Origin of the sequence: Mesorhizobium sp. M1322 (genome assembly GCF_040318085.1) — a bacterium.
Lineage (GTDB): Bacteria > Pseudomonadota > Alphaproteobacteria > Rhizobiales > Rhizobiaceae > Mesorhizobium.
Genome location: NZ_JAMYLP010000002.1, coordinates 1 through 55,536 on the forward strand (window position 1 = coordinate 1; position 55,536 = coordinate 55,536).

56 protein-coding genes and 2 pseudogenes (1 of these 58 only partly in view) are annotated in these 55,536 nt (G+C 62.0%); 46 read left to right on the top strand and 12 right to left on the bottom strand.

Going from position 1 to position 55,536, the window contains the following annotated elements; genetic code table 11:
* Positions 1–219 precede the first annotated feature (219 nt).
* The 13 genes from secY to NKH12_RS00835 all read left to right on the top strand — a co-directional run bounded on the left by secY (position 220) and on the right by NKH12_RS00835 (position 13,431).
* Positions 220–1,560 carry a preprotein translocase subunit SecY gene (secY, locus tag NKH12_RS00775; protein ID WP_065008707.1) on the top strand — a complete coding sequence of 447 codons (1,341 nt, stop codon included), beginning with the start codon at positions 220–222 and terminating at the stop codon, positions 1,558–1,560.
* Positions 1,557–2,177, top strand: coding sequence for an adenylate kinase (locus NKH12_RS00780; protein WP_352951434.1), 621 nt, complete (start codon positions 1,557–1,559; stop codon positions 2,175–2,177). Before secY ends, NKH12_RS00780 begins: the two co-directional genes overlap by 4 nt.
* 191 nt (positions 2,178–2,368) lie before the next feature.
* On the top strand, positions 2,369–2,737 hold the full coding sequence (gene rpsM, locus NKH12_RS00785; protein ID WP_029352234.1) for a 30S ribosomal protein S13: 369 nt from the start codon (positions 2,369–2,371) through the stop codon (positions 2,735–2,737).
* A 139-nt stretch (positions 2,738–2,876) separates the two neighbouring features.
* Entirely contained in the window at positions 2,877–3,266 is a 390-nt protein-coding gene (gene rpsK / locus NKH12_RS00790) for a 30S ribosomal protein S11 (RefSeq protein WP_023799279.1), read from the top strand.
* 102 nt (positions 3,267–3,368) lie between these two features.
* Positions 3,369–4,379 carry a DNA-directed RNA polymerase subunit alpha gene (locus NKH12_RS00795; protein ID WP_023799278.1) on the top strand — a complete coding sequence of 337 codons (1,011 nt, stop codon included), beginning with the start codon at positions 3,369–3,371 and terminating at the stop codon, positions 4,377–4,379.
* Between the two features lie 116 nt (positions 4,380–4,495).
* Positions 4,496–4,927, top strand: coding sequence for a 50S ribosomal protein L17 (gene rplQ / locus NKH12_RS00800; RefSeq protein WP_023675127.1), 432 nt, complete (start codon positions 4,496–4,498; stop codon positions 4,925–4,927).
* A gap of 191 nt (positions 4,928–5,118) precedes the next feature.
* Entirely contained in the window at positions 5,119–6,606 is a 1,488-nt protein-coding gene (locus tag NKH12_RS00805; protein ID WP_352951435.1) for a DegQ family serine endoprotease, read from the top strand.
* Positions 6,607–6,657: 51 nt separating this feature from the next.
* Complete coding sequence (locus tag NKH12_RS00810) at positions 6,658–7,968, top strand: replication-associated recombination protein A (RefSeq protein ID WP_352951436.1); 1,311 nt, start codon at positions 6,658–6,660, stop codon at positions 7,966–7,968.
* A gap of 68 nt (positions 7,969–8,036) precedes the next feature.
* Positions 8,037–8,414 (top strand): fluoride efflux transporter CrcB, encoded by a 378-nt coding sequence (gene crcB, locus NKH12_RS00815; RefSeq protein ID WP_352951437.1) that lies wholly within the window; start codon positions 8,037–8,039, stop codon positions 8,412–8,414.
* Positions 8,415–8,546: 132 nt separating this feature from the next.
* Positions 8,547–9,527 (top strand): RluA family pseudouridine synthase, encoded by a 981-nt coding sequence (locus tag NKH12_RS00820; RefSeq protein WP_352951438.1) that lies wholly within the window; start codon positions 8,547–8,549, stop codon positions 9,525–9,527.
* Positions 9,528–9,577: 50 nt separating this feature from the next.
* Positions 9,578–10,453, top strand: a complete 876-nt coding sequence (locus NKH12_RS00825) for a DMT family transporter (protein WP_352951574.1) — start codon at positions 9,578–9,580, stop codon at positions 10,451–10,453.
* Positions 10,454–10,464: 11 nt separating this feature from the next.
* Complete coding sequence (locus tag NKH12_RS00830; protein WP_352951439.1) at positions 10,465–11,256, top strand: ATP12 family chaperone protein; 792 nt, start codon at positions 10,465–10,467, stop codon at positions 11,254–11,256.
* Between the two features lie 288 nt (positions 11,257–11,544).
* Complete coding sequence (locus tag NKH12_RS00835; RefSeq protein ID WP_352951440.1) at positions 11,545–13,431, top strand: MFS transporter; 1,887 nt, start codon at positions 11,545–11,547, stop codon at positions 13,429–13,431.
* A gap of 87 nt (positions 13,432–13,518) precedes the next feature.
* On the opposite strand, the gene NKH12_RS00840 is transcribed toward NKH12_RS00835, so the two are convergent.
* Complete coding sequence (locus NKH12_RS00840; protein ID WP_352951441.1) at positions 13,519–13,713, bottom strand: DUF2735 domain-containing protein; 195 nt, start codon at positions 13,711–13,713, stop codon at positions 13,519–13,521.
* Positions 13,714–14,030: 317 nt separating this feature from the next.
* Here NKH12_RS00840 and NKH12_RS00845 point away from each other — a divergent pair, with 317 nt between their 5' ends.
* Positions 14,031–15,071, top strand: coding sequence for a glutamine synthetase beta-grasp domain-containing protein (locus NKH12_RS00845; RefSeq protein WP_352951442.1), 1,041 nt, complete (start codon positions 14,031–14,033; stop codon positions 15,069–15,071).
* Between the two features lie 171 nt (positions 15,072–15,242).
* Here the strand turns inward: NKH12_RS00845 and glnA are convergent, their stop codons facing one another.
* Both glnA and NKH12_RS00855 read right to left on the bottom strand, forming a co-directional pair.
* Positions 15,243–16,652, bottom strand: coding sequence for a type I glutamate--ammonia ligase (gene glnA, locus NKH12_RS00850; RefSeq protein ID WP_095494898.1), 1,410 nt, complete (start codon positions 16,650–16,652; stop codon positions 15,243–15,245).
* A 54-nt stretch (positions 16,653–16,706) separates the two neighbouring features.
* The gene (locus tag NKH12_RS00855; protein WP_006205430.1) at positions 16,707–17,045 is read right to left on the bottom strand and encodes a P-II family nitrogen regulator; all 339 of its coding nucleotides are present in this window, start codon (positions 17,043–17,045) and stop codon (positions 16,707–16,709) included.
* Between the two features lie 397 nt (positions 17,046–17,442).
* On the opposite strand from NKH12_RS00855, the gene NKH12_RS00860 reads away from it, so the two are divergent.
* Positions 17,443–18,972 (top strand): NAD(P)H-hydrate dehydratase, encoded by a 1,530-nt coding sequence (locus NKH12_RS00860; protein ID WP_352951443.1) that lies wholly within the window; start codon positions 17,443–17,445, stop codon positions 18,970–18,972.
* Positions 18,972–20,975 carry a hypothetical protein gene (locus tag NKH12_RS00865; protein WP_352951444.1) on the top strand — a complete coding sequence of 668 codons (2,004 nt, stop codon included), beginning with the start codon at positions 18,972–18,974 and terminating at the stop codon, positions 20,973–20,975. Before NKH12_RS00860 ends, NKH12_RS00865 begins: the two co-directional genes overlap by 1 nt.
* A 37-nt stretch (positions 20,976–21,012) precedes the next feature.
* Here the strand turns inward: NKH12_RS00865 and NKH12_RS00870 are convergent, their stop codons facing one another.
* Positions 21,013–22,545 (bottom strand): acyl-CoA carboxylase subunit beta, encoded by a 1,533-nt coding sequence (locus NKH12_RS00870; RefSeq protein ID WP_352951445.1) that lies wholly within the window; start codon positions 22,543–22,545, stop codon positions 21,013–21,015.
* A gap of 390 nt (positions 22,546–22,935) precedes the next feature.
* On the opposite strand from NKH12_RS00870, the gene NKH12_RS00875 reads away from it, so the two are divergent.
* Positions 22,936–24,369, top strand: a complete 1,434-nt coding sequence (locus NKH12_RS00875) for a DEAD/DEAH box helicase (protein WP_352951446.1) — start codon at positions 22,936–22,938, stop codon at positions 24,367–24,369.
* A gap of 230 nt (positions 24,370–24,599) precedes the next feature.
* Here NKH12_RS00875 and NKH12_RS00880 read toward each other — a convergent pair whose 3' ends face one another.
* On the bottom strand, positions 24,600–24,800 hold the full coding sequence (locus NKH12_RS00880) for a hypothetical protein (RefSeq protein ID WP_352951447.1): 201 nt from the start codon (positions 24,798–24,800) through the stop codon (positions 24,600–24,602).
* Between the two features lie 256 nt (positions 24,801–25,056).
* Between NKH12_RS00880 and NKH12_RS00885 the strand changes: the two genes are divergently transcribed.
* The 7 genes from NKH12_RS00885 to NKH12_RS00915 all read left to right on the top strand — a co-directional run bounded on the left by NKH12_RS00885 (position 25,057) and on the right by NKH12_RS00915 (position 30,573).
* On the top strand, positions 25,057–26,091 hold the full coding sequence (locus tag NKH12_RS00885) for a cysteine synthase A (protein ID WP_352951448.1): 1,035 nt from the start codon (positions 25,057–25,059) through the stop codon (positions 26,089–26,091).
* Positions 26,091–26,834: an alanyl-tRNA editing protein gene (locus NKH12_RS00890; RefSeq protein ID WP_352951449.1), complete on the top strand. Its 744-nt coding sequence runs from the start codon at positions 26,091–26,093 to the stop codon at positions 26,832–26,834. The genes NKH12_RS00885 and NKH12_RS00890 overlap by 1 nt, the downstream gene beginning before the upstream one ends.
* A gap of 50 nt (positions 26,835–26,884) precedes the next feature.
* The gene (gene sseA / locus NKH12_RS00895; RefSeq protein ID WP_352951450.1) at positions 26,885–27,742 is read left to right on the top strand and encodes a 3-mercaptopyruvate sulfurtransferase; all 858 of its coding nucleotides are present in this window, start codon (positions 26,885–26,887) and stop codon (positions 27,740–27,742) included.
* The gene (locus tag NKH12_RS00900; RefSeq protein ID WP_352951451.1) at positions 27,742–28,305 is read left to right on the top strand and encodes a GNAT family N-acetyltransferase; all 564 of its coding nucleotides are present in this window, start codon (positions 27,742–27,744) and stop codon (positions 28,303–28,305) included. Before sseA ends, NKH12_RS00900 begins: the two co-directional genes overlap by 1 nt.
* 99 nt (positions 28,306–28,404) lie before the next feature.
* Positions 28,405–28,962 carry an OmpA family protein gene (locus NKH12_RS00905; RefSeq protein WP_352951452.1) on the top strand — a complete coding sequence of 186 codons (558 nt, stop codon included), beginning with the start codon at positions 28,405–28,407 and terminating at the stop codon, positions 28,960–28,962.
* Positions 28,963–29,222: 260 nt separating this feature from the next.
* On the top strand, positions 29,223–30,029 hold the full coding sequence (gene dapB, locus NKH12_RS00910; protein WP_352951453.1) for a 4-hydroxy-tetrahydrodipicolinate reductase: 807 nt from the start codon (positions 29,223–29,225) through the stop codon (positions 30,027–30,029).
* Positions 30,030–30,105: 76 nt separating this feature from the next.
* A complete protein-coding gene (locus tag NKH12_RS00915) occupies positions 30,106–30,573 on the top strand; it encodes a DUF1203 domain-containing protein (RefSeq protein WP_352951454.1) in 468 nt (155 codons plus the stop codon).
* A 238-nt stretch (positions 30,574–30,811) separates the two neighbouring features.
* Here the strand turns inward: NKH12_RS00915 and NKH12_RS00920 are convergent, their stop codons facing one another.
* Both NKH12_RS00920 and ald read right to left on the bottom strand, forming a co-directional pair.
* Complete coding sequence (locus tag NKH12_RS00920) at positions 30,812–32,110, bottom strand: outer membrane protein (RefSeq protein WP_352951455.1); 1,299 nt, start codon at positions 32,108–32,110, stop codon at positions 30,812–30,814.
* Positions 32,111–32,312: 202 nt separating this feature from the next.
* Positions 32,313–33,428: an alanine dehydrogenase gene (ald, locus tag NKH12_RS00925; RefSeq protein ID WP_352951456.1), complete on the bottom strand. Its 1,116-nt coding sequence runs from the start codon at positions 33,426–33,428 to the stop codon at positions 32,313–32,315.
* Between the two features lie 160 nt (positions 33,429–33,588).
* Here ald and NKH12_RS00930 point away from each other — a divergent pair, with 160 nt between their 5' ends.
* Positions 33,589–34,062, top strand: coding sequence for an Lrp/AsnC family transcriptional regulator (locus NKH12_RS00930; RefSeq protein ID WP_352951457.1), 474 nt, complete (start codon positions 33,589–33,591; stop codon positions 34,060–34,062).
* Here NKH12_RS00930 and NKH12_RS00935 read toward each other — a convergent pair.
* Positions 34,059–34,661: a 5-formyltetrahydrofolate cyclo-ligase gene (locus NKH12_RS00935; RefSeq protein WP_502910723.1), complete on the bottom strand. Its 603-nt coding sequence runs from the start codon at positions 34,659–34,661 to the stop codon at positions 34,059–34,061. The genes NKH12_RS00930 and NKH12_RS00935 overlap by 4 nt on opposite strands.
* Before the next feature lie 263 nt (positions 34,662–34,924).
* Here NKH12_RS00935 and NKH12_RS00940 point away from each other — a divergent pair, with 263 nt between their 5' ends.
* The gene (locus tag NKH12_RS00940) at positions 34,925–36,190 is read left to right on the top strand and encodes an NAD(P)/FAD-dependent oxidoreductase (protein WP_352951459.1); all 1,266 of its coding nucleotides are present in this window, start codon (positions 34,925–34,927) and stop codon (positions 36,188–36,190) included.
* 112 nt (positions 36,191–36,302) lie between these two features.
* A pseudogene (locus NKH12_RS00945) lies at positions 36,303–36,628 on the top strand (2',3'-cyclic-nucleotide 2'-phosphodiesterase); the annotation flags it as partial.
* On the opposite strand, the pseudogene NKH12_RS00950 reads toward NKH12_RS00945, so the two are convergent.
* Positions 36,569–36,802: pseudogene (locus NKH12_RS00950) on the bottom strand (class I SAM-dependent methyltransferase); the annotation flags it as partial. The pseudogenes NKH12_RS00945 and NKH12_RS00950 overlap by 60 nt on opposite strands.
* 148 nt (positions 36,803–36,950) lie before the next feature.
* Here NKH12_RS00950 and NKH12_RS00955 point away from each other — a divergent pair.
* Together NKH12_RS00955 and NKH12_RS00960 are read left to right on the top strand one after the other, a co-directional pair.
* Complete coding sequence (locus tag NKH12_RS00955; RefSeq protein WP_352951460.1) at positions 36,951–37,085, top strand: hypothetical protein; 135 nt, start codon at positions 36,951–36,953, stop codon at positions 37,083–37,085.
* A 106-nt stretch (positions 37,086–37,191) separates the two neighbouring features.
* The gene (locus NKH12_RS00960; protein WP_352951461.1) at positions 37,192–37,482 is read left to right on the top strand and encodes a Dabb family protein; all 291 of its coding nucleotides are present in this window, start codon (positions 37,192–37,194) and stop codon (positions 37,480–37,482) included.
* Positions 37,483–37,510: 28 nt separating this feature from the next.
* Here the strand turns inward: NKH12_RS00960 and NKH12_RS00965 are convergent, their stop codons facing one another.
* Entirely contained in the window at positions 37,511–37,636 is a 126-nt protein-coding gene (locus tag NKH12_RS00965) for a hypothetical protein (protein WP_352951462.1), read from the bottom strand.
* Positions 37,637–37,763: 127 nt separating this feature from the next.
* Between NKH12_RS00965 and NKH12_RS00970 the strand changes: the two genes are divergently transcribed.
* The 14 genes from NKH12_RS00970 (at position 37,764) to NKH12_RS01035 (ending at position 50,682) form a co-directional block, all read left to right on the top strand.
* Entirely contained in the window at positions 37,764–38,672 is a 909-nt protein-coding gene (locus NKH12_RS00970) for a VOC family protein (protein ID WP_352951463.1), read from the top strand.
* Positions 38,669–39,499 (top strand): 3-deoxy-8-phosphooctulonate synthase, encoded by an 831-nt coding sequence (kdsA, locus tag NKH12_RS00975; RefSeq protein ID WP_352951464.1) that lies wholly within the window; start codon positions 38,669–38,671, stop codon positions 39,497–39,499. The genes NKH12_RS00970 and kdsA overlap by 4 nt, the downstream gene beginning before the upstream one ends.
* 102 nt (positions 39,500–39,601) lie before the next feature.
* Entirely contained in the window at positions 39,602–39,805 is a 204-nt protein-coding gene (locus NKH12_RS00980) for a dodecin family protein (protein ID WP_352951465.1), read from the top strand.
* Between the two features lie 83 nt (positions 39,806–39,888).
* Positions 39,889–40,254: a PRC-barrel domain-containing protein gene (locus NKH12_RS00985; RefSeq protein WP_352951466.1), complete on the top strand. Its 366-nt coding sequence runs from the start codon at positions 39,889–39,891 to the stop codon at positions 40,252–40,254.
* Between the two features lie 405 nt (positions 40,255–40,659).
* On the top strand, positions 40,660–41,934 hold the full coding sequence (gene eno, locus NKH12_RS00990) for a phosphopyruvate hydratase (RefSeq protein WP_352951467.1): 1,275 nt from the start codon (positions 40,660–40,662) through the stop codon (positions 41,932–41,934).
* Between the two features lie 187 nt (positions 41,935–42,121).
* Complete coding sequence (locus NKH12_RS00995) at positions 42,122–42,445, top strand: FtsB family cell division protein (RefSeq protein ID WP_352951468.1); 324 nt, start codon at positions 42,122–42,124, stop codon at positions 42,443–42,445.
* A 171-nt stretch (positions 42,446–42,616) separates the two neighbouring features.
* Entirely contained in the window at positions 42,617–43,663 is a 1,047-nt protein-coding gene (pdhA, locus tag NKH12_RS01000; RefSeq protein ID WP_352951469.1) for a pyruvate dehydrogenase (acetyl-transferring) E1 component subunit alpha, read from the top strand.
* Between the two features lie 15 nt (positions 43,664–43,678).
* Entirely contained in the window at positions 43,679–45,106 is a 1,428-nt protein-coding gene (locus tag NKH12_RS01005) for a pyruvate dehydrogenase complex E1 component subunit beta (RefSeq protein ID WP_352951470.1), read from the top strand.
* An 18-nt stretch (positions 45,107–45,124) separates the two neighbouring features.
* The gene (locus NKH12_RS01010; RefSeq protein ID WP_352951471.1) at positions 45,125–46,495 is read left to right on the top strand and encodes a pyruvate dehydrogenase complex dihydrolipoamide acetyltransferase; all 1,371 of its coding nucleotides are present in this window, start codon (positions 45,125–45,127) and stop codon (positions 46,493–46,495) included.
* Between the two features lie 144 nt (positions 46,496–46,639).
* Positions 46,640–47,278: an SGNH/GDSL hydrolase family protein gene (locus NKH12_RS01015; protein WP_352951472.1), complete on the top strand. Its 639-nt coding sequence runs from the start codon at positions 46,640–46,642 to the stop codon at positions 47,276–47,278.
* A gap of 17 nt (positions 47,279–47,295) precedes the next feature.
* Entirely contained in the window at positions 47,296–48,759 is a 1,464-nt protein-coding gene (gene lpdA, locus NKH12_RS01020; protein WP_352951473.1) for a dihydrolipoyl dehydrogenase, read from the top strand.
* Positions 48,760–48,855: 96 nt separating this feature from the next.
* Entirely contained in the window at positions 48,856–49,113 is a 258-nt protein-coding gene (locus NKH12_RS01025; RefSeq protein WP_352951474.1) for a GlsB/YeaQ/YmgE family stress response membrane protein, read from the top strand.
* Between the two features lie 132 nt (positions 49,114–49,245).
* A complete protein-coding gene (gene lipA, locus NKH12_RS01030) occupies positions 49,246–50,211 on the top strand; it encodes a lipoyl synthase (RefSeq protein WP_352951475.1) in 966 nt (321 codons plus the stop codon).
* A gap of 12 nt (positions 50,212–50,223) precedes the next feature.
* Positions 50,224–50,682: a type II toxin-antitoxin system RatA family toxin gene (locus NKH12_RS01035; RefSeq protein ID WP_352951476.1), complete on the top strand. Its 459-nt coding sequence runs from the start codon at positions 50,224–50,226 to the stop codon at positions 50,680–50,682.
* Here the strand turns inward: NKH12_RS01035 and NKH12_RS01040 are convergent.
* Positions 50,658–51,167, bottom strand: coding sequence for a CinA family protein (locus tag NKH12_RS01040; RefSeq protein WP_352951477.1), 510 nt, complete (start codon positions 51,165–51,167; stop codon positions 50,658–50,660). The two genes, NKH12_RS01035 and NKH12_RS01040, sit on opposite strands and share 25 nt — an antisense overlap.
* Positions 51,164–52,393, bottom strand: coding sequence for a bifunctional 2-C-methyl-D-erythritol 4-phosphate cytidylyltransferase/2-C-methyl-D-erythritol 2,4-cyclodiphosphate synthase (locus NKH12_RS01045; protein WP_352951478.1), 1,230 nt, complete (start codon positions 52,391–52,393; stop codon positions 51,164–51,166). The genes NKH12_RS01040 and NKH12_RS01045 overlap by 4 nt, the downstream gene beginning before the upstream one ends.
* A 235-nt stretch (positions 52,394–52,628) precedes the next feature.
* Between NKH12_RS01045 and dusB the strand changes: the two genes are divergently transcribed.
* The 3 genes in view from dusB to ntrC are tightly spaced (each overlapping or abutting the next) and all read left to right on the top strand, a layout consistent with a single transcriptional unit that may run on beyond the window.
* Positions 52,629–53,657, top strand: coding sequence for a tRNA dihydrouridine synthase DusB (dusB, locus tag NKH12_RS01050; RefSeq protein WP_352951479.1), 1,029 nt, complete (start codon positions 52,629–52,631; stop codon positions 53,655–53,657).
* Positions 53,654–54,796, top strand: a complete 1,143-nt coding sequence (locus NKH12_RS01055; protein ID WP_192363203.1) for a two-component system sensor histidine kinase NtrB — start codon at positions 53,654–53,656, stop codon at positions 54,794–54,796. The genes dusB and NKH12_RS01055 overlap by 4 nt, the downstream gene beginning before the upstream one ends.
* Positions 54,793–55,536: the 5' portion of a nitrogen regulation protein NR(I) gene (gene ntrC / locus NKH12_RS01060; protein ID WP_352951480.1), read on the top strand. Its footprint extends 717 nt past the window's final position; 744 of the gene's 1,461 nt are visible here — the first part of the coding sequence; it begins with the start codon at positions 54,793–54,795; its stop codon lies beyond the right edge, outside the window. The genes NKH12_RS01055 and ntrC overlap by 4 nt, the downstream gene beginning before the upstream one ends.

A 55,536-nucleotide genomic window follows, 5' to 3' on the forward strand; every position in this document is an offset into this window, starting at 1 on the left:
GCGCCTGCAAGCGCCGCCCGCCTTACTCCGGAATAGGACCGGCAGGGCGCCCTAGGGGCAATGGGTTTCCTGTTCTCTTGCTTTTTGAGCCAAAATAGTGGCCCCCCGGGTCCCCGGCGCCGCTTGCATGTTTGCAGTCCGGAGCTTATCTCGTGAGCTTCGGTGACACGCGCCGCCTGAGTTGCGGGCCATCGAGCGTGACCAAGCGGAGAATCAGGCATGGCTTCGGCTGCTGAACAACTAGCCTCGAATCTGAATTTCTCGGCCTTCGCCAAGGCGGAGGATCTGAAGAAGCGCATCTGGTTCACCATCGGCGCGCTGCTCGTCTACCGCCTCGGCACCTATATCCCGCTGCCCGGCATCAATCCCGACGCTTTCGCCCAGGCCTTCTCGTCGCAGAGCAAGGGCGTGCTTGGCATGTTCAATATGTTCGCCGGCGGCGCTGTCGAGCGCATGGCGATCTTTGCCCTCGGCATCATGCCCTATATCTCCGCTTCCATCATCATGCAGCTGATGACTTCCGTCATCCCGACTCTGGAGGCGTTGAAGAAGGAAGGCGAACAGGGCCGCAAGGTCATCAACCAGTATACCCGCTACGGCACCGTGCTTTTGGCCCTGGTCCAGGCTTACGGCATTGCGGTCGGACTGGAAGGCGGCAACGGCATCGTCAGCGATCCCGGCATGTTCTTCCGCATCTCGACCGTCATCACGCTGGTCGGCGGCACCATGTTCCTGATGTGGCTCGGCGAGCAGATCACCGCCCGCGGCATCGGTAACGGCATTTCGCTGATCATCTTTTCCGGTATCGTCGCCGGCCTGCCGCAAGCCATCTCCGGTACGCTGGAACTTGGCCGCACCGGCGCGCTGTCGACCGGCCTGATCCTGGCGATTATCGTTCTTGCCGTCGTCGTCATCGCGCTGATCGTGTTCTTCGAGCGCGCCCAGCGGCGCTTGCTGATCCAGTATCCAAAGCGCCAGGTCGGCAACCGCATGTTCCAGGGTGACACCTCGCACCTGCCGCTCAAGCTCAACACGGCCGGCGTCATTCCGCCGATCTTCGCCTCTTCGCTGCTGTTGCTGCCGGCGACGGTCGCCGGCTTCTCGCAGACGACCAACATGCCTGCCTGGGCCAGCACCGTCCTGGCGGCACTCGGCCATGGCCAGCCGCTCTACATGGCGTTCTATGCGGCGATGATCGTGTTTTTCGCCTTCTTCTATACGGCGATCGTCTTCAACCCGAAGGACACCGCCGACCAGCTCAAGAAGCATTCGGGTTTCATTCCGGGCTACCGTCCGGGCGAGCGCACCGCCGATTACATCGACTATGTTCTCACCCGCATCACCGTCGTCGGCGCCATTTATCTGGTGCTGGTGTGTCTGCTGCCCGAATTCCTGATTTCAGCGACTGGCGTACCATTCTACCTCGGTGGCACATCGCTTCTGATCGTGGTCAGTGTAACGCTCGATACGGTGGCGCAGATTCAGGGTCACCTGATCGCGCACCAGTATGAGGGCCTGATCAAGAAGTCGAAGCTGCGCGGGGGGAAAAAGGCCAGATGAGGTTGATATTGCTTGGACCGCCAGGGGCGGGCAAGGGGACGCAAGCACAAAGACTGGTAGAAAAATACCGCATACCCCAACTCTCCACGGGCGATATGCTGCGCACCGCTGTCCAGGCCGGCACCGAAGTCGGCAAGCGCGCCAAGGCTGTCATGGATGCTGGCGAACTGGTTTCCGACGCCATCGTCAACGCCATCGTGGCCGAACGTATCGATCAGGCCGATTGCGCCGGGGGATTCATCCTTGACGGATACCCGCGAACCTTGGTGCAGGCGGACGCGGTTGAATCGATGCTCTCGGATCGCGGCCTCACGCTCGACGCTGTCATCGAATTTGTCGTCGACGACAAGGCGCTGGTTGGTCGAATCGCCAAGCGCGCCGAAGAGGCCCAGGCCGCAGGTCTGCCGGTACGCAAAGACGATAATCCGGCGGTGTTCGAAGAGCGCCTGAAGGAGTACTACAAGAAAACGTCGCCACTGATCGGCTACTACTATGCCAAGGGCAAGCTCAGAGGTGTCGACGGCATGGCCGACATCGATGCTGTGACGCGGCAGATCGAAGCGGTGCTCACGGCTGCGACCCCTGCGGCGGCCCAAGGGTCTGCGTACGGAAAATAAACGATTACGCTTGACTGGAGCGGTTCGCTGGGGTATGGCGGCCCGTCTTCCTATCAGGCATGAGGCTTGCTTGCCCGCAAGGGCAAGGCAGCCGCTTTGAACTGGAAACTCCCGCATGGGCCGGCCTCCACCGGACGCGGGGCAACTTTGATAGCGCCGGCTTGTCCGGCCCACATGGAGCAGAGAAGAATATGGCTCGTATAGCCGGCGTCAACATTCCGACCAACAAGCGCGTCGTCATTGCGCTTCAGTACATCCACGGCATTGGCAAGAACTTCGCCCAGGAGATCGTCGACAAGGTCGGCATCCCGGCCGAACGCCGCGTCAACCAGCTGACCGACGCGGAAGTGCTGCAGATCCGCGAGACGATCGACCGTGACTATCAGGTCGAGGGCGACCTGCGCCGCGAAGTGTCGATGAATATCAAGCGGCTCATGGACCTCGGCTGTTATCGCGGCCTGCGTCATCGCCGCTCGCTGCCGGTTCGCGGCCAGCGCACGCATACCAATGCGCGCACCCGCAAGGGCCCGGCCAAGTCGATCGCCGGCAAGAAGAAGTAATTTAGGGCAGTACGGGAGTAGGGCAGTAAGGCAATAGGATCGGCAGACATACTGCCCTACTGCCATATTCCCCTACTGCCTTCTCCCTGGTGGAGCCGCTGGCATTACGGCGGTGTAGAGATCAACTGAAAGGACCATCATGGCCAAGGAAGCCACACGTGTTCGCCGTCGCGAACGCAAGAATATTTCGTCGGGCGTTGCCCACGTCAACTCGACCTTCAACAACACGATGATCACCATCACCGACGCGCAGGGCAATTCGATTGCTTGGTCGTCGGCAGGAGCCCAGGGCTTCAAGGGGTCTCGCAAGTCGACCCCGTTCGCTGCCCAGATGGCTGCCGAGGACGTTGCCAAGAAGGCCCAGGAACACGGCATGCGCATGCTCGAGGTCGAGGTCTGTGGACCCGGCTCCGGTCGTGAATCGGCGCTGCGTGCGCTGCAGGCAGCCGGCTTCACCATCACCTCGATCCGTGATGTGACGCCGATCCCGCACAATGGCTGCCGCCCGCGCAAGAAGCGCCGCGTCTAAAGAATTACCGAACGCCGCGCGAACGCCCAGTAGCGTTCCTCCACGGCATTCCAGGTCGCCCGCCACGATTGGATGGTGGCGGGTCAACGGAAGGAAAGCATCATGATCCAGAAAAATTGGCAGGAACTGATCAAGCCGAACAAGATCGAGTTTTCGTCGAAGAAGAAGACGCTGACAACGCTGGTCGCCGAGCCGCTCGAGCGCGGCTTTGGTCTCACCCTCGGCAATGCGCTGCGTCGCGTGCTTCTGTCTTCCCTGCGTGGCGCGGCTGTGACTGCTGTGCAGATCGACGGCGTTCTGCATGAATTCTCGTCCATCGCCGGCGTGCGCGAGGACGTGACCGACATCGTCTTGAACATCAAGGAAATCGCCATCCGCATGGAAGGTGACGGCCCCAAGCGCATGGTCGTGCGCAAGCAGGGACCGGGCGCTGTTCTCGCCGGCGACATCCAGACGGTCGGCGACGTCGAGATCCTCAATCCCGACCACGTCATCTGCACGCTGGACGAGGGCGCTGAAATCCGTATGGAGTTCACCGTCGATACCGGCAAGGGCTACGTGCCGGCCGACCGCAATCGCGCCGAAGACGCGCCGATCGGCCTCATTCCGGTCGACAGCCTCTACTCGCCGGTCAAGAAGGTTTCCTACAAGGTCGAGAACACCCGCGAGGGCCAGGTTCTCGACTATGACAAGCTGACCATGACGATCGACACCGACGGTTCGATCTCGGGCGAGGACGCGGTGGCTTTCGCCGCCCGCATCCTGCAGGACCAGCTTGGCCTGTTCGTCAATTTCGACGAGCCGCAGAAGGAAGTCGCCGCCGAACAGGTGACCGAACTTGCCTTCAACCCGGCGCTGCTCAAGAAGGTCGACGAGCTCGAACTTTCGGTGCGTTCGGCCAACTGCCTGAAGAACGACAACATCGTCTATATCGGCGACCTGATCCAGAAGACCGAAGCCGAGATGCTGCGCACCCCGAACTTCGGCCGCAAGTCGCTGAACGAGATCAAGGAAGTCCTGGCGGCGATGGGCCTGCACCTCGGCATGGAAGTGCCGGATTGGCCGCCGGAAAATATCGAAGACCTCGCCAAGCGTTACGAAGATCAATACTAGGCTTGATCCCGAACCGAAGGTCAGCGCAGCAAAGAGTTGCAGACTTTTCGGACAAGATCACGCGGCTAACCAACAGAGGCTGTGGCCTCTTGAACCCGGAATGAAGGAGAAGAGCCATGCGCCACGGATTTAAAGGCCGCCGGTTCGCCCGCAGCATAAGCCATCGCAAGTCGATGTTTGCCAACCTTGCCGTATCGCTCATCGAGCATGAGCAGATCCTCACCACATTGCCGAAGGCGAAGGATCTGCGTCCGATCGTCGAAAAGCTGGTGACGCTCGGCAAGCGCGGCGATCTGCATGCCCGCCGTCAGGTGATTGCCCAGATCGGCAATGAAGGCGTCGTCAAGCGCCTGTTCGACACGATCGCGCCGCGCTACGCCACCCGCAATGGCGGCTATCTGCGCATCATGAAGGCGGGCTTCCGCCACGGCGACAATGCCGCCATGGCAGTCATCGAGTTCGTCGATCGTGACACCTCGGCCAAGGGCGCCGGCGACCGTGCCCGCATCGAGGCCGAAGGCACCGAAGAGGAAGCCGCAGCCGCATAAGGCTGGGTTTTCCTAAAAGAGTTCAAAGGGGCCTGCGGGCCCCTTTTTGCATTCCGGGAGCGGCAGGGAGCAGTTGCAGCGATTTCTTGGCCAGCTCGTGCCTTTCCGCCAAAAATAATTCGATTTCATCGCCTTAGCCTTTCATTTTGCACAATCGTCGGGACAATGGCGCCCGACCCGGAGGATTCGGAATGCGCGTAAAACGGATGTCCCTTGTTCTACTCTGCGCCTTGATGGCGCTGGCAGTCGTGCCGGCGGCCAGGCAGGCGTTGGCTCAGGACACCAAGCCGGATCCCGGTCTGTCCGATGTGCTGACTGACATGCTGCGCGGCCCCGAAGGCGAAAATGCCACCCCCGGTCCGGACAAGCGCATGCCTTTCGGTCGCGAGGAGATGCAACTGTCGTTTGCGCCGCTGGTTAAGCAGACGGCGCCGGCCGTGGTCAATGTCTATGCCTCGCAAACGGCCAAGTTGAGGTCGCCCTTCGACGGCGATCCTTTCTTCGAAGAGTTCTTCGGCCGTTCGCAGCCGCGTGCGCAGTCCTCGCTCGGCTCGGGCGTGCTGGTCGATCCGACAGGCATAGTGGTCACCAATTTCCACCTCATCAAGGACGCCGATCAGGTCAAGGTCGCCACCGCGGACGGGCGTGAATTCGACAGCAAGGTGCTGCTCAAGGACGAGACGCTTGACCTCGCCGTGCTCAAGATCTCCGCCGACAAGCCATTTCCGGTCGTCGCCATCGGCGATTCCGACGCGCTCGAGGTTGGCGACCTGTTGTTGGCCATCGGCAACCCGTTCGGTGTCGGCCAGACCACCACCAGCGGCATCGTTTCGGCGCTTGCCCGCAGCCACATCGGCGTTTCCGATTCGAGTTTCTTCATCCAGACCGACGCCGCGATCAACCCCGGCAATTCCGGCGGTGCGCTGATCAACATGGGTGGCCAGCTGGTCGGCATCAACACGGCGATCTACAGCCGCAGCGGCGGCTCGATCGGCATCGGCTTTGCTATTCCCTCCAACATGGTTCGCGCGTTTGCCGATGCGGCCAAGGCCGGCCGCGACTTCTTCGAGCGGCCCTATATCGGCGCCGAATTCGAGCGCGTGACGCCGCAGATCGCCGAATCGCTCGGTCTGGAGACCCCGACTGGGGCGCTGGTTTCGTCCGTCGAAGAAGCAGGGCCGGCGGCCACGGCGGGGCTCAAGCCCGGCGATGTCGTGCTGTCGCTCAACGGCACGCCGGTCGAGAGTATCGAAGCGCTGGATTACCGGATGGCGACGCTGTCGATCGGCACAAATGCCAGCTTCGGCGTCCTCAGCAAAGGCCAGCAAGCGACGATGGAGATTGCGCTGGAGCGCGCGCCGGAAGGTGCAAAACTCGCGGAAGTGACACTGCGCGGTCGCAGCCCGTTTTCCGGTGCCAAGATTGCGGAACTGTCGCCGCGGCTCGCCCAGCGGCTCGGCATGCGCACGGATGTCAAGGGTGTTACCGTGATCGACATCAATCGCGGTTCGCCCGCAGCCGATTTCGGCTTCCAGCCGGGCGACATCGTTCGCGAGGTCAATGGCTTGACCATCGATACCGCCGCGACCCTGGAACAAGCAGCCATGGAAGAGACGCGCTGGTGGCGCTTTACCGTCGAGCGCGGCGGGCAGATACTGCGCCAGGTGTTGCGTTACTGAGCCCGAGCGTCGATCCTACGGACGAGATCGCGCTCCAACGAAACGAAGTGCATGGCCGATCTGTTCAGCGTCGATGAACCGGAAAAGGCGCCGCCCGGCAGGCCGCTGGCCGACCGGCTGCGCCCGAAGAACCTCGGCGAGGTCGTTGGCCAGGAGCATCTGACCGGGCCCGACGGCGCACTGACGCGGCTGATCGGCTCCGGCTCGCTAGGCTCGATGATCTTCTGGGGGCCGCCCGGGACGGGCAAGACTACAGTCGCGCGGTTGCTTGCCGGCGAAACCAGCCTTGCGTTCCAACAGATATCGGCGGTATTTTCCGGTGTTGCCGACCTGAAGAAAGTGTTCGAGGCGGCGAAGCTGCGCCGCTCCAACGGCCGTCAGACGCTGCTCTTCGTCGACGAGATCCATCGCTTCAACCGCGCCCAGCAGGACAGTTTTCTGCCTGTGATGGAAGACGGCACAGTCGTGCTGGTTGGCGCCACCACCGAGAACCCATCCTTCGAGCTGAATGCCGCGCTTCTATCCCGCGCCCGCGTGCTGGTCTTCCATTCGCTCGGTGAGGATAGCATTGCCAAGCTGCTGGTGCGTGCCGAGGAGACCGAGGGCAGGGCGCTGCCGCTCGACGACGAGGCGAGGGCGATGCTCATCCGCATGAGCGATGGCGATGGCCGCGCGGCGCTGACGCTGGCCGAAGAGGTCTGGCGCGCCGCCAAGTCAGGCGAGGTGTTCGGCGCCGAGGGCCTGCAGCGCATCGTCCAGCGCCGGGCGCCGATCTATGACAAAGGCCAGGACGGCCACTACAATCTGATCTCGGCGCTGCACAAATCGGTGCGCGGCTCCGACCCGGATGCCGCTCTCTATTATCTCGCCCGCATGTTCGACGCCGGCGAGGATCCGCTCTATCTCGGCCGCCGGCTGGTGCGCATGGCGATGGAGGATATCGGGCTGGCCGACCCGCAGGCGCTGGTCATCGCCAATGCCGCCAAGGATGCCTATGACTATCTGGGCTCGCCAGAGGGCGAGCTCGCCTTCGCCGAAGCCACCATCTATCTCGCCAGCGCGCCCAAATCCAACGCCGTCTACACCGCCTTCAAGGCCGCCACTCAGGCGGCGAAGGAGTTCGGTTCGCTGCTGCCGCCCAAGCACATCCTCAACGCGCCGACCAAGCTGATGAAAGAAGAAGATTACGGCGCCGGCTACCGTTACGACCACGACGAGCCGGAAGCTTTTTCCGGACAGGATTATTTTCCGGAAAAGATGGGCCGCCGCACATTCTATGATCCGCCCGAGCGCGGTTTCGAGCGTGATATCAGGAAACGGCTCGACTATTGGGCGAAGCTGCGCGGCGAGCGGCAAAAGTAGGCTCGCCGCAATTTTCCAATCAGGGCGCAGGGATTGACCGAGCCAACCTGTAAGGGCAGTAGACGGCGATGATTAATCTCCTCCTCGTTGCCGCGGGCGGCGCTATTGGTGCGGGGCTGCGCCACGTTGCGAATTTCGTCGCGCTGCGTCTTGTCGGCCCGAGTTTTCCCTGGGGCACGATGGCGATCAACATTGTCGGCTCCTTTGCCATGGGTCTGTTCATCACGACCCTGGCGCGGCGCTACGACGGATCGAACGAGCTTCGGCTGTTCGTTGCCACCGGCATCCTCGGCGGCTTCACCACCTTCTCCGCCTTTTCGCTCGATTTCGCGACGCTGTGGGAGCGTGGCGCGACGCTGCCGGCGTTTGGATATGCCCTTGCCAGCCTCATTGGCGCGATCATTGCCCTGTTTTTGGGTCTTTGGCTCGCAAGAAGCCTGCCTTAATGCTATTGCCCCGTCACAGCACCGCGCGCCCCCTCAGGGCGCGCAAAGGACGCTGTAGCATTTTGATTTTGCGCATGACCCTTTCCGAAAATCGATTTCAGGTCATGCGCTGGAAACGGATAAAACGAGACAATGGCAGGCGTAGAACAGATCACGGTAGAGGCCGGCGAGGCGGGCATGCGGCTCGATCGCTGGTTCAAGACCCATTTTCCGGGTCTTGGCTTCGGCCATCTGCAAAAGCTGCTGCGCTCCGGCCAGATCCGTGTCGATGGCGGCAGGGTGAAGGCCGATACCCGCGTCGAGCCGGGCCAGACGGTTCGCATCCCGCCGCTCGAAGTGGACAAGAAGGGCGAGAGCCCGCTCACCGGCCACTCGATCCGCAACCAGGGCGACGCCGACGTTCTTGCCAAGATGCTGATCCATGAAGATCCGAAAGTCTTCGTCTTCAACAAGCCGGCCGGCCTTGCCGTCCAGGGTGGCTCGGGCGTTACCCGCAATGTCGACGACATGCTGGAAGCCTGGCGCAACCAGAAGGGCGAGAAACCGCGTCTGGTGCATCGGCTCGACCGCGACACGTCGGGCGTGCTGGTCGTCGCCCGCACCAGGCTCGCCGCCACGAAGCTTGCCGAGGCGTTCCGGGCGCGTGAGACCAAGAAGACCTACTGGGCGCTGGTCAAAGGTGTGCCGCCGAAGCGCGAGGACAAGATCTCGACCTGGCTGATCAAGGAGCCGACGCCCGACGGCGACCGTGTGCGCGTCGCCAAGCATGGCGAAAAGGGCGCCGACCACGCGGTATCTTATTACCGGATTGTCGAGCAGGCGGCGCAGACCCTGTCCTGGCTGGAGATGGAGCCTTACACCGGCCGCACCCACCAGCTTCGCGTCCATGCCGCTCACATCGGCTGCCCGATCATTGGCGATCCCAAATATTTCGAGGCCGACACCAATTGGGATTTCCCCGGCGGCATGCAGAACCGCTTGCATTTGCACGCGCGCCGCATCGTCATCCCGCATCCCAACAAGGGTTTTATCGACGTCACCGCGCCCATGCCGCCGCATATGCGCCAGAGCTGGAACCTGATCGGCTTCGACGACGCCAGCGCGGAGGACTAGAGCCTGTGGGTATCGCCACCGATACACTCGACCGCCGCGACAGAGTCGACATGGCGGCCGCCGCCATCATGGTCGGACTGACCTTTTCCTGGGGGCTGAACTACGTCGCCGCCAAGATCTCCTATGCCGGCTACGATCCCGTTTTCCTGTCGATCGCACGGTCGGTCATTGGCGGGCTGTGCGTTCTCGCCTGGTGCCGCTGGCGCGGTATTGTGCTTTTCAGCCGCGACAGAACCCTTTTCGCCGGCATTCTGGCAGGCGCGCTTTTTGGTCTCGAGTTCCTGTTTCTTTATGTCGGGCTCGAACAGACGACCGTCGCGCGCAACACCTTGCTGGTCAACACCATGCCGTTCTGGGTGCTGGTCGGCGGGCATTTCCTGCTGGGCGAACGCATCACCGTGCGCCGGCTCGTCGGCCTTCTGCTCGCTTTCGCTGGATTGGTTGCGGTGTTCTCCGACCAGTTGAGCGCCGATAATGGCGCGACATTGACCGGTGATCTGCTCAGTCTCGGCGCCGGCATTCTCTGGGCCTTGACCTACATCGTCATCAAGCGGACGAAATTGGCGGAAACGAGCGCCGAGAAATTGCTGCTCTATCAATTGGCCGGCGCCGCTGTGGTCGGCGCCTTGGTGCTGCCTTTCGCCGGGCCGCCCGTCCGCGACTTCGCCGCTTTGCCGACCTTGGCTCTGCTTTTTCAGGCGGTCTACATCGTCGCCTTCACCTATGTGCTCTGGTTCTGGCTGCTGCGGCGCTATCCGGCATCGGGCCTGTCGAGCTTCACCTTCCTGTCGCCGGTGTTCGGCGTGCTGTGCGGCGCCATCTTCTTGAACGAGCCGCTGACCGTTCGTATTTTCCTGGCACTCGGCCTCATCGCGGCCGGACTGATCATCGTCAACCGGCCGGCCCGAAAACAGATCCCCGGATGAAAGGCTCCGGCATGCGCGATATTCTCAACGACCTCGAAGCGGGAAAGCAGCTTTCCGATCCGGATCCGGTACGCCGTGCCCAGATCCAGATGAAGACGCACCTGCCGAAACGCTTCTACAAAGCCGTCTCGGTCGCTCGGGCCGAAAATGGTTTTGCCGTTCATCTCGATGGCAAGCCGGTCCGCACGCCGGGCAAGGCGCTGCTGGTGCTGCCGACAGAAAAAGCCGCCGCTCTGGTCGCCGACGAGTTCGCTGCGCAAGGTGAGACCATCGACCCGGTGACGATGCCGGTCATGCGTCTGGTCAACACGGCCATCGACGGCGTCGCCAGCGACCCGCAAGCGGTGCTGGAGGACATCCTGCGCTTCGCCTCGTCCGACCTGCTCTGCTATCGCGCCGAGACCCCACGGGGGCTGGTCGACCAGCAGAACGAACATTGGGATCCCATCATCGACTGGGCGCGGAGCGCGCTTGGCGCACGGTTTCACCTAGCCGAGGGGGTGATCCATGTCGAACAGCCGCGCGAGAGCATCGCGGTGCTCGGTGTTCATCTTGCCCAGCGTGCCGACCCGCTGCGGCTGGCGGTCATCCACGTCATGACGTCGCTGACGGGATCGGCGCTGCTGGCGCTGGCCGTCGATTTCGGCGAGATCGACGGCGACGCCGCCTGGACTGCCGGCCATGTCGACGAGGACTGGCAGGCCGAGCACTGGGGCCATGACGCGGAGGCTGTCGCTCGCCGCTCGACCCGCAAGCGCGACATGATGGCCGCCGTCGGTCTTCTTGAGGCGCTCAAGGGCTGACCGCAATTGCCGCCCTCATTCGTTTCGCGTTGCACATTGGAGCGACGTGCGTTCCAGTTGGACGCACAAAGTACGCTCTAACACCTTGAATCTATGCATCATGCTCTCTGAAGATCGAATCCGATCTTTCGGGCCGATGCATTGGACCAAAGTCATAATCCCAAAGGCGGGCTGCCTCCGGGCGGCGCTTTCTGTCATTTCTTGCGGCGATCGCTGCCCGAGTTCGTGCCCAGAGGCACGACACCGCGCAGCATCAAGAACAGCGAGATATCACGGGAGGACGAATTCATGGCAATGGCAGCGACCGCCGGCAGAGCAAGCCGCGGCATGACGCGGGAAGAGAAGAAAGTCATCTTCGCTTCCTCACTCGGCACCGTTTTCGAATGGTATGATTTTTATCTCTACGGCACTTTGGCGGCGGCGATCGGCGCTGCGTTCTTCACACAGTATCCCGAAACAACGCGCAACATCTTCACGCTGCTGGCTTTCGCCGCAGGCTTCCTCGTGCGCCCGTTCGGTGCGCTGGTGTTCGGCCGCATCGGCGATCTCGTCGGCCGTAAATACACCTTTCTCGTCACCATCCTGATCATGGGTCTGTCGACCTTCCTGGTCGGCATACTTCCTGGCGCGGCCAGTTGGGGCATCGCGGCGCCGATCATCCTGGTTGCGCTGCGCATGCTGCAAGGCCTGGCGCTCGGTGGCGAGTATGGCGGTGCCGCGACCTACGTCGCCGAACATGCACCCGACGACCGTCGTGGCTTCTACACTTCATGGATCCAGACGACAGCCACGCTTGGCCTGTTCCTGTCGCTGATCGTCATCTTGACCGTCCAGAATTCGCTGAGCAAGGAAGACTTCGCGGACTGGGGCTGGCGCATTCCGTTCCTGGTCTCAGCGATCCTGCTGGGCATTTCGGTCTGGATTCGCCTGTCGCTTGCTGAATCGCCGACATTCCAGCGGATGAAGGACGAAGGTAAGGGCTCCAAAGCGCCACTGACGGAAGCATTCGGCCAATGGAAAAATGCCAAGATCGCCATTCTGGCGCTTCTCGGCCTTACTGCCGGCCAGGCCGTGGTTTGGTACAACGGCCAATTCTACGCGCTGTTCTTCCTGCAGAACGTGCTCAAGGTCGACGGCCAGTCGGTCAACATCATGATCGCCATCGCGCTGGCGCTCGGCACGATCTTCTTCGTCGTGTTCGGCTGGCTCTCCGACAAGATTGGCCGCAAGCCGATCATCATGGCGGGCCTGGCGCTGGCGATCGTCACCACCTTCCCGTTGTTCAAGGCGCTGACCTGGGCAGCCAACCCGGCGCTCGCCACTGCGCAGCAAAACACCCGTGCCACGATTACCGCTGCGCCTGGCGACTGCAAGTTCCAGTTCAATCCGACCGGAACACGCAAGCCTCTCACGTCGTGCGACATTGCGACGGATTTCCTTGCCAAGAGCTCCGTGCCCTACGACATTGTCACGACAGCGGCACCGGGGACCGCGGCCAGTGTCAAGATCGGCACCGAAACGGTGGCGTCCTATGATGCCGTGGCAGCCGCTGACAAGGCAACGTCAAGCGACGCCGCGTTCAAGAAGGCAATCAACATCGCCTTGCAGGACGGCGGCTATCCGCTGAAGCGTGCTGCGGCCAAGGTCGCCGACCAGAAGCTTGACGCCTTCGTCGCGGCCAATCCGGAACTGAAGCTCGACGCCGCGGCAATCCGCGCCGGCGACAAGACGACGGTTGCGGCCGACCAGGCGATCAAGGACAAGCTGCTGACGGCCGACGAGGCTGCGGGAACGCCCGAGATCACCGTCTACAGTGTCCCGGGAGCAGGCGCCTTTGCGATGTTTGCCGACCCTGAACAGGTCAGCTGGGCAAAGGTCATCGGCATCCTGTTCATCCTGGTCCTTTACGTGACCATGGTCTACGGACCGATCGCCGCGATCCTGGTCGAGATGTTCCCGACACGCATCCGCTATACCGGCATGTCGTTGCCCTATCACATCGGCAATGGCTGGTTCGGCGGCCTGCTGCCGGCAACGGTGTTCGCGCTTAGCGCCTATAAGGGCGATATCTATTACGGCCTCTGGTATCCGGTGGTGATCGCGGCGATGTCGCTGATCATCGGTATGATCTTCGTCAGGGATACGCTGGGAACGAACTTGCACGCCAAGACCTGATCCTGGCTTGATAGCAAAAACGCAAAGCCCGGCGCGAGTGATCGCGCCGGGCTTTATAATTCGTCAAAAGCGATGCGAAGGAAGGGTTTAGCTCTTCCGGTCCTGTTTCGCTTCCTCGATGGCCGCTTCGTGATACCAGCCGCTTCCGAAATCCGTACGGGTGCGCAATGAAGCAAGTTCTGCCGCGAACTTAGCCTTTCCGCTTAAATTTGAGGCAGAAGCACGCGCTGCCACCGGGAACATCAGGATTTTGGCCGACTGACGGGCAGGAGTGATTTCCATTGTCGGTCTCCTTTCTTCTGCAGAGCCTTGCCGACTCAATCTTTGCCGAAGATAGGTTCTGCAATCCAGTTAGGCAATATGATTATAAAAAGATCAGTAACTGCCTATTATTTATACAAAACATGCTTGTGATTGATCCGGACGCATTGCGATGACGACGCAACGAATTTGTCGGGATGCGGCGTCAGTTTTGTCGCATCCTTCGCCGGTGAAAATGGCACACGAATTGCTTTTTAATAATCCGGCAGGTCGGCTGCAGGGCGGCTGGCACGCCGGCGCCGTCCAAGGTTCGGTGATCAAAGCAACGAGAGGCTAGAATGACGAAATACAAGCTCGAGTACATTTGGCTCGATGGATACACCCCGGTTCCCAACCTTCGCGGAAAGACGCAGATCAAGGAATATGCCGAGTTCCCGACGCTCGACCAGCTTCCGCTGTGGGGCTTCGACGGTTCCTCGACCATGCAGGCCGAGGGCCACTCGTCCGACTGCGTGCTGAAGCCGGTCGCCATCTATCCGGATCCCGCGCGCACCAATGGCGTGCTCGTCATGTGCGAAGTCATGATGCCGGACGGCGTGACGCCGCATGCATCCAACAAGCGCGCCACCATCCTCGACGACGAGGGCGCCTGGTTCGGTTTCGAGCAGGAGTATTTCTTCTACAAGGACGGCCGCCCGCTCGGCTTCCCCGAAAGCGGCTACCCTGCGCCGCAAGGCCCGTACTACACCGGCGTCGGCTACAGCAACGTCGGCAGCGTCGCCAGGCAGATCGTCGAGGAGCATCTCGACCTCTGCCTCGCCGCCGGCATCAACCATGAAGGCATCAACGCCGAGGTGGCCAAGGGCCAGTGGGAGTTCCAGATTTTCGGCAAGGGCTCCAAGAAGGCCGCCGACCAGATGTGGATGGCCCGCTACCTGATGCAGCGCCTCACTGAGAAATACGGCATCGACATCGAATATCACTGCAAGCCGCTAGGCGACACCGACTGGAACGGTTCCGGCATGCACGCCAACTTCTCGACCGCCCATATGCGCGAGGTCGGCGGCAAGGCCTATTTCGAGGCGCTGATGGCCGCCTTCGATAAAAACCTAATGGATCACATCGCCGTCTACGGGCCGGATAACGACAAGCGTTTGACCGGCAAACATGAGACCGCGCCGTGGAACAGGTTCAGCTATGGCATCGCCGATCGCGGCGCCTCGATCCGCGTGCCGCATTCCTTCATCAACAATGGCTACAAGGGCTATCTCGAGGATCGCCGCCCGAACTCGCAGGGCGACCCCTACCAGATCGCTTCCCAGATCCTGAAGACGATCGCCTCCGTCCCGACCAGCGCCGAGGTTTCGGCTGCCGCTTGAACATGTAGTCACGGCGTAGATCTCTCTGTCTGCGCCGTGACCCACTCTCGTCACGTCGGCGTTTCGCCAGGACGACAACACCACTGCTTGATTGAGTATTCTTCTTCGCAAACAAAAAACCCCGCCGGAGCGCTCCGGCGGGGTTTTGTTTGTCGCTTGGGCCGATCCGGCTCAGACCGAGTAATACATGTCGTATTCGACCGGATGCGGGGTCATTTCGAAGCGCATCACTTCCGCCATCTTGAGCTCGATATAGCTATCGATCTGGTCGTCGTCGAACACGCCGCCGGCCTTCAGGAAGCCGCGGTCCTTATCGAGGCTCTGCAGGGCTTCGCGCAGCGAGCCGCAGACAGTCGGGATCTTCTTCAGTTCCTTCGGCGGCAGGTCGTAGAGATCCTTGTCCATCGGCTGGCCCGGATGGATCTTGTTCTTGATGCCGTCGAGGCCGGCCATCAGCATGGCGGCAAAGGCGAGGTAGGGGTTCGCGCCCGGATCGGGGAAGCGGACCTCGACGCGCTTGGCCTTCGGCGATGAGCCGAATGGAATGCGGCAAGAGGCAGAGCGGTTGCGGGCCGAATAGGCGAGCAGCACCGGCGCTTCATAGCCCGGCACCAGACGCTTATATGAGTTGGTCAGCGGGTTGGTGAAAGCGTTGATGGCCTTGGCGTGCTTGATGATGCCGCCGATGTAAAACAGGCAGCTCTCAGACAGGCCAGCATATTCATTGCCAGCGAAGGTTGGCTTGCCTTCCTTCCAGATCGACTGGTGGACGTGCATGCCCGAGCCGTTGTCGCCGAAGACCGGCTTCGGCATGAAGGTGGCCGTCTTGCCGTAGGCATTGGCGACCTGGTGCACTACATATTTGTAGATCAGCATCTTGTCTGCGTTGCGGACCAGGGTGTCGAACTTGATACCGAGTTCGTGCTGAGCAGCGGCGACTTCGTGGTGATGCTTTTCGACGCGCACGCCCATTTCGGCGAGCACGGTCAGCATCTCCGAGCGCATGTCCTGCGCCGAGTCGATCGGCGGCACCGGGAAATAGCCGCCCTTGATCCGCGGACGATGACCGAGGTTGCCGGTCTCATAGTCGGTGTCGTCGTTGGATGGCAATTCGGTGGAGTCGAGCTTGAAGCCGGTGTTGTACGGGTCGGCCTTGTACTTGACGTCGTCGAATACGAAGAACTCGGCTTCCGGGCCGACGAAGATCTGATCGCCGATGCCTTCCGCCTTCATATAGGCTTCGGCCTTCTTGGCGGTGCCGCGCGGGTCGCGGTTGTAGGATTCTCCGGAGATCGGATCGAGGATGTCGCACAGGATGACCATGGTCGACTGCGCGAAGAACGGGTCCATATGCACCGTCTCGGTGTCGGGCATCAGCACCATGTCGGACTCGTTGATCGCCTTCCAGCCAGCGATGGAGGACCCATCGAACATGACGCCGTCGGCAAACATGTCTTCCTCGACCTCGACGACATCCATCGTCACGTGCTGCAGTTTGCCCTTCGGATCGGTGAAGCGCAGATCAACGAACTTCACGTCGTTGTCCTTGATCTGCTTCATGATGTCTTTGGCTGTCGTCATGTCATGTATCCCTGTCTGATGACGTTTCGAGGAGATGATCTGAAATCAGAAAGCTCAGACCGCGTCCATCCCTGTTTCGCCGGTGCGGATGCGCACGACTTCCTCGATGTTGGATACGAAGATCTTGCCGTCGCCGATGCGGCCGGTCTGGGCCGCCTTGCGAATGGCTTCGATCGCGCCTTCGACCGCGTCATCGCCGAGCACGACCTCGATTTTCACCTTGGGTAGAAAATCCACGACATATTCAGCGCCGCGATAGAGTTCGGTATGGCCCTTCTGGCGGCCAAAACCCTTGGCCTCCGTAACGGTGATGCCTTGCAGCCCGGCCTCCTGAAGCGCTTCCTTCACTTCGTCTAGCTTGAACGGCTTGATGATCGCTTCGATCTTTTTCATGAAAAAGTGGCCTCCACTGCCAAAAAAGACGGGTTGTGAGCCCCGCTTGCGCCTCCTTCAAGCACGAACTGTGCCAATTTGAGGGATTCGAAGCGGTATCACGCGATTTCGATGCCATGCCGCGTTGGGGGGTAAATTCGCGTCATTCGCTGCGTCGGATGCGTCATGGATACTGGGAACCTACACATTGTCGTTCCTTCCGTCCGCACAATAATTGGGCAGACAGAGCATTTCGCAGGCAAATGTGCTTCGGCGAAGCCATTGTCCCCAACGATGTGCTTATAGATCGTGCCATCTCATCACCGTTTGCTTCGAACCGAAAACTGGACAATGTTTGAACACAAGGACCGGGGTTTGACCACAAGGATCGGGCTTGAGCCAATGCGGATCGGCATCCATGAACAATGAAGTTTTGTCTCCGGCCGAAATGGCTGAGGCCGACCGGTTGACGATCTCCGCCGGACCACTCGACGGCGTTGGCCTGATGCGCAATGCAGGTGCCGCGGTCGCTGCGGTGGTGCTCGCCCATTTTCCGGCTGCCAGGCGCGTCCACGTATTGTGCGGGCCTGGCAACAATGGCGGCGACGGATATGTCGTCGCCCGCATTCTTAGGGATAGCGCCGTCGATATCTTGGTGTGGGCATCCGGTTCGCCCAAAGCCGGCAGCGATGCGGCGCTCGCCGCTTCGGAATGCCCGGTCAGGCCTCGGCCGCTATCGGAATTTGCTGCCGAGACAGGTGAGATCCTGGTCGACGCGCTTTATGGAGCAGGGCTGTCGAAGCCGCTGTCCGGCGATGCCGCCAGAGTGGTCGAGGTTGCGACAGAACTGAACCTGCCTGTCGTTGCGGTCGATCTGCCCTCAGGCGTGTCAGGCGAGAGCGGCCAGATTCTCGGCCGGGCATTCCGCGCCCGAATCACGGTGACGTTCGCGCGAAAAAAGCCCGGCCACCTGCTGTCGCCAGGGCGCGAGATGTGCGGCGATCTGGTGCTTGCCGATATCGGCATTAGCGACGAGATCGTTGCGCAGCTTCAACCGCTCACCTTCGAGAACATCCCGCCGCTTTGGCTCGAAAATTTCCCCGTCCCGGCCGTCGACGCGCATAAATACAGGCGCGGCCATGTCGGCGTCTTTTCCGGCGGGCCATCGGCGACGGGTGCCGCACGGCTATCTGCGCTTGCCGCGGCCAGGAGCGGGGCAGGGGCGGTGACCGTGCTGTCGCCGGCGAACGCCGTGCAGGTGAATGCCGCACATCTGACTTCGATAATGTTGCGCAAGGCCGACAGCGTTGCGGACGTACAGGAATTCATCGGCAGCCGCCGGCCGTCGGCCTTCGTCCTTGGACCCGGATTTGGCGTCGGCGAACAAACACGGGATTTTGCCCTCGGCGTGCTGGCAACCGGGCAGCGGCAAGACGGTAAGGTCGACGGCCTGGTACTCGATGCCGATGGCATCACTTCGTTTCGCGATACGCCGAGCGTTCTGTTCGAAGCCGCCCGTCGTCCCAACGCGCCGGCGCTGGTCTTGACGCCGCATGAGGGCGAATTCGCCAGGCTGTTTCCGGATGTCGCCGGGGACAAGAATCTGTCCAAGCTGGCCAAGGCGCGCGCTGCCGCCGAGCGCGCTCGCGCCATCGTCGTCTACAAGGGCGCGGACACGGTGATCGCGGCGCCCGACGGCAGGGCGGCGATCAACGGCAACGGCGCGGCATGGCTGGCCACCGCCGGTTCGGGCGATGTGCTGTCGGGCATCATCGCCGGCTTCCTGGCGCAAGGCATGCCGGCTTTCGAAGCCGCCTGCGCGGCGGTCTGGATCCATGCTGAGGCCGGAAGCCGTTTTGGACCTGGGCTGATCGCTGAAGACTTGCCGCTGGCGCTGGTGCCGGTGCTGCGCGAGCTTGCCGAAAATCGCAACGAGGTAACAGCTTGATGAACCGCGGGTTCGCGCTGCTTGCCGCAATCTTCGTGGCCGCTTTCATGGCGAACGCCGCGCGTGCCGAAAATCCGGTGATGATCGTCGACGATCCGGCCGTGCTCGCCGCTCTCGACGCCAGGGGTTTTGGCTTCGCCGGCATTTTCGATGTCGACGGCAAGGGCGACCTGAAGACGCTTTATGAAAAGGCGCCGGCCTATCACCAGATCGTCGAAACGATTGCCGGCGATGTCGCCGCGCTGCGCGCCGAGATGAAGGCCGGCGGGCGGCCGCTCTACGAAGTGACCGACGGCAATGTCGGCCGCATCATCGACATGCGCTGGCTGAAGACCGACGCCGCGCGCTTCCGGCTGGTCGGTGTCGTCAACCGGCTCGACCGGCGTGATTTCGCCGATATGCGGGGCGACGAAGCCTGCGGCGAGGTCCGTTTCATCTATCGCCTTGCCTACAGCTTCAAGAAAAACGGCAAGGTCCTGGCCTCGCGCCTGCCGTTCAACTTCAATGCCATCTATAGCGCCGCGCCGGACGCCGATGGCAGCTGCGTCGGCGTTGCCGGACGCTGGACGCCGCAGCTCGATGAAACCGTCGATATCGGCTGGCTCATCGGCGGGCCGCTTGAAAAGGCCGGGCTGAGCTTCAAGCAGCTCGAGCTCAACGCCCAAATGGTGCGCTTTCCCTCCGGCCAGGAGACCGAATTTGGCGGCCAGGCTGCCTACCTCATGCGGATTTTTGGCATCGATGGAGAGACGGTCAGTGAAAAGCCTTTGGAAAACACGCCCGACCTGGCGCTGCTTGCCGACGACGCCGCGCTGAAAGCAAAACTTGCCGACTATATCAGCGCCAATCTCGCGGCGGCCGACCTCGGCGTGTACGAAATCCCGGATGAATTCCTGGCGAAGAAAGTCGTCTCGTGGTCGACTTTCGGCAGCGCCAGGCAGGCCAATCACCCGTTCACGCCGCTGTTCCAGCCCGCGGATTTTTCCGGGCTGGACTATTCCGCGCTGAAGCTGCTGCGCACGCCGGAAGCGCTGGTCGAGCGGCTCGACAATGGCGGCTGCCAGGGTTGTCATCAGGCTGGTTCGACCGCCGGTTTCCATTTCATCGGCCTCGACGACAAGACGACATCGCCGCTGAACCGCATCGAGGTCGGCATCTCGCCGCATCTTCATGCCGAGATGCCGCGGCGCGAAGCCTGGCTGCGTGCGACCGCCGACGGCAAGCAGCCGAACCGCCTCCGCCCGCTGTCCTTCGCGCCGCCGGCCGCATGGAAAGACGCCAGCGAGGTCGCTTACGTACCGGCCGGGATGGCGATGCCATGTTTGATGCCGGAGGATGCGGCCCTCTTCGGCGCGATTTGGCAATGCGGCGGCGGCACCGTCTGCACGGCGCTGGCGACCGCATCGGGGGTGCGGACGAAACTGGCGCAATGCCTGCTGCCCAAGGACAGCGAAAAGATGTTCTCCGGCCATCCATGCCTGACCGGCTCGATCGCCAGCAACGGCACGCAGCCTTTCAATGACCGCTACAGCATCACAGGCCAGTTCGCGGCCTTCGCCACCGATATTTCGCGCACCGCCTACACCTGCCGGCCGCCGAAGATCGGTGTTCCGGCCGGCCTCGCCTACCGCGGCTGCAATGACAAGGACCGTGCCTTTGCCGGATTCAAGCCGGGCAAGCCGATGCCGAACGAGATCTGCGGGCTGGTCGGCGGCAAAAAATTCGACATTTGCGTGGCGACCAACAATTTCGACCAGTGCCTTGGCGGCGCGGTCAACCGCGGCAACCGGCCGGCTTGCTCGGCCGAGCATTTCTGCCGGGAGGATTATATGTGCCAGTCGCTGCCGCCCGATACGCCTGGTATCGGCAAGGTGAAAGGTATCGGCTTCTGCTCGCCGACCTACTTCATTTTCCAGATGCGCATAGACAACCATGCGACGCCCTGGGCGGGCACCGTCCGCGCGACGATGGGGGCGGGGTTCGGCGCTGCTGAAGCGGAGTGAGCTTTTGCTGTGGCCGCCTTCCGCGCTGTCAGCGATATCACAGCGGAATGTTGTCGTGCTTCTTCCAGGGGTTCTGCATATCCTTGTTGCGCAGCATCCGGAGTGCGCGCGCAATGCGGCGACGGGTCGAATGCGGCATGATCACCTCGTCGACATAGCCGCGCTCGGCGGCGACGAAGGGCGACAGGAAGCGATCCTCGTAAGCCTTTGTATGCGCTGCGATTTTCTCTGCGTCGCCAATGTCCTTGCGATAGATGATCTCGACCGCGCCCCTAGCGCCCATCACCGCGATCTGCGCCGTCGGCCAGGCATAGTTCATGTCGCCGCGCAGATGCTTTGACGCCATCACGTCATAAGCGCCGCCATACGCTTTTCGGGTGATGACGGTGATCTTCGGAACGGTCGCCTCGGCATAGGCGAACAAGAGCTTGGCGCCGTGCTTGATCAGCCCGCCATATTCCTGCGCGGTGCCGGGCAGAAAGCCTGGAACGTCGACGAAGGTGACGATCGGAATCGAGAAACAGTCGCAGAAGCGCACGAATCGCGCCGCCTTGCGGCTGGCGTCCGAATCGAGCACCCCGGCAAGCACCATCGGCTGGTTGGCGACGAAGCCGACCGTGCGGCCTTCGACGCGGCCGAAGCCGGTGACGATGTTTTTCGCAAAATTCTGCTGGGTCTCGAAGAAGTCACCCTCGTCGGCAACTTTAAGAATCAACTCCTTGATGTCATAGGGTTTGTTGGCGTTGTCGGGGATCAGCCGGTCGAGCGACAGATCGTGATCGGTGACCGACTGGTAGCATTCGATCTCGGGGATATCAGCCGTGTTGGAGGCGGGCAGCAGATCGACCAGCCGGCGCATCTGCAGCAACGCCTCGACGTCATTGTCGTAAGCGCCGTCGGCGATAGAGGACTTCGTCGTGTGGACTGAGGCGCCGCCGAGGCTCTCGGCCGTCACCGTCTCGTTAGTGACGGTCTTCACAACATCCGGCCCGGTGACGAACATGTAGGAGGTGCCGCGCACCATGAAGATGAAGTCGGTCATGGCAGGCGAATAGACGTCGCCGCCGGCGCAAGGACCCATGATCACTGAAATCTGCGGGATGACGCCGGAGGCGAGCACATTGCGCTGGAAGATCTCGGCATAGCCGCCAAGTGCTGCCACGCCTTCCTGGATGCGGGCGCCGCCGGCGTCGTAGAAGCCGATGATCGGCGCGCGGTTGCGCAACGCCATCTCCTGCACCTTGACCACTTTTTCGGCGTGAGCCTCGGACAGCGAGCCGCCGAAAACGGTAAAGTCCTTGGCGAAGACATAGACCGGGCGGCCGTTGACGGTACCCCAGCCGGTGACGACGCCGTCGCCGGCGATCTTGGTCTTCTCCATGCCGAAATCGGTCGAGCGATGCTCGACATACATGTCGAACTCCTCGAACGAGCCCTCGTCGAGAAAGACGTCGATGCGTTCGCGCGCGGTGAGCTTGCCCTTCTTGTGCTGAGCGTCGATCCGCGCTTGACCACCGCCCATGCGCGCCATATCGCGGCGGCGCTCGAGTTCCTTCAGCACGTCCTTCATCGGTCGATCCCCAAAAACGGAAAGCTGATTTGTGGTAATCTTGCGGGCAGGGGAGCGCAAGCGCCGCTTCGCCATGGCTTTCGCTGCGCTGCAGCATGAGGCCCCTTGCATTTCGCGGCGAACTGGGCCATATGCGGCGATATAGGCGCTTGGGCCGGGACTATCCGGCCTTCTCGACGAATGAGACTGGTTGCGTCTGTTTTCCCTCTTTCCGGCAAATCGGCAAGGCGGCGAAAAAGCCCCGTGGCATGATGCCTGCGGGCACGACAGCGCAGCCGTGCGGACGATGACGTCCGCCGCCTTGTCGTTTCATGACAGTTTTTTCGACGGCAGGTTGCGCCCTGCCGCCATCGATGTTTGCGGCCAGGAGCCGCGTGAAAGAAGAATATTTTGACCAACGAAAACACTCTGACCGGTACCAACGGAAACACTCTGACCGGTAAGGACACTGGGGAACTTTCAGGTTTCGCAGCACTTGGAATTACCGGCGCGCTGCTCAAGGCCACCCATGGCGCAGGCTTCACCGATCCGAAGCCGATCCAAGCTCAGGCGATCCCGCCGCAGCTGGAAGGCCGTGACATTTTCGGCATCGCCCAGACGGGTTCCGGCAAGACCGCGGCGTTCGCGCTGCCTATCTTGTCGAAGATCATCGCGCTCGGCACCAAGCGCCGGCCAAAGACCGCTCGCGCGCTGATCCTGGCGCCGACGCGGGAACTCGCCGTGCAGATCGAAGAGATGATCAAGCTGCTCGCCAAGGGCGCGCATGTCTCGACAGCACTCGTGCTTGGCGGCGTCTCGCGCTTCAGCCAGGTGAAGAAGATCGCTCCCGGCGTCGATATTTTGATTGCCACGCCCGGCCGACTGACGGACCTGGTACGTGAGGGTGATCTCGTGCTTGCCGACACCAAATGGCTGGTGCTGGACGAGGGCGACCGTATGCTCGACATGGGCTTCATCAACGACGTCAAGCGCATCGCCAGGGCGACCGCGCCGGACCGTCAGACGGTGCTGTTCTCGGCGACCATGCCGGCCGAAATCGCCGAACTGGCCAAGGGTCTGTTGAAGAACCCGATCCGCGTCGAAGTGGCGCCACACAGCACCGCCGCCGCCGAGATCGTACAGGGCGTCGTCTTTGCCCGCACCAAGCAGAAGCGCCAGGTGCTGGCGACGATGCTCGCCGACGAGGCGATGAAGTCCGTCATCATCTTTTCGCGCACTAAGCATGGTGCCGACAGGGTGACCAAGGATCTCGATCGCGACGGCTTCAAGGCCGCTGTCATCCACGGCAACAAGTCGCAGAACGCCCGCCAGAAGGCGCTGAACGATTTCCGCGAGGGTTCGGTGCGTATTCTTGTGGCGACCGATATCGCGGCGCGCGGCATCGACGTGCCCGGCATCAGCCACGTGGTGAATTTCGACCTGCCGGACGAGGCGGAGAGCTACGTCCACCGCATCGGCCGTACCGGCCGTAACGGCATGGACGGCATCGCCATCACGCTTTGCGATCCCTCCGAAAACAGCAAGCTGCGCCAGGTCGAGCGCATCATCCGCACCAAGCTGCCGATCGTTGCCGACCATCTCGGCAGCCCCGACCCGCAGCGCAATCCCGCCGAAAAGAACGAGCGCAGCTTCGAGCCGGCCAACGACCGCAATGGCCGTCGCGACGGCAGGCGTCCCGGTGGCCAGAACAACGGCTTCGGCAAGAAGCGTTTTGGCGACAAGCCAGCCTTTGTCGGCGAGCGCAAGCCGGAAGGCGCCAAGCCCTTCAAGGGCAACAACAAGCGTCGTTTCGGCGGCAAGCGGCCAGCGGCGCGAGCTGCGTAATCAGATAGCTGTATCCGGCTGAGCCTGTCGGGCTCGGCTTGGTTTGCGAGAACTGAAAAAAGGGCGATCGGAGCGATGCTTCGGTCGCCTTTTTCATTCTCCTGGACGCGCCCGTTACTCCGTGAGCACGATCCTTCGTCCCATCGCAGACTACACGCAACAATCCGCAACCTATGGCCGCGATGGCAAACAGGCAACGGGCGGCGGGATCGCCAACTTTGAAGGCCCGTCTATTCGCTCGGCGGCTTGCGGTCGAAATTCAGCGGACGCGCCTTCCAGCGGGTCGCGGTGCTGACGACCCATCGGCAGAACGGTCTCGGCAGGATTCTGAGCAGCTTCAGGCCCCAGCTCAAGCGGCGCGGGAAGGTGACTTCGAAGCCGCCGGTTTTGATGCCGCGCGCCATGCGGCGCGAAGCGCGATTGACGGGCATCAACCAGGCATCGGCAGCAAATTCTGGCCCGATAGAGTGTCGCGCTATGCCCTGCGACTTTTTCTTAGCCTGTGCTCTAGCGATGAAGAAATCGGATGAAAAGAGCGCTTTTCAGTGGAGGGCTTCAATGAATGACGGAACGCGAGGTCCATTTTTGAAATTGCAGCCCGGAAATGCCGCTGGACCAGACAAATTCTTGCCTTGAAACCGGAGCTTCGGGTTTCTAGGGTTCCGCCGCAAGCATAAAGGAATCTCCATGGCCCGTTCTGTGATCGAAGCGATCGGCAATACGCCTCTGATCCGCCTCAACAAAGCCTCGGAAGAAACCGGCTGCGAGATCCTGGGCAAGGCCGAGTTCATGAATCCGGGCCAATCGGTGAAGGACCGCGCCGCGCTGTTCATCATCCGCGACGCCGAGCAGCGCGGGCTCTTGAGGCCGGGCGGGGTCATCGTCGAGGGGACGGCCGGCAACACCGGCATCGGATTGACGCTGGTCGCCAAGGCACTCGGCTACCGCACCGTGATCGTCATCCCCGAGACACAAAGCCAGGAGAAGAAGGACACGATCAAATTGCTCGGCGCCGAGCTGATCGAGGTGCCTGCCGTTCCCTACAAGAACCCCAACAATTACGTGAAGCTGTCGGGCCGTCTGGCCGAGCAGATGGCCAGGTCCGAGCCGAACGGCGCGATCTGGGCCAATCAGTTCGACAACGTCGCCAACCGTGACGGCCATACCCGCACCACGGCGGAAGAAATCTGGGCCCAGACCGGCGGCAAGGTCGACGGTTTCGTCTCGGCGGTCGGCTCGGGCGGAACGCTGGCCGGCGTCGCCTTCGGGCTGAAGGCCAGGAGCAAGGACATCAAGATCGCGCTCGCCGATCCGCTGGGCGCGGCGCTCTACAGTTTCTACATCAGCGGTGAGTTGAAATCCGAAGGCAGCTCGATCACCGAAGGCATCGGGCAGGGGCGGATCACCGCCAATCTGGAAGGGTTCACGCCGGATTTCTCCTTCCAGATTACGGACGAGGATGCACTGCCGATCGTCTTCGACCTTATCCAGGAGGAAGGCCTGTGCGTCGGCGGCTCGACCGGCATCAATATTGCCGGCGCGATCCGGTTGGCGCGTGAGATGGGTCCCGGCCACACCATCGTGACCGTGCTTTGCGACTACGGCACGCGCTATCAGTCGAAGTTGTTCAACCCCGAATTCCTGCGCGAAAAGAAGCTGCCGGTGCCGGGCTGGATGGAACAGCGGAGCACAATTTCGGTGCCGTTCGAAAAGGTTGCGTGATGGCTTACAGGACGGATGCCCTGTTTCGCGACGACGCCTATCTCAGGATGGCTGATGCCATGGTTGTCGCCGTCAACGACCGTGGCGGCATCATTCTGGACCGGACGATCTTCTACGCCACGTCGGGCGGGCAGCCGGGCGATACGGGCACCCTCGAGCGCGCCGACGGCAGCCTGATCGCTGTTGCCGCCACCCTCACCGGTGAGACCAAGGACGAGATCATCCACGTGCCGCCGCCTGAGCAGGCGGTGCCTGAGGTCGGTGAGCCGGTAAAGCTTGCCCTCAATTGGGAGAGGCGACATCTGCTGATGCGCATGCACACAGCCTGCCATTTGCTTACCGTCGTCTGCCCGTTCCCGATCACCGGCGCCTCGGTTTCCGAGGACGACAGCCGTATCGATTTTGATATTCCGGATGCCGGCTTCACCAGGGAAGACGTGACGGCCAAGCTGATGGAACTGGTGCGAGCCGACCACCGGGTCTTCACCCAGCTGATCACCGACGAGGAACTGGCAGCCAATCCGGGACTAGTGAAGTCCAAGAATGTTCGGCCACCCGTCGGCACGGGCAAGATCCGCCTGGTCTGCATTGGCGAGAACGCCTCGATCGACAGCCAGCCTTGCGGCGGAACCCATGTGAAGAGCGCTGGAGAAGTCGGCGAGATCCATATCGGCAAGATCGAGAAGAAGGGTCGCGAGAACCGGCGCTTCCGAATACGCTTTGGACCGATGCCGCCGGCCTGATAAACAGCCGGCCTGATAGACAATTGTGAAAGGCGGGCAGGAGAAGAAGAATGGCCGAAGACAGCCCTTTCACCGTCGACGCGGACTGGTTGCAGAAGCGCCTCGGCCAGCCTGGCCTGACCATCGTCGACGCGTCCTGGTATCTGCCGGCGCAGAAGCGCGACGCGCGCGCCGAATATGACGCGGCGCACATTCCGGGTGCGCTGTTTTTTGATCAGGATGCGATCTCGGATCCTGATTCCCCACTGCCGCACACGCTGCCGTCGCCGCAGCATTTCGCCCAATATGTCGGCGCTATGGGCATTTCGGACGACGACACCATTGTTGTCTATGACGGTCCGGGCTTCTTCTCGGCGCCGCGCGCCTGGTGGATGTTCCGTGTCATGGGGGTGTTCCAGGTCTACGTGTTGGACGGCGGCTTCGACCGCTGGAAAGCAGCGGGACGGCCGGTGACGGCGGAGCCGACGAAGATCGCGCCTTGCGTGTTTCATGCCGACTTCGATGCCGCTCGCGTCGCCAGCTTGGCCGACATGCGCCGGATCGTCGAGACCGGGGGAAGCCAGATCGCCGACGCGCGTTCGCCTGGCCGGTTTGCCGGTACCGAGCCGGAGCCTCGCGCCGGCATCCGCTCAGGCCATATGCCGGGCGCGCACAACGTGCCGTTTTCGGCGCTTGCCGAGAACGGCGAACTGCTGTCGAAAGACCGATTGCGCAAGGTGATCGAGGACGCCGGCATCGACCTGTCGAAGCCGGTTGTCACCTCTTGCGGCTCGGGCGTCACTGCGGCGGCGATCACGCTGGCGCTTGAGACGCTTGGCCATACCGACAACAGGCTCTACGACGGTTCATGGACGGAGTGGGGTGGGCTTGGCGATACGCCCGTCGTGACGGGCAAGGATCGACCGTGATGGAAAACGGAGCGCTTGAAGACATCGAGGTCACGGTGACGTTTCTCGAAATGCATGTGCCGCCGGCCTATTCGCCGCCGGTGCCGTTCAACCGCCAGATCGCGCTGCTGAAGACCAAAGACATTCCGCTGCATTTCTACCGCTATTTGATGGATCGGGTAGGCCGCAAATGGCACTGGGTCAACGTGCTGAGGCTGAGCGACGAGGAGCTTTCTGCAGGCATCCATCGCGAGGACCGCGACATCAGGGTGCTGTATCTCGATGGGGCGCCGGCCGGCTTCTTCGACCTAAAGCCGCATCTGCCGGAAGAAGTGGAACTTGCCTATTTCGGCATGATGGAGCACGCCACCGGCCAAGGCATCGGCCGCTGGTTCCTCGGTGCGGCGATCGCCGCCGCCTGGTCGCACGGCCCAAGGCGGGTGACGGTGCAGACCTGCACGCTCGACCATCCGGCGGCATTGCCGCTCTACCAGAAGCTCGGCTTTGCACCGGTCGCACAAAAGAAGGAGATCGTGCATCCAATGACCTTCGCCGAGCGTGCGGCCAACGTCATGCGGCCATGATTTTCTCCGCAAACTGAACCTATTGTTCATCAATGCTTCAGCTTGTCTTTGCCATCCTGCCGGCACCATCGATGCGGCAGAGGCCGAAGGAGAAAAGACATGCTGACCCGACGCACATTTGCCGCCGCGCTGATTGCGGCCCTCGCCGTGCCGACCCTTGCCGCCGCCCAGGCAACCACGCCTTCGGCGGCGACGATCGAGCGTCAGCTCGAGGCCGCGCCCCGCGTTAAGCTGCGCCGGAACCAGCGCGTCACCATCCGCGAATTCAAGAGGCGGCCGGACCTGCGGCGCATGGCCCGTTCGATCGATATCCAGTCGATAAATTTCGCCTTTGGCTCGGCGGCCATCTCCGAATCGCAATATGGCAAGATCGAAAACATCGCCGATGCGCTTCAGCGCATCCTGCGGCGCGACCCCGGTGCCCGCGTGCTGATCGAAGGCCATACCGACGCGGTTGGCTCCTTCCAATCGAACCAGATCCTGTCCGAACAGCGCGCCGCCTCGCTGAAGCGCACCTTGGTGCGCGAATTCGGCGTGCCGGGCTATACACTGGAAACCGTCGGCTACGGCGAGGAATTCCTGCTCGTGCAGACGCAGAACGAGAATTGGCGCAATCGCCGGGTGACGCTCCGCCGCTTCGACGACTTCATCCGGTAAGACTGTCTGGAATTTCGACGACCTGACCGTTTGTGCGACGGCCTGGATCAACACCTACAACAGAGCCCGGCTTGAATGAGCCGGGCTTTTTCCATATCGCTGATCGCTCTAGGCCTACCGCATCGGCGCCGAAAGTCGGAATCGTTTTCTGCCGCGCTAACCTGCGGTCCGAAGAGCACGATGCGCGTGGAGTCAATGATTAGAGCGTCCTTGACGCGTCCTAAAGGACGCGTGGCGCTCGAATGCGATGGGAGGATCAAATGACGATACGGGTGGTGATGGCCGGTGCGACCGGCTGGGTCGGCAAGGCACTGGTTCCGGCGATCGGGGCGCAAGGCGACATGGCATTGGCCGGGGCTGTGTCACGCAGCGGCGCGGGGCAGGATTCCGGCCTCCTGGTTGGCATGCCGGCCAATGGCATCACCGTTTCCGCCTCGCTGGCCGAGGCGCTGGAGGTACCTTCGGACGTGCTGGTCGACTACACCAAGCCGCACATGGTGAAAGACCATGCGCTGCTGGCCATAGAGAAGGGGCGGCACGTTGTGATCGGCACGTCGGGGCTGGGTGCGACCGATTTCGGCGAGATCGACGCTGCAGCACGCGCCAATCGTGTCGGCGTCATTGCAGCCGGCAATTTTTCGATCACCGCCACGCTGATGAAGCGGTTTGCTCTGATGGCGGCGAAATACGTGCCGGATGTCGAGGTGATCGACTATGCGAGCGCCAAGAAACCCGACGCGCCGTCCGGCACCGCGCGCGAGCTTGCCGAAGCGCTGGCTGATGTCCGCAAGGCTTCGACGGTGCGGCCGGTCTCGGAGGTCTCGGGTGTGCCGGGAACCCGCGGCGCGGCGGTTGGTACGGGCGAGGGGGTGCAGGTGCATGCGCTTCGCCTGCCTTCCTACATCCTGTCCTGCGAGGCGCTGTTCGGCCTGCCCGACGAGCGGCTGACCATTCGTCACGACGCCGGCTCGTCCGCTGCTCCTTACGTGGCCGGCACGCTGCTCGCTATCAGGCGGGTACAGGAGATCACAGGGCTGGTGCGCGGTCTCGACGCCTTGATGGACTGATTCAAATTGGCAGGAATCGGGTGGGAGGCGCTGGTGCAGCGGCGTAATTTCCGGTCGACGACACCGGAGATTTCGCATGACCATCCAGTTCAAAGCATTGCCCACGGAAGATGTCAGAGCCTTGCAGCGCGGCGCGCCGGACGCTTATGGCCTGATACCAGAGCGGAAAATATCCGACGGCGACGGCGTGCCTTGCCGCCACTGCCTGAAGAACGTGGCCGCCGGCGACGCCTATCTCATCCTGGCCTACCGGCCATTCCCGGAATCGCAGCCCTACGCCGAAACCGGACCGATCTTTCTGCATGCCGAGGAATGCGAGCGCGCTGCCGAAGCCGAGGCGATTCCAGAAATGCTCGAAAGCGCCGACTACATCGTGCGCGGCTACGGTAGGGACGACCGCATCGTCTATGGCAGCGGCGGCGTCATTCCGACCGGCGCTATCGCGGCGCGGGCCGAAACCTTGTTCGAGCGCGACGAGATCGCCTATGTGCATGTCCGCTCGGCGCGCAACAATTGCTACCAGTGCCGTATCGAGCGCGCGTGACGATCCGGGCGGTATTCATCGGTCGCAGCTGTCGTACGCCTGTCGCATTGTCGCGTTACGGAATGATTGTCGATCGATTTGCCGACCGCGGATGGACCGGCGGGAAGTCTCGATATCAGAGGAAGCGGGGCTTTGGCTCCGCTTTTTTGTTGCCCGCGCTGTCCGCCCCGCATTTCTTCCGCCCAAAGAAAAAGCCCGCCGGAATCACCGGCGGGCTTTGACTGTTGTCTGGACGGTTCTAGTTGAACTTGTACTTCGCACCGATGCGGACGGTATGGAACGAAGGCGTGGAGGTGAGAGTATCGTCCGGCAGCCCAAGATCCGACGAAAAATCCTTCTCGGAGAACTGCGAATAACGGTACTCGAGGCCAACGGTCACGTTGCTGGACATGGCCGTTTCCAGACCACCACCCACCGAGAAGCCGCTGGAGTCCCAATCGAGGATATCGCCGATGGGTGAAGACGCGTTCAGATCGAAGTGCTGCCAGCTGTAACCACCGAGCACATAGGCGAGGGTTGATTCGTTGACTTTCATACCGACACGGCCAAGCACATCGAATCCGTAATCAGTATCCAGATTGATTGACCCGCCCGGGACCTCAAGTTCCGAAGTCATGCCGGAGTAGCGGGCATCCACCATGACGCCTGCGACCCAGCTGCCGAAATCATGGTCGTAGCCGACGTTCAATTCGCCGAACACACCTTCGCCACCGAGCCCGTTGAACTCGAGGCCGCCAAGCGGCGGAACGTCGATCTGATGCACCGACGCACCCGCACCGGCGGCGCCGCCGACGTAGAAGCCGGTCCAGTTATAGGCAGGAGCCTCGAAAGAGGCGACGCCACCGTTCTGGGCGCCAAAGCGATAGTTGGCCGCAACCTGGAACGTATGCCGCGACGTATCCGTGTCGAGGACGCCGTCCGGTATGCCGAACTCGGAAAGAATGTTTTCAGTACTGAAGCGGGTATAACGATACTCTGACTTGATCGTCCAGTTGCTGTTGATGGCCGTTTCAACGCCAGCTCCGACGAAGTAGCCGCTCTGGTCCCAATCGAAATCAAAACCAGCGTTCGTGTCGAATTTGTATTTTTGCCAGGAATAGCCTCCGAGCACATAGCCCAAAGTGTTTGGCGTGAAGAGGCAACCAAGCCGCAAACCAGCGTCAAAACCGTAGGTTTCGCGGACCGAAGCATCGAAACCAGCAACATCGAGCGTGGTTTCAATGTTGCCGGCATGGGCATCTAGAAGTCCGCCGATCAGGAAGCGCGGCGACACCATGTAGTCGTACCCAACGGTCAGTTCACCGTATACGCCTTCACCACCAATGCCGTTGAAAGAGAAGCCAGGAACCAGATCGCTGCTGAGTTCGTGGACATTGGCGCCGGCGCCAACGCCAAAGCCGACATAGATGCCACTCCAGTTGAAGGCCGACGTCTCGACGACCGGCACAACCGCGTCGGCGGCATGAGAAGCCGATCCGAGCGCCAGGACGGAAACTGCGCCAAGAAGAAGAGATTTTGCGAATCGTTTGCTGGTCATTGCCCCTGCCTTTTGAAAAACCCACCACCCGTCTAGCACCCGCCCTCTGCCGGCGGCTGTAACAAAAAGGCCACAGGAAAGACACATTGCAAGCAGGACGGGCAATGCCGGTCAGCCAATCGCAATCCGTGAAATTTGCTTGTGGAAAAAAGAGCCGCCGAGGACGTCGGCGGCTCTGTCGGGAGAGGAATCAGCGTGGGGTTCAGGCGGCGAGAACGGCCTTCGGCTCGACCAACTCATAGCCGAGTGCTTCGGCCACCGCGCGGTTGGTGATCTTGCCCTTGTGGACATTCAGGCCGTTGCGCAAATGATGATCGTCGATCAGCGCCTTCAGGCCTTTGTCGGCGAGCTGCAGGCCGTAATGCAGCGTTGCGTTGTTGAGGGCGTGGGCCGAAGTGACCGGCACCGCACCCGGCATATTGGCGACGCAATAGTGAATGACGCCGTCGACCTCATAGGTCGGCGCGGCATGAGTTGTGGCGTGCGAGGTCTCGAAGCAGCCGCCTTGGTCGATGGCGACGTCGACAAGCACCGAGCCTTTCTTCATGCCCGACAGCATCTCGCGCGAAACGAGTTTCGGCGCGGCAGCACCCGGAATCAGCACGGCGCCGACGACGATGTCGGCCGAAAAACATTCCTCTTCCAGCGCCTCGACGGTCGAATAGCGGGTGTGGACGCGACCGCCGAAGATATCGTCGAGCTGGCGCAGGCGCGGGATCGAGCGGTCGATGATGGTGACGTCGGCGCCAAGGCCGGCCGCCATCCGGGCGGCATGCAGGCCGACGACGCCGCCGCCGAGCACAGTGACCTTGCCGGGCAGCACGCCGGGCACGCCGCCGAGCAGCACGCCGCGGCCGCCATTGGCCTTCTGCAGCGCGGTGGCGCCGGCCTGGATCGACAGGCGGCCGGCGACTTCCGACATCGGCGCCAGCAGCGGCAGGCCGCCACGGTCGTCGGTGACCGTCTCGTACGCGATGGCCGTCACACCCGAGGCCAGCAGGCCCTTGGTCTGCTCCGGGTCCGGAGCGAGATGGAGATAGGTGTAGAGGATCTGGCCGTCACGGAGCTGAACCCATTCGCCGGGCTGCGGCTCCTTGACCTTGATGATCATGTCGGACTTGGCAAACACGTCGGCGGCCGTCTTGGCGATGGTGGCGCCGGCTGCGCGATAGGCGTTGTCGTCGGCGCCGATGCCGGCGCCGGCGCCGGTCTCGATCAGCACTTCGTGACCATGCGCGACATATTCGCGGACCGAGCCCGGCGTCAGGCCGACGCGGTATTCGTTGTTCTTGATTTCCCGTGGGCAGCCGACGCGCATCTTCTTCTCCTCCTGATCCGGCCCTTTGAGGCACGTTCCCTGTGTAGAGATAAGTGAACCACGGATCGCCCCGTAAGTGTTTGCGAATGCGCTTGCGCAGAAGGGCAAGGCTCGATAATCGTTGCGCAAAATAGCTAGATTGTCGCAGGAATCCCGAAAAATGACGCTGGACAGGATCGATATCGCCATTCTCGAAACGTTGCAGAAGGATGGACGGATACCCAACGCGGCGCTTGCCGAGAAGGTCGGCCTATCGCAGTCGGCCTGCTCGCGGCGGCTTGATAATCTGGAGAAATCCGGAACCATCCGCGGCTATCACGCCCGGCTTTCCAATGCCGCTCTTGGCCACCAGATGACGGCGATCGTGCATATATCGCTGTCGGGGCAATTCGAGAAGACGCTGTCGGATTTCGAGGCGGCGATAAAGCGCTGCCCGAATGTCCTGTCCTGCCACCTTATGTCGGGCGAATACGATTATATCCTGCGCATCGCGGCAAAGGACCTCGTCGACTATGAGCGCATCCACAAGGAATGGCTGTCGGCGATGCCGCATGTGACGAAGATCAATTCATCCTTCGCCTTGCGCGAGATCGTCGACCGGACGGCGGTGGGGATGAAGCCGGAACTTGCTTAGGCTTTGAACGCCTCCGTCACCACCCGGTCCATCGGGATGTCGTGCGGCTGCGGATAGATGGTGGCGATACGCTGCAACTCGTAGCCGACACCGATGATCAGCGGCTTGATCGGCATCGCCGCCAGTGTGCGGTCGAAGAAGCCGCCGCCATAACCCAGCCGGTATTGTCCCGGATCGATGCCGACGATCGGTGAGATGACGATGTCGGGCAGCACCGGATCGCCGTCAGCCGGGATCGGGATATTCCAGACGCCCTTCTCCAGCCGGTCGCCCGGTGTGTAGGCACGAAAGACAAGCGGCTGGCCTTTCTCGACGACAACAGGCAGTGCGGTACGGCCGCCGCGCTTGTTGATGGAAGCTATCCATGGGCGCAAATCCGGCTCGCCGCGGAACGGCCAGTAGAGGCTGACCATGCGGCCGGCAATGTCGCCGATCACCGCGTCGAGGCTCTCGCCGATGCGCTGCGACATTGCCGTCCGCATATTAGCCGAGACAGCGAGGCGAGCCGCAATCAGCCGCTCGCGCTCGGCCTTGCGCCATCGCTTCACGTCGGTCCAGTTGGATAGGGGCGCCCGGAATTCCGGGTCGAGCTCGTGCATGAAGCAGGGCGGCGAGGAATGTTGCCCCCGACCTTCATCGTCATGATCGCTATCCAAGTTCCACTCCTGTCGTCAGTTTCAATGAAATTATACTCGGCGGCAGGATAGGGCATGTACATTCGCGACATCTTGGGGCGGGCAGTCGGCAAAGTCGGATGTTGTTGCAGTGCACAAAAGTCCCTACATCAAATTTGGCGAAATTGCTCTCCAGCCTGCTCTCCAGCCTGCTCTCCCGGCCAACCTGTTCTCCCGGAGTGAATGAGATGAACGAATCCAGCCACCATGTCGTCGTCGTCGGGGCGGGCTTTGGGGGGCTCGAATTCACCCGCGCGCTTGACGGTGCGCCGGTGCGGATCACCATGATCGACAAGCGCAACCACCATCTCTTCCAGCCGCTGCTCTACCAGGTGGCGACCACGGCGCTGGCGACCTCGGAAATCGCCTGGCCGATCCGCCATCTCCTGCGCAAGCGCAAGGACGTGACGACGCTGCTCGCCACCGTCAGCGGCGTCGACCGCGTCGGCAAGCGCGTGCTGTTCGATGATGGCGGCGCGGTCGCCTACGACACGCTGCTGCTGGCCACCGGCGCCCGCCACGCCTATTTCGGCCATGACGAATGGGAGCCTTTCGCACCGGGACTGAAGACGCTGGAGGACGCCACCACCATTCGGCGGCGCGTTCTGCTCGCCTTCGAGCAGGCCGAGCGGGAGACCGATCCCGCCAAGCGCCAAGCGCTGCTGACGCTGGCGATCGTTGGTGGCGGGCCGACCGGCGTGGAACTGGCTGGCACCATTGTTGAACTGGCGCACGACATGCTGCGCGGCGAGTTCCGCAGCATCGATACGCGGCAGACGCGCGTGGTGCTGATCGAGGCCGGTGACCGCATTCTTCCCAATTTCGCGCCAGAACTCTCCGACTATGCCAGCAAGGCACTCGAGCGGCTCGGGGTGACGGTCGAACTCGGTCGGCCCGTTACACGCTGCGACGCCGAGGGTGTCATCTTCGGCGACACGCAGCTGCCGGCCAGGACTATCCTGTGGGCAGCAGGCGTCGCCGCCTCGCCGGCTGCCGAATGGCTGGGGGCGGCAGCGGACCGTGCGGGCAGGGTGCTGGTCGAGCCCGACCTCACCGTGCCGGGCAGCCCGGAGATTTTCGTCGTCGGGGACGCTGCACACGTCCTGCGCCCAGATGGCCGCATGGTGCCCGGCGTAGCACCCGCCGCCAAGCAGCAGGGCCGGCATGTCGCCGCGACGATCAAGGCCCGGCTTGCCGGCGACATGACCCCGCGGCCTTTCCGCTACAAGCATGACGGCGATCTGGCGACGATCGGCAAGCGCGCCGCCGCGATCGATTTCGGCTGGATCAAGCTCACCGGCCGGCTGGCCTGGTGGCTGTGGGGTCTGGCGCACATCTATTTCCTGATCGGCTTCCGTAACCGGCTCGCGGTTTCGCTGAGCTGGTTATGGATTTACGCGACAGGTCAGCGCAGCGCGCGGCTGATCACCCAAGGCGACGAGGACAGGAACTGACGTCTCCGCCCGCGCACATTCCGCACGTCATCCTCCTGATGGATTCGCTTGCTTCGGGCAGGACTTGGCACGCGCTGTTGAAGGCTGGCACGTCGTTGAACAGGAGGCCGGTTCGAACCGCATCATCGACTTGATGTTCGACGGAGCACCAATTGATCCCATGCGGAAATTCGTCGTCGCGCCCAGCAATTACCGCGCTGGCGGCGGTGGCAATTTCCCGGAAATCAACGCATCGAAGATCATCTACGAGGCGCCGGACACCAACCGTGACGTGATCGTGCGCTACTCATCGGCCAAGACACGGTCAATCCGTCGGCGGACGCCAACTGGTCATTTGCAGCGCTGCCCCGGACCAGCGTCGTGTTCGAGACCGGCGCCAAAGCGAAGGATTTTATTGCGCAGGTCGTCGAAATCGAGCGGGACGATCTTTTCCCATGACGCCCAGAAGCGGTGGCGCCATTCGGCGAGCGTGCGGGCATAGTCGTCCGGGAAAATGCGCTCGCGCAGGTGAGAAAGGCCATGGTCTTTGCCGAGCGTTTTCAGGATCGACAGCGTTGGCAGCATGCCGCCCGGGAAGACGTAACGCTGGATGAAGTCCGGCCGGGCGCGATGAATCCCTGCAGCAATCTTTCACCTCATCGAGGGGAACTTCAAGAGCCAAGGCAAGCGTACACGGATCAATGGATAGATTTTCGGGGAGGGCTCTGATCAACGCCGGAATCACTATGGTTGCAGCCACCCAGATGCAGTAGTTTTAGCTATGCGTTATGTCATCGTCATCTGCGCCGTCACGTTCCTCCTGATCTGGGACGGCCTCTACAATCAGGGCAGCTATCTCGACAGCACGGTCAGGGAGATAACGCGCATCGTGCGCTACATCACCAGTTTGGTGTAGGTTTCTTTTCCCCGCCCAACGCGTTGTCGCCGCGACATCGTTGCCGGTTGACGGGACCGTTTTGCCCACACAAAACACGCTTGCACATCGATCGAGGAGGCTGGGGTTGATCCGGCATATCGTTTTCTTCAGCGCGCGGCACAAAGAGGATGTCGAGGCCGTACGCACAGGCTTGCTGGTGCTGGGCAACATCCCCCATTCCCGCGTTTTCGAGGTGACCCTCAACACCAAGGTCGACCCGCTTTCGGACGAGATCGACGTGGTCGTTTATGCCGAGTTCGAGGATGATGCCGCTCTGGCCGCCTACAAGGCGCATTCGCTCTATGCCGAGACGACCAGCCAGGTCAAACCGCTGCGCGAATTGCGATATTCGGCGGATGTTGTGGCTGCAACCTGAAGAAAAAGTGACCGAAGCAGGAGCAACGTTACTCCGTCTGAGCGGCGGTCGGTTCGGTCGGGTCGGCGCCTGGCCGCTTTGGCGCGTCCCAGACCAGCATGGCGAGAACAGCCATCGCGCCGACCGCTGCCGTTATGAACAGGATCTTTCTCATTTGGATCACGTAGGTTGGTTTCCGGCAGCGGCAAGTATTCCGGAGGTCGCGTAATGCGGCCACGCCATCCTTCGGTGTCAGGTGAGGCTCTTGAACCAAATTCCGGAATGATGCACACCGCGCCGGCATGACCGAGACGATGACAGCAGGCTCCTATCCGCCAAGCCCCTATCCGCTTGACCATCTGGTGCTGCCGACCGCGAGTCTCGATGTGGCGCGGGCGCGGCTGGTTTCGCTTGGCTTTGTCGTGGCGCCGACCGGCATCCATCCTTTCGGGACGGAAAACTGCTGCGTCTTCCTTGAGGACGGCACCTATCTCGAGCCGCTGGCGGTGGGCAACGGGCAAGCGGCGGCGAAAGCGATCGCCGACGGCAACGTCTTCGTCGCGCGCGATCGTGCCTATCGCGACAAGCGCGGCAATGAGGGATTTTCAGCCCTTGTCCTAGGCACCGAAAATGCGAATGCCGACCACGCGCGCTATGTCGAAGCCGGCCTGTCGGCCGGAGATACGCTGAGCTTTTCGCGTGCCTTCACCGACGCGGCGGGAAAGAGCGACACGGCATCGTTCAAACTGGCCTTCGCCTCCGGTGCCGGGGCGAAGGACGCATTCCTGTTCGCCTGCGAGCGGATCAATGCGCCGAAGGTGGACCGCACCGCGTTGCAGATTCATGCCAATGGCGCAACCGGCATCATTGAAGTCGTGGCGGTCAGCGACGAGCCATCCAAACAGCACCGATTGATTTCGATCGCGGCGCGCAGTCCGGCGACCGGGCAGGGGAGCAGCACTGCGTTTGGCCTGCCGAACGCAACCTTGAGCCTGCTTGACCCCGTCGCTTTCGAAACGCGTTTCGGCATACCTGCCGGCGCGCCATCGGAACTCCGCTTCACGGGGATCGTCTTTGCGGTTCGCAGCGCAGGCACGGTCGCAAAGCTGCTTGCAGCCAGTTCGGTCGAACACGAAATCCGCGGCAATGATATTGTTGTGCGGCCGGCATCCGGGCAGGGTGCGACCTTCATTTTCCGGGAGATAGCATGAGCAAGCCCAATTCGTCCGTAACCGTCGGCAATGTCGTCTTCGGCAACACCGCGCCGCTGTCGCTGATTGCCGGCCCGTGCCAGCTCGAATCGCGCCAGCACGCCTTCGACATGGCTGGTGCGTTGAAGGAACTGACTGAGAAGCTGGGGCTGGGCCTCGTCTACAAGACCAGTTACGACAAGGCCAACCGCACCTCGCTTGGCGGCACGCGCGGCGCCGGGCTCGATGCGGCGCTGCCCGTCTTCGACGATTTGCGCAAGGCATTTTCGCTGCCGATCCTGACCGATATTCACACCGAGGAACAGTGCGCGCTTGTGGCGCCGCATGTCGACATCCTGCAGATTCCGGCTTTCCTCAGCCGCCAGACCGACCTGCTGATCGCGGCGGCAAGAACCGGCAAGGTCATCAACGTGAAGAAGGGCCAGTTCCTCGCACCGTGGGACATGAAGAACGTCGTCGCCAAGATCACCGGTTCCGGCAACGCCAATGTGCTGGTCACCGAGCGCGGCGCGTCCTTCGGCTACAACACGCTGGTGTCCGATATGCGCGCCCTGCCGATTATGGCCGAGATCGGCGCACCGGTGATTTTCGACGCCACGCATTCCGTGCAGCAGCCGGGCGGGCAGGGCGGCTCCACGGGTGGCGATCGGCGCTTCGTCGAGACGCTGGCGCGCGCCGCGGTTGCGGTCGGTGTCGCCGGCGTTTTCATCGAGACGCATCAGGATCCAGACAACGCCCCCTCCGATGGCCCCAATATGGTGCCGCTGAAGGACCTTCGGGCGCTGCTTGAAAGGCTGATGGCATTCGATCGCGTCGCCAAGGGCTGAGCAAGTTCAGCGGTCCAGCCCTAATTCCGACCCCGAAACTTGTGATCAACAGGCGCCGGTTGTACGCTGCCCAGGCAACCGAGTGCCTTGGAGGAGGAAGCCATGTCCGTCGCCCGCGTCACCGAAATCACATCATCGTCGAATAACAGCTTTCAGGACGCCATCGAACAGGGGATTGCCCGCGCCGCAAAGACATTGAAGAACGTCGAAGGCGCCTGGATCCAGGACCAGAAGGTCGTCGTCGAGGACGGCAAGATCTCCGCCTACCGCGTCAACATGAAGGTCACCTTCATCCTCGCTGAATGATCGATTAGCGTCGAAAAGTCTGGAACCTTCATCCGCGCCCCTCATTGTCAGGCATAGCGTCAACGACAACGAGGAGTACACAAATGACAACCCAGACAGGACACACTGAAGCCATCGCTGCCTCGCGGGTCATCGGCACATCCGTCTACAACACGGAAGGCACGCACATCGGCGACATCGAGGATGTCATGCTCGACAAACTGTCGAATGGCATCATGTTTGCCGTGATCGGCTTTGGCGGATTTCTCGGTATCGGCGAGAAGTACCACGCCATTCCGTGGGCGAGCCTCGACTACGACGAGAACGAGGGCGGCTACGTCGTGCCGTTCACGAAGGAGCAACTGCAGGCTGCTCCCGCCTATTCGATCGATGAACTGACGGGCGTCGACGGCGAGGCGGCGCGTGATGCTTCATACAGCTACTACAAGGTCGAGCCTTACTGGCACTGATCTTGCTCTGCCGGAATCAAAAAGGCCCCCGGTTTGTGAACCGGGGGCCTTTTTGCAGGATATCTACTCCGCCGCAAGGGTCGACAACTCTACCGCGCCCTGTTGAGGCTGCTGAGTGTCACACGACGTCAAAAACGCCGCCGCGATCAGGAACAAACTCACAATACCGCTCAACTGAGACATGGCGAAACTCCTCCTGTTTCGCCCCGCGCAGCGCGAGCATAAACCAGAAAGCCGCATGCCGCCAAGACTTATGACTGACATGACTTATGATGACAGCAATTTGTGCTTCGTGAATCGATGTGGCGGAGGTGGCGGCAATATTTGCGGACGCCCCGATTGCGTTTTGCAGCACTTTGGCTAAGACGTGCCCGACGCTTCGTCAGATCAATCGGGGACATCGCAATGACTGCCATCATCGACATTGTCGGGCGTGAAATCCTGGACAGCCGCGGAAACCCGACCGTCGAGGTCGACGTCGTGCTCGAAGACGGCTCGATGGGCCGCGCTGCGGTGCCCTCCGGCGCCTCGACCGGCGCGCATGAGGCGGTCGAACTGCGCGACGGCGGCGCCCGCTACCTCGGCAAGGGCGTCCTGCGGGCGGTAGAGGCCGTCAATGGCGAGCTGTTCGAGGCGATCGGCGGTATGGAAGCCGAAAACCAGATCCACATCGACCAGACCATGATCGAACTCGACGGCACGCCCAACAAGAGCCGGCTCGGCGCCAACGCCATCCTCGGCGTGTCGTTGGCTGTGGCCAAGGCTGCGGCGGAAGCGGCCGGCCTGCCGCTCTACCGCTATGTCGGTGGCACCAAGGCGCATGTGCTTCCGGTGCCGATGATGAACATCATCAACGGTGGTGCCCATGCCGACAACCCTATCGACTTCCAGGAATTCATGATCCTGCCGATCGGTGCGCCGACGCTGCGTGACGGGGTGCGCTGGGGCTCGGAAATCTTCCATACGTTGAGGAAGCGGCTGAAGGACGCCGGCCACAACACCAATGTCGGCGACGAGGGCGGCTTCGCCCCTAACTTGAAAAGCGCGCCCGCCGCGCTCGATTTCATCATGGAATCGATCGAGAAGGCTGGCTTCAAGCCGGGCGAAGAGGTTGCGCTCGGCCTCGATTGCGCCGCGACCGAATTCTTCAAGGACGGCAACTACGTCTATGAAGGCGAGAAGAAGACCCGCGATCCGAAGACCCAGGCCAAATATCTGGCCAAGCTTGCGGCGGATTATCCGATCATCACGATCGAGGACGGGCTGGCCGAGGACGACTGGGACGGCTGGAAAATGCTGACCGACCTCATCGGCAAGAAGACCCAGCTGGTCGGCGACGATCTGTTCGTCACCAATACGGCGCGGCTGCGCGACGGCATCCACATGGGCGTCGCCAATTCTATCCTGGTCAAGGTCAACCAGATCGGCTCATTGACCGAAACGCTCGACGCCGTCGAAACCGCGCACAAGGCCGGCTACACCGCGGTAATGTCGCACCGCTCGGGCGAAACCGAAGATTCGACCATCGCCGATCTTGCCGTCGCCACCAATTGCGGGCAGATCAAGACAGGGTCATTGTCGCGCTCGGATCGCATGGCCAAGTACAACCAGCTCATCCGCATTGAGGAAGAGCTCGGCAAGCAGGCGCTCTACGCCGGTAAGTCGATCGTGAAAGGCTGAGCCCACAGAAAATATCCGGATTAAAAAGGGCGGGGGCATTCCTCGCCCTTTTTGTTTCAACACCGCCAAATCCGGTCATCCGTAACCGTCCATTAAGCACAATCGGGGAGAAAGGGCTAGGTCGCAGAGTGTTAGAGCGTCCTTTGCGCGTCCAGGAGGACGCCGGGCGCTCTAAGGGATTTGGATCATGTGGACACGTCAGCACAAGCAGAGAAATACCGGTCGGCTGATCATTCCCTCGCTCTGCGTGGCATTCCTGGCCTATTTCGGCTTCCACGCCTATCACGGCGAATTCGGCATCTATTCCAAGTATCGGTTGGAAGCCGAAGCCGTCGATCTGCAAAGTAAGCTCGATGCCGTCAAGGCGCGCCGGGTCGACCTGCAGCGGCGCGTTCAGCTGATGCATCAGGGCACGCTGGAGAAGGACATGCTCGACGAACAGGCGCGCAAGGCGCTCAATATGTCCCATGCCGACGAAATCACCATCATGTTGCCAGCCACGGCAAGATAACCAAATTCAAGTTAATCGACGATATTTTCAATGATTCTAATCGCTTAGATGCATGTCAGCCATGCATTTTTCAGCATGGCGAAACGCTTTCCCGCGTGTTAGCCTCCCCAAATCGGTGGGGAGAACTGATCTCCCTCAGTGTCCGCAAGAGACGCCAACAGGGAGTGATGCATGGCCACCGCCGCCAGAAAAGCGCCTGCCAAATCCAAATCCAGACCCGACGGCAAATCGGCGGGGCTTTCGGCCCCCAAACCTGTCGACTTCACCAAAGACGAGGAGCTTGACGCCTATCGGCGCATGCTGCTTATCCGCCGCTTCGAGGAAAAGGCCGGCCAGCTCTACGGCATGGGCTTCATCGGCGGCTTCTGCCATCTCTATATCGGCCAGGAAGCAGTTGTCACCGGCATGAAGATGGCGCTGGTCGATGGCGACCAGATGATCACCGCCTACCGCGACCATGGTCACATGCTGGCGATGGAACTGTCGCCGCGCGGCGTGATGGCCGAGTTGACCGGGCGCCGCGGCGGCTTGTCCAGGGGCAAGGGCGGCTCCATGCACATGTTCTCCAAGGAGAAGCATTTTTACGGCGGCCACGGCATTGTCGGCGCGCAGGTTTCGCTCGGCACCGGCCTCGCCTTCGCCAATCGCTATCGCGGCAACAACAATGTGACGCTGACCTATTTCGGCGACGGCGCCGCCAATCAGGGCCAGGTCTATGAAAGCTTCAACATGGCCTCGCTGTGGAAGCTGCCGGTGATCTACATCATCGAGAACAACCGCTATGCCATGGGCACCTCGGTATCGCGTTCGTCGGCCGAGACGGATTTTTCGCAGCGCGGCGCCTCCTTCAAGATCCCCGGTATCCAAGTCGATGGCATGGACGTCCGCGCGGTCAAGGCAGCCGGCGATCTCGCAACCGAATGGTGCCGTGACGGCAAGGGGCCACTGATCCTCGAAATGCAGACCTACCGCTACCGCGGCCACTCGATGTCCGATCCGGCAAAATATCGCTCCAAGGAAGAAGTGCAGAAGATGCGCTCCGAGCGTGACCCGATCGAGCAGGTGAAAGCGCGCCTGCTCGACAAGAAGTGGGCCGACGAGGACGAGCTCAAAACCGTCGACAAGGAGGTTCGCGACATTGTCGCCGACGCCGCCGAATTTGCCCAGAACGACGCAGAGCCGGATCCGTCCGAGCTCTGGACCGACATCGTATTGTAACGGGAGGGCAAGGACATGCCGATCGAAATTCTCATGCCCGCACTCTCGCCGACCATGGAAGAAGGCAATGTTTCCAAATGGTTGAAGAACGAGGGCGACAAGGTCGCCGCCGGTGACGTCATCGCCGAGATCGAGACCGACAAGGCGACGATGGAAGTCGAAGCGGTCGACGAAGGCACGCTCGGCAAGATCCTGGTTGCCGAGGGCACCGAAGGCGTGAAGGTCAACACGCCGATCGCGGTGCTGCTGCAGGACGGCGAGAGCGCCGCCGATATCGGCAAGGAGGCCAAGGCAGCACCGGCTTCCACCCAGGATGCGATTTCCGACAGCGGGCAGCGCACCGACGCAGCCGAGGAAGGCTCGAAGTCCGCGCCGCAGGATGCCGGCGAGGCGAAGGCGTCCGTTCCCGCTGCCCCCGCCATGAAGGCAGCCGCCGATCCCGACATCCCGGCCGGGACGGCAATGGTCTCGACCACTGTGCGCGAGGCGCTGCGTGACGCGATGGCCGAGGAGATGCGTCGAGACGGCGACGTCTTCGTGATGGGCGAGGAGGTCGCCGAGTACCAGGGCGCTTACAAGATCACGCAAGGGCTGCTGCAGGAATTCGGGCCGCGGCGCGTCGTCGACACGCCCATCACCGAGCACGGGTTTGCCGGCGTCGGCGTCGGCGCGGCGATGGCCGGCCTGAAACCGATCGTCGAGTTCATGACCTTCAACTTCGCCATGCAGGCGATCGACCAGATCATCAACTCCGCCGCCAAGACGCTCTATATGTCCGGCGGCCAGATGGGCGCGCCCATCGTCTTTCGCGGGCCGAACGGCGCGGCCGCCCGTGTCGCCGCCCAGCATTCGCAGTGCTATGCCGCCTGGTACAGCCACATTCCCGGCCTGAAAGTGGTGATGCCCTACACCGCCGCCGACGCCAAGGGGTTGCTGAAGGCCGCCATCCGTGACCCGAACCCGACCATCTTCCTCGAGAACGAAATCCTTTACGGCCAATCCTTCGACGTGCCGAAGATGGACGATTTCGTGCTGCCGATCGGCAAGGCGCGCATCCACAAAACGGGCAAGGATGTCACCATCGTCTCCTTCGGCATCGGCATGACCTATGCGATCAAGGCCGAGGCCGAATTGCGCGGCATGGGCGTCGATGCCGAGATCATCGACCTCAGGACCATCCGTCCGCTCGATTTCGACACCATCATCGCCTCGGTCAGGAAGACCAACCGGCTGGTGGTGGTGGAAGAAGGGTTTCCGCAGAACTCGGTCGGCGACCATATCGCCAACCAGGTGTCGCAGCGCGCCTTCGATTTCCTCGACGCACCGGTCATCACCATTGCCGGCAAGGACGTGCCAATGCCCTATGCGGCGAACCTCGAAAAGCTGGCGCTGCCCAATGTCGGCGAGGTCGTCGAGGCAGTCAAAGCCGTCACATATCGCTGAGCAGGGCGGGAGGAAAACATGCCGATCAACATCACCATGCCGGCCCTGTCGCCCACGATGGAAGAGGGCAATCTTGCCAAGTGGCTGGTCAAGGAGGGCGACAAGGTTTCGCCAGGCGACGTGATCGCCGAGATCGAGACCGACAAGGCGACGATGGAAGTCGAAGCGGTCGACGAAGGCACGGTGGCCAAGCTGGTCGTTCCGGCAGGCACCGAAGGCGTCAAGGTCAACGCGCTGATCGCCGTGCTCGCGGCCGAAGGCGAGGATGCGGCGGCTGCCGCCAAGAGCGGTGACGGCGCTGCGCCGGCGAAGGCCGAGGCTCCGAAAGCGGATGCCCCCAAAGCCGAAACACCAAAGCCCGAAGCGCCGAAGCCGCAACCTACCGCCGCACCTGCGCCCAAGGCGGAAGCGGCTCCGGTCGCCAACGGCCATGCAAGCGAGCGCACCTTCGCCTCGCCGCTTGCCCGTCGCATCGCCAGGGAAGCCGGTGTCGATGTCTCCGCGGTGACCGGCTCCGGCCCGCATGGCCGCGTGGTCAAGGCCGATGTCGACGCAGCGATTTCCAGCGGCGTCAAGGCGGCACCGGCCGCGAAAGCGGCACCTGCCGGCGCCCCGGCTCCGGCTGTCGCGCCAAAGCCAATGTCGGACGACCAAGTGCTAAAACTGTTTGCCGAAGGCTCCTACGAGCTTGTCCCGCACGACACCATGCGCAAGACCATCGCGCGCCGGCTGGTCGAGGCCACCACCACCATCCCGCATTTCTACCTGACGCTCGATTGCGAGCTTGACGCGCTTCTGGCACTGCGCGCGCAGATCAACGCAGCCGCCCCGGTGAAGAAGACCGACAAGGGTGAGGCGCCGGCCTACAAGCTGTCGGTCAACGACATGGTCATCAAAGCGATGGCAATGGCACTGATGGCGGTGCCGGATGCCAATGCGTCATGGACCGAGAGCGCCATGGTCAAGCACAAGCATGCCGATGTCGGCGTCGCCGTGTCGATCCCCGGCGGGCTGATCACGCCGATCATCCGGCGTGCCGACGAAAAGACGCTGTCGGTTATCTCCAACGAGATGAAGGATCTTGCCAGCCGCGCCCGCAGCCGCAAGCTGAAGCCGGAAGAATATCAAGGCGGCACCACGGCGGTGTCCAATCTCGGCATGTTCGGCATCAAGGACTTTGCCGCCGTCATCAACCCCCCGCATGCGACGATCCTGGCGGTCGGCGCCGGCGAGGAGCGCGCGGTGGTCAAGAACGGCGAGATTAAGATCGCGACAATCATGTCGGTAACGCTGTCGACCGATCACCGCGCCGTCGACGGCGCGCTCGGCGCCGAACTGCTCGTCGCCTTCAAACGCATGATCGAAAATCCGATGGGCATGCTGGTCTAGAAAGGAAAGAAGGCGGTGCGGAAATTCTTCACCAGCCTTTTTGCCTTCAGCCTTTCCGGTGTCGCAACGATCATGTGCAATGGCTGTTGGTCCGCTGGCGGGTGAGGCGCGCGCGGGCAGATTTCAGCAGGAGGGGGCAAACGCATGAAAACAGTCCTTTGCTACGGCGACTCGCTGACCTGGGGTTATGATGCGGCAAGTCTGGATCGCCACCCGCTCAAGGACCGCTGGCCGAGTGTGCTGCAGGCGACGTTGGGAGGCGATATCCAGGTCATCGCCGAAGGCTTGAACGGCCGCACAACGGCTTTCGACGACCATCTGGCCGGCGCCGACCGTAACGGCGCTAGAGTGCTGCCGACGGTGCTGATGACACATGCGCCGATCGACCTGATTGTCATCATGCTCGGCTCCAACGACATGAAGCCGTGGATCCACGGCAATCCGGTCGCTGCCAAACAGGGCATGCAGCGCCTGATCGAGATCGTGCGTGGCCACGACTACCCGTTCGACTGGCCGGCGCCACAGATCCTGATCGTCGCGCCGCCGGCCGTCAGCCGTACCGACAATGCTGAGTTCAAGGAAATGTTCGCCGGCGGCGACGAAGCTTCGATGCGGCTGGCGCCGCAATATTCCGCCCTTGCCGAAGAGGCCGGCTGCGGCTTTTTCGATGCCGGCACGGTGGCAACGACCACCCCGCTCGACGGCGTCCATCTTGATGCGGAAAACACGCGGAAAATCGGACAAGCATTAGCGCCAATCGTGCGCGTCATGCTGGAACTCTAGGGATCGGGGAGAAATCCGTGGCTGAGAACTACGACGTCATCATCATCGGCTCCGGCCCCGGCGGCTACGTCACGGCGGTGCGTTCCGCCCAACTCGGCTTCAAGACGGCGATCGTCGAGCGCGAGCATCTCGGCGGCATCTGCCTCAACTGGGGCTGCATCCCGACCAAAGCGCTGCTGCGTTCGGCCGAGATCATGCACTATTCGGATCATCTGAAGGACTACGGCTTGAAGATCGACGGCAAGGTCAGCGTCGATACCGCTGCCGTGGTCGACCGCTCGCGAAAGGTCTCGCTGCGGCTGAACGGCGGCGTCGCCTTCCTGATGAAGAAGAACAAGGTCGACGTCATCTGGGGCGAAGCCAAGTTGTCCAAGGCGGCTTCCGGCGATAAACCGGGCGAGATCGTCGTGTCGAAATCGTCGAAGAAGCCGATGGAGCCGCAGCCGCCGGCCCCCAAGGGCGTCAAGGGCGAGGGCACCTACACCGCCAAGCACATCATCCTGGCGACCGGCGCCAGGCCGCGGGCGCTGCCCGGCATCGAGCCCGACGGCAAGCTGATCTGGACCTATTTTGAAGCGATGGTGCCGAAGGAGATGCCGAAATCACTGCTGGTGATGGGTTCGGGCGCAATCGGCATCGAGTTCGCCTCATTCTACCGTACGATGGGCGCGGAGGTGACGGTGGTCGAGTTGTTGCCGGCGGTAATGCCGGTCGAGGACGCCGAGGTCTCGAAATTCGCGCAAAAGCAGTTTGAGAAGCAAGGCATGAAGATCATCCTCGAGGCCAAGGTCACCAAGGTCGAGAAGGGTGAAAACTTGGTAACCGCGCATATCGAGATGAAGGACGGCAAGGTCGAGAAGATCACCGCCGACCGGATGATCTCAGCCGTTGGCGTGCAGGGCAACATCGAGGATCTCGGCCTCGAAGCGCTCGGCGTGAAGACCGAGCGCGGCTGCGTCGTCGTCGACGGCTACGGCAACACCAATGTGCCCGGCATCTATGCCATCGGCGACGTTGCCGGCCCGCCGATGCTCGCCCACAAGGCCGAGCATGAAGGCGTGGTCTGCGTGGAAAAGATCGCCAATTTCCCCGGCGTGCATGCCACTGACAAGCTGAAGATTCCGGGCTGCACCTATTGCAACCCGCAGGTTGCCTCCGTCGGGTTGACCGAAGCCAAAGCCAAGGCCGAGGGCAAGGACATCCGCGTCGGCCGCTTTCAGTTCGCCGCCAACGGCAAAGCCATCGCGCTCGGTGAAGATCAGGGTTTCGTCAAAACCATCTTCGACAAGAAGACCGGGCAGTTGCTCGGCGCGCATATGGTCGGCGCCGAAGTGACCGAGTTGATCCAGGGCTTTGTCGTGGCGATGAACCTGGAGACCACCGAGGAAGAGCTGATGCATACGATCTTCCCGCATCCGACGCTGTCGGAAATGATGAAGGAAAGCGTGCTCGACGCCTATGGCCGCGCGCTCAACGCGTGATAAATTGACCGCGTGAGACTCAAAAGGTGAGAGCCAAGGAACTCAACTGTAAGGTAATTCGTTTCCGGATGCATTTATCACCAGAGGAGAGGGCATATGGACGTGAATGGCGTGGGCTGGATCGCAGCCATCATCATCGGCGGGTTGGCGGGGTGGCTTGCCGAGATGTTCATGAAAAGCAACATGGGCCTCTTGATGAACATCGTTCTGGGCATCGTCGGCGCGATCGTGCTGAATGCCATCCTGCAGGCGCTCAACATCGGCGCCTTCGGCACCGGCTGGATCGCCTATCTGATCACCGGTTTCATCGGCGCCTGCCTGCTGATCTGGGTAGGACGCATGGTGCGCCGTTAGTCGCTGAACTCTTGCCATGCGAAAACGGCTGTGGCGGCATGCGCCGCCGCGGCCTTTTTCTTTGCAGCGAAAAGTCCTAGATGACTATGAAAGCGAACGCCGGAAGGCGATCGCGAATGAACTGGATTTCTGATGGTCACCGTCCTCGACACGATCGCCAATGCGCCGCGCCTGCGGCATCCTGAAAAGGCGCACAAGCCTGACCAGAATGTGCTGCGCAAGCCCGACTGGATCCGCGTCAAAGCGCCGATCTCGAAAGGATATGCCGAGACGCGCGAGATCGTGAAGTCGCACCGACTGGTGACGGTGTGCGAAGAGGCCGGTTGCCCCAATATCGGTGAGTGCTGGGAAAAGAAGCACGCCACCTTCATGATCATGGGTGAGATCTGCACGCGTGCCTGTGCCTTCTGCAACGTCGCCACCGGCATTCCGACCGCGCTTGATCCCGATGAACCGGCGCGCATCGCCCATGCCGTCAAGCAAATGGGTCTGACCCATGTCGTCATCACCTCGGTCGACCGCGATGATCTCGCCGATGGCGGAGCTCAGCACTTTGCCGAGGTCATCCGCGCCATCAGGGCGGCAACGCCTTCGACGACGATCGAAATCCTGACGCCCGACTTCCTGCGCAAGGAGGGCGCGCTGGAGATCGTGGTGGCGGCAAAGCCGGATGTGTTCAACCACAATCTGGAGACCGTGCCGTCGAACTATTTGACGGTCCGGCCTGGCGCCCGCTATTTCCATTCGATCAGGCTCCTGCAGCGGGTCAAGGAACTCGATCCGTCGATCTTCACCAAATCCGGCATCATGGTTGGCCTGGGCGAGGAGCGGAACGAGATCCTGCAATTGATGGACGATCTGCGTTCGGCCAATGTCGACTTCATGACCATCGGTCAGTATCTGCAGCCATCGAAAAAGCACCATCCGGTGATCCGTTTCGTCACACCGGAGGAATTCAAGTCCTTCGAGACGATCGGCAAGACCAAGGGCTTCCTGCTGGTGGCATCCAGCCCGCTGACGCGTTCGTCGCATCACGCCGGCGACGATTTCGCCAAGCTGCGCGCGGCGCGGGAAGCGTTTCTCAGGAAGTCCGCCTAACACACTGGTTTCATGCCACAATTCGAAGCCCATCGCCGCGTTGCGCATACGCCGGAACAGATGTTCGCTCTGGTCGCCGATGTCGAATCCTATCCGCAATTCCTGCCGCTTTGCGAGGCGCTGACCGTTCGCTCGCGCAAGGAACGCGACGGACGCACCCTGCTCATCGCCGACATGAGCATTGGCTACAAGGCGATCCGCGAGACTTTCACCACGCAGGTACTGCTAAAGCCCGACGAGAACGCCATCGACGTCAAATACATCGACGGTCCGTTCAAATATCTGAGCAATGCCTGGCGTTTCGAGCCGGCCGCCGGCGGTTGCAATGTCTGCTTCTTCATCGACTACGAATTCAAGAGCCGTATTCTGGGTGCGGTGATGGGAGCGATGTTCGATCGCGCCTTCCGCATGTTTTCCGAGGCGTTCGAGAAGCGCGCTGATGTCATCTATGGCGCAGCGCCGGCAGCCTGATCCGCGGCGAGTGCGCGCAAGCCCAGTTCAAGCGCATGCCTGACCGTCTCCCGGCGGATGAAATTGCGGCCTTTGTCGGCGAACAAATGACATTCGCTGACGACCGGCCGGCCAGTCAAGGCGACACCGAACCAGACCAGGCCGACAGGCTTTTCCGCCGAGCCGCCGCCCGGACCGGCGATGCCGGTAACGGCAAGGGTGAGTCCGGCGCGCGAATGGGCCAACGCGCCGGCCGCCATCTCGACCGCAGTTTCCCGCGAGACCGCGCCGTGCGTCTCAAGCGTGGCGGCGGAAACGCCGAGCATCTCAGTCTTGGCCTCGTTGGAATAGGTGATGAAACCCCGGTCGACCACCGTGGAAGAGCCGGCGATGTCGGTCAGGGCGGCGATGATCATGCCGCCGGTGCAGCTTTCGGCCGTCGCCAGCATGATGCCACGCTGTCGGCAGGCCTGAAGCAGGGCATCTGCGATATCGCTGTTGCTCATTCGGGGACATCCCCTGGAAACACGACGCTGGCGGTCGCGATAGCCGCTATGCCTTCCTCGCGTCCGATAAAGCCGAGCTTTTCGTTGGTTGTCGCCTTGATCGAGACACGGTCTGGGGAAATTGCCAGCATTTCCGAAAGGGTTTCGGTCATTGCTTGGCGATGTGGGCCGACCCGCGGCGCCTCGCAGATCAGCGTGATGTCGGCATTGGCGATGCGCCCGCCGCGCGCACGCACCAGTCTTGCCGCATGTTCGACGAAGATCCGCGAGGCCACGCCTTTCCACCGCGGATCCGACGGCGGGAAATGCGTGCCGATGTCACCGGCGCCGCAGGTGGCGAGCAGTGCGTCGGTCAAGGCGTGGAGGCCGACATCGGCGTCCGAATGGCCGGCCAGTTTCTTGTCGTGCGGGATGGAGACGCCGCACAGGACGACGTGGTCTCCGGGCTCGAAGGCATGGACGTCGTAGCCATTGCCGGTGCGGATGTCCGGAAAACGCGGCCGCTCACCGGAAAGCCGCTGATCCGCCATCGAAATATCCCTTGCCCAGGTGAGCTTGACATTGTCCGGCGAGCCCGGAATGATTTTCACCGGAATATGCGCCCATTCGGCAATCGCGGCATCGTCGGTAAAGTCCGCCTTGCCCAAGTGATGGGCCTTTTCGTGGGCGGCGAGGATCGGCCAGAACGGAAAGCCTTGCGGCGTCTGGGCGGCATGAAGCCCGTTCCTGGAAACCGTCTCGCCGATCATGCCGGCGGCCGACTCACGTTTCAGCGTGTCGGCGACGGGTAAGGCAGGCAGCGCTCCCTGGCGCTCGCCGATAGCGGCGATCGTACGGTCTATCAATTCCGCGTCGACGAACGGGCGAACGGCATCATGGACCAGAACCTGGCTCGGTGCATGGCCTCTCAGCGCCAGCAGCCCGAGCCGAACGGAGTCCTGCCTGGACGCGCCACCGGTCACCGTGACGACCCGATCGGCGTTGGCTCCGGCGGCGCTGCGAAAAAGCGCGCTATCGTCGGCGTGGATGGCGACGACGACAGGACCGATTCTCGGATGCGCCAAAAACATATCCAATGTGCGCGCGATGACGGCACGGCCACCGATCTTTTGGTATTGCTTCGGTCCGTCGGCTTGACCGGCGCGCGCGCCGCGGCCGGCGGCGACGATAACCACGGCAACCCTGTCGTCCGCAGCCAAAGCCTGCTTTTCGCTTGCATCTGTCATGCCGAGACGCTTAGCGCATGATCCCGAAAAGTGGAATCGCTTTTCGGAAGAGATCATGCGCAGATGCAAAGAGCCAAGCGCCCTTTCCCAAGGACCCACGGCACTTTAGGCGTGGTATGGGCCGAAGGCCAGCATTTTTCCCAAATGCGCCTTAATGTGACGTCATTGCGCGTTGCACATTGCTGTCATTCTGGCTAGAGAATGTGCAGCAGTAAAAAATGCTTGGTTTTTGTGCATGCTTGACCTGACCAAATTGGCTTCGCCGCTGGATGTGGGTAGTGTGAAAATCCGCAATCGCGCTTTTCTCGCGCCCATGTCGGGCATAACCGATGAGCCGTTCCGGCAGCGTGCCTATGCGCATGGCGCCGGATTGGTCGTGTCGGAGATGGTGGCGAGCGGCGAGCTTGCCAGGGGCAGGGCCGGTTGCGGCCTTCGCATCCACCATTCCGGGCTGCCTGTCCACATGGTCCAGCTTGCCGGCCGTGAGGCGGCGCACATGGCAGAGGGCGCCCGTATTGCCGCGGGCGAGGGCGCCGACATCATCGACATCAACATGGGCTGCCCGGCCAAAAAGGTGACGGGCGGCTATGCCGGTTCGGCGCTGATGCGCGATCTCGATCACGCTTTGTCGTTGATCGAGGCGGTGGTCGGCGCCGTCGAGGTGCCGGTCACGGTCAAAATGCGCCTCGGCTGGGACGAAAGCGCGCTCAACGCGCCGCTGCTGGCGCGCCGCGCCGAGCAGGCGGGCGTCAAGATGGTGACCGTGCATGGCCGCACGCGTTGTCAGTTCTATCAGGGCAAGGCGGACTGGCGCGCCATCGCGCGCATAAAGCAGGCCGTGTCGATCCCGGTCGTAGCCAATGGCGATGTCGGCTCGCCGGCGGAGGCAGCAATGATCCTCGACGAGTCGGGCGCCGACGCTGTGATGATCGGCCGCGCGCACTACGGCGCACCCTGGATGGCAGGCAGCATCGCGGCAGCCGCGGCAAAAGAGGCGGCGCCTGATGTGCCCGAAAGTCCGCAAGCGCTGGCCGACTACGTCGTTGCCCACTACGAGGACATGCTAACGCTCTACGGCATCGAAAGCGGCCTGCGCCAGGCGCGAAAGCATCTTGGCTGGTATCTCGACCGCCACGCCGTTGGCGTCGTCGATGAGCGGCGAAAGGCCATCCTCACCTCCTTCGAGCCCGTCCGCGTCGTTGCCGCGTTGCGCGAGGTGTTTTCACGCGCTGCCGAGGCGATGAACCTGCGGAGCGCAGCATGAATGCCACCGTTGCCCAGAGCATGGATATGGCGGACGCCGCCCACATCGTACTCAACACCATCCGCCGCCCGGTGATCATGGTCGATGCTGAAGGGGTCATCACCTTCGCCAATGCCGATGCCGAAGATTTCTTCCGCTCGAGCGCGACCATGCTCGCCCGCAACACATTACCCAAGCTCATTCCCTTCGGCAGCCCACTGCTGACGCTTGTCGACCAGGTGCGCGAGCGCCGGGCACCCGTCAACGAATACCGGGTCGACGTATCGTCGCCGCGCCTCGGCATCGAGAAGGTCGTTGACCTCTATGTAGCGCCGGTGTCGGAATTCCCGGGCTCCGTCGTGGTGATGTTCCAGGAACGATCGATGGCCGACAAGATCGATCGTCAGATGACGCATCGCGGTGCAGCACGTTCGGTGACCGGCCTTGCTGCGATGCTTGCCCACGAGATCAAGAACCCGCTATCCGGCATCCGGGGTGCTGCCCAACTGCTCGAACTCTCCGCTTCCGACGAAGATCGCGCCCTGACCCGGCTGATCACTGACGAGACCGACCGCATCGTCTCGCTGGTCGACCGCATGGAGGTGTTTTCCGACGAGCGGCCCATCGACCGCTATCCGGTCAACATCCATGTCGTGCTCGACCATGTGAAGGCGATTGCCAAGAACGGTTTTGCCAAGCGGATCAAGATACTGGAGGATTATGATCCATCATTGCCTCCGGTTTTCGCCAACCGCGACCAGCTCATCCAGGTGTTCCTCAACCTGGTCAAGAATGCGGCCGAGGCCATTGGCGGCGACCCGCAAGGCGAGATCACTCTGTCGACCGCGTTCCGGCCGGGCATCCGTGTTTCCGTTCCGGGAACGCAGGGCCGCGTGTCGCTGCCGCTGGAATTTTGCGTGCGCGACAACGGTTCTGGCGTCTCCGAAGATATCCTGCCGATCCTGTTCGATCCCTTCATCACCACCAAGCCGAACGGGTCGGGGCTTGGTCTGGCGCTGGTCGCGAAAATCGTCGGCGAGCATGGCGGCATCATCGAATGCGATTCAACGCCGCGCGCAACCACCTTCCGCATCCTGATGCCAGCCTGGAAAGAAACGCCGTTCGGCACAGACGATGATGGCGAAGGAGACCGCAAATGACGGTTCGCGGCAATATTCTCGTCGCCGACGACGATGCGGCGATCCGCACGGTCCTCAATCAGGCGCTTTCGCGCGTCGGCCACGAGGTGCGCGTGACGTCCAACGCCTCGACGCTATGGCGCTGGGTGGCGGCCGGCGAGGGCGATCTCGTCATCACCGACGTGGTCATGCCGGACGAGAACGCTTTCGACATGCTGCCGCGCATCAAGAAGGCGCGACCGGAACTTCCCGTCATCGTCATGAGCGCCCAGAACACGTTCATGACCGCGATTCGTGCCTCCGAAACCGGCGCCTACGAATATCTGCCGAAACCGTTCGACCTGACCGAGCTTCTCAACATCGTCAACCGGGCGCTTTCCGAGCCCCGACGGCCGAAGATCGATGCGCGGGCCGACGAGCCGCCGGAAACGATGCCGCTGGTCGGCCGCTCGGCCGCCATGCAGGATATCTACCGCATGCTGGCGCGTATGATGCAGACCGACCTAACGGTGATGATTTCAGGCGAATCGGGCACCGGCAAGGAACTGGTGGCGCGCGCGCTGCACGAATATGGCCGCCGCCGCGGTGGCCCCTTCGTCGCGATCAACATGGCGGCGATCCCGCGCGACCTGATCGAATCGGAACTGTTCGGGCATGAGAAAGGCGCCTTCACCGGTGCGCAGAACCGCTCCACCGGCCGTTTCGAGCAGGCCGAAGGCGGCACGCTCTTCCTCGACGAGATCGGCGACATGCCGATGGAA

What these genes read in the sequence shown, in the direction of transcription:
- secY (WP_065008707.1), top strand. Translation starts at nt 220, where the DNA reads ATGGCTTCGGCTGCTGAACAACTAGCCTCGAATCTGAATTTCTCGGCC.
- NKH12_RS00780 (WP_352951434.1), top strand. Translation starts at nt 1,557, where the DNA reads ATGAGGTTGATATTGCTTGGACCGCCAGGGGCGGGCAAGGGGACGCAA.
- rpsM (WP_029352234.1), top strand. Translation starts at nt 2,369, where the DNA reads ATGGCTCGTATAGCCGGCGTCAACATTCCGACCAACAAGCGCGTCGTC.
- rpsK (WP_023799279.1), top strand. Translation starts at nt 2,877, where the DNA reads ATGGCCAAGGAAGCCACACGTGTTCGCCGTCGCGAACGCAAGAATATT.
- NKH12_RS00795 (WP_023799278.1), top strand. Translation starts at nt 3,369, where the DNA reads ATGATCCAGAAAAATTGGCAGGAACTGATCAAGCCGAACAAGATCGAG.
- rplQ (WP_023675127.1), top strand. Translation starts at nt 4,496, where the DNA reads ATGCGCCACGGATTTAAAGGCCGCCGGTTCGCCCGCAGCATAAGCCAT.
- NKH12_RS00805 (WP_352951435.1), top strand. Translation starts at nt 5,119, where the DNA reads ATGCGCGTAAAACGGATGTCCCTTGTTCTACTCTGCGCCTTGATGGCG.
- NKH12_RS00810 (WP_352951436.1), top strand. Translation starts at nt 6,658, where the DNA reads ATGGCCGATCTGTTCAGCGTCGATGAACCGGAAAAGGCGCCGCCCGGC.
- crcB (WP_352951437.1), top strand. Translation starts at nt 8,037, where the DNA reads ATGATTAATCTCCTCCTCGTTGCCGCGGGCGGCGCTATTGGTGCGGGG.
- NKH12_RS00820 (WP_352951438.1), top strand. Translation starts at nt 8,547, where the DNA reads ATGGCAGGCGTAGAACAGATCACGGTAGAGGCCGGCGAGGCGGGCATG.
- NKH12_RS00825 (WP_352951574.1), top strand. Translation starts at nt 9,578, where the DNA reads ATGGCGGCCGCCGCCATCATGGTCGGACTGACCTTTTCCTGGGGGCTG.
- NKH12_RS00830 (WP_352951439.1), top strand. Translation starts at nt 10,465, where the DNA reads ATGCGCGATATTCTCAACGACCTCGAAGCGGGAAAGCAGCTTTCCGAT.
- NKH12_RS00835 (WP_352951440.1), top strand. Translation starts at nt 11,545, where the DNA reads ATGGCAATGGCAGCGACCGCCGGCAGAGCAAGCCGCGGCATGACGCGG.
- NKH12_RS00840 (WP_352951441.1), bottom strand. Translation starts at nt 13,713, where the DNA reads ATGGAAATCACTCCTGCCCGTCAGTCGGCCAAAATCCTGATGTTCCCG.
- NKH12_RS00845 (WP_352951442.1), top strand. Translation starts at nt 14,031, where the DNA reads ATGACGAAATACAAGCTCGAGTACATTTGGCTCGATGGATACACCCCG.
- glnA (WP_095494898.1), bottom strand. Translation starts at nt 16,652, where the DNA reads ATGACGACAGCCAAAGACATCATGAAGCAGATCAAGGACAACGACGTG.
- NKH12_RS00855 (WP_006205430.1), bottom strand. Translation starts at nt 17,045, where the DNA reads ATGAAAAAGATCGAAGCGATCATCAAGCCGTTCAAGCTAGACGAAGTG.
- NKH12_RS00860 (WP_352951443.1), top strand. Translation starts at nt 17,443, where the DNA reads ATGAACAATGAAGTTTTGTCTCCGGCCGAAATGGCTGAGGCCGACCGG.
- NKH12_RS00865 (WP_352951444.1), top strand. Translation starts at nt 18,972, where the DNA reads ATGAACCGCGGGTTCGCGCTGCTTGCCGCAATCTTCGTGGCCGCTTTC.
- NKH12_RS00870 (WP_352951445.1), bottom strand. Translation starts at nt 22,545, where the DNA reads ATGAAGGACGTGCTGAAGGAACTCGAGCGCCGCCGCGATATGGCGCGC.
- NKH12_RS00880 (WP_352951447.1), bottom strand. Translation starts at nt 24,800, where the DNA reads ATGCCCGTCAATCGCGCTTCGCGCCGCATGGCGCGCGGCATCAAAACC.
- NKH12_RS00885 (WP_352951448.1), top strand. Translation starts at nt 25,057, where the DNA reads ATGGCCCGTTCTGTGATCGAAGCGATCGGCAATACGCCTCTGATCCGC.
- NKH12_RS00890 (WP_352951449.1), top strand. Translation starts at nt 26,091, where the DNA reads ATGGCTTACAGGACGGATGCCCTGTTTCGCGACGACGCCTATCTCAGG.
- sseA (WP_352951450.1), top strand. Translation starts at nt 26,885, where the DNA reads ATGGCCGAAGACAGCCCTTTCACCGTCGACGCGGACTGGTTGCAGAAG.
- NKH12_RS00900 (WP_352951451.1), top strand. Translation starts at nt 27,742, where the DNA reads ATGGAAAACGGAGCGCTTGAAGACATCGAGGTCACGGTGACGTTTCTC.
- NKH12_RS00905 (WP_352951452.1), top strand. Translation starts at nt 28,405, where the DNA reads ATGCTGACCCGACGCACATTTGCCGCCGCGCTGATTGCGGCCCTCGCC.
- dapB (WP_352951453.1), top strand. Translation starts at nt 29,223, where the DNA reads ATGACGATACGGGTGGTGATGGCCGGTGCGACCGGCTGGGTCGGCAAG.
- NKH12_RS00915 (WP_352951454.1), top strand. Translation starts at nt 30,106, where the DNA reads ATGACCATCCAGTTCAAAGCATTGCCCACGGAAGATGTCAGAGCCTTG.
- NKH12_RS00920 (WP_352951455.1), bottom strand. Translation starts at nt 32,110, where the DNA reads ATGACCAGCAAACGATTCGCAAAATCTCTTCTTCTTGGCGCAGTTTCC.
- ald (WP_352951456.1), bottom strand. Translation starts at nt 33,428, where the DNA reads ATGCGCGTCGGCTGCCCACGGGAAATCAAGAACAACGAATACCGCGTC.
- NKH12_RS00930 (WP_352951457.1), top strand. Translation starts at nt 33,589, where the DNA reads ATGACGCTGGACAGGATCGATATCGCCATTCTCGAAACGTTGCAGAAG.
- NKH12_RS00935 (WP_502910723.1), bottom strand. Translation starts at nt 34,661, where the DNA reads ATGCACGAGCTCGACCCGGAATTCCGGGCGCCCCTATCCAACTGGACC.
- NKH12_RS00940 (WP_352951459.1), top strand. Translation starts at nt 34,925, where the DNA reads ATGAACGAATCCAGCCACCATGTCGTCGTCGTCGGGGCGGGCTTTGGG.
- NKH12_RS00955 (WP_352951460.1), top strand. Translation starts at nt 36,951, where the DNA reads ATGCGTTATGTCATCGTCATCTGCGCCGTCACGTTCCTCCTGATCTGG.
- NKH12_RS00965 (WP_352951462.1), bottom strand. Translation starts at nt 37,636, where the DNA reads ATGAGAAAGATCCTGTTCATAACGGCAGCGGTCGGCGCGATGGCTGTT.
- NKH12_RS00970 (WP_352951463.1), top strand. Translation starts at nt 37,764, where the DNA reads ATGACCGAGACGATGACAGCAGGCTCCTATCCGCCAAGCCCCTATCCG.
- kdsA (WP_352951464.1), top strand. Translation starts at nt 38,669, where the DNA reads ATGAGCAAGCCCAATTCGTCCGTAACCGTCGGCAATGTCGTCTTCGGC.
- NKH12_RS00980 (WP_352951465.1), top strand. Translation starts at nt 39,602, where the DNA reads ATGTCCGTCGCCCGCGTCACCGAAATCACATCATCGTCGAATAACAGC.
- NKH12_RS00985 (WP_352951466.1), top strand. Translation starts at nt 39,889, where the DNA reads ATGACAACCCAGACAGGACACACTGAAGCCATCGCTGCCTCGCGGGTC.
- eno (WP_352951467.1), top strand. Translation starts at nt 40,660, where the DNA reads ATGACTGCCATCATCGACATTGTCGGGCGTGAAATCCTGGACAGCCGC.
- NKH12_RS00995 (WP_352951468.1), top strand. Translation starts at nt 42,122, where the DNA reads ATGTGGACACGTCAGCACAAGCAGAGAAATACCGGTCGGCTGATCATT.
- pdhA (WP_352951469.1), top strand. Translation starts at nt 42,617, where the DNA reads ATGGCCACCGCCGCCAGAAAAGCGCCTGCCAAATCCAAATCCAGACCC.
- NKH12_RS01005 (WP_352951470.1), top strand. Translation starts at nt 43,679, where the DNA reads ATGCCGATCGAAATTCTCATGCCCGCACTCTCGCCGACCATGGAAGAA.
- NKH12_RS01010 (WP_352951471.1), top strand. Translation starts at nt 45,125, where the DNA reads ATGCCGATCAACATCACCATGCCGGCCCTGTCGCCCACGATGGAAGAG.
- NKH12_RS01015 (WP_352951472.1), top strand. Translation starts at nt 46,640, where the DNA reads ATGAAAACAGTCCTTTGCTACGGCGACTCGCTGACCTGGGGTTATGAT.
- NKH12_RS01025 (WP_352951474.1), top strand. Translation starts at nt 48,856, where the DNA reads ATGGACGTGAATGGCGTGGGCTGGATCGCAGCCATCATCATCGGCGGG.
- lipA (WP_352951475.1), top strand. Translation starts at nt 49,246, where the DNA reads ATGGTCACCGTCCTCGACACGATCGCCAATGCGCCGCGCCTGCGGCAT.
- NKH12_RS01035 (WP_352951476.1), top strand. Translation starts at nt 50,224, where the DNA reads ATGCCACAATTCGAAGCCCATCGCCGCGTTGCGCATACGCCGGAACAG.
- NKH12_RS01040 (WP_352951477.1), bottom strand. Translation starts at nt 51,167, where the DNA reads ATGAGCAACAGCGATATCGCAGATGCCCTGCTTCAGGCCTGCCGACAG.
- NKH12_RS01045 (WP_352951478.1), bottom strand. Translation starts at nt 52,393, where the DNA reads ATGACAGATGCAAGCGAAAAGCAGGCTTTGGCTGCGGACGACAGGGTT.
- dusB (WP_352951479.1), top strand. Translation starts at nt 52,629, where the DNA reads ATGCTTGACCTGACCAAATTGGCTTCGCCGCTGGATGTGGGTAGTGTG.
- NKH12_RS01055 (WP_192363203.1), top strand. Translation starts at nt 53,654, where the DNA reads ATGAATGCCACCGTTGCCCAGAGCATGGATATGGCGGACGCCGCCCAC.